Genomic DNA, 54,093 nt, shown 5'->3' with positions numbered 1-54,093 from the left:
CCAGGACCAGCCCGCGCACCCGCTCCGGCGCGAGCCGCGTCGCCTCGCGGGCGACGTAGCCGCCCATCGAGAACCCGACGAGCACGAAGCGCGGCGGCGCCTCGGCGAGCAGCCGCCGCGCCATCTCGGGGATCGTATCGTCGTGGGCGAGGCTCGCGTGGTGGATCGGGCCGGCCGGCGCCAGCGCCTCGGCCATGTCGTCCCACAGGCTGGCGTCGGCCATGTAGCCGGGGATGAGGACGAGGCTCATGGGGAAGGGAGCTCCGCTTTGGGACGTGACCGCTCCGCCGGGTCGATCGGCCTGCTCCCCGTCCCTCCACCGCAGGATGAGGGCGAGGGACGGGAAGAACACCGTCGGAGCTTACGGAGGACCTACTCCGCGAAAGCCTGCGCGAAGCGCGTCAGCGTCGGCTCGTCGGTGAGGTCGAGGCGCAACGGCGTCACCGAGATGCGCTTCTCGGCGATGGCCTTGAGGTCGGAGCCGTTGCCCGGCTCGAACCGCGCCTTGGCGAAGGCGAGCCAGAAATACGGGTTGCCGCGCCCGTCGGTGCGCGCGTCGATGGCGAGCAGCGCCTGGTTGCGCTGGCCCTGCGCCGCCACCGCGATGCCGGCGACCTCGTCGGGCTCGCAATCGGGGAAGTTGACGTTGATCACGATGCCCGGCTCGATCCCGGTCTCCAGGATCTTCTTCACGACGATCGGGCCGTGGTGGGCGGCGCATTGCCATTTCAGGTTCCCGCGGCCGCCGATCCCGTAGGCCTGGGACATGGCGATCGAGCGCACGTTGAGGATCGTGCCCTCCATCGCGGCGGCGATGGTGCCGGAATAGGTCACGTCCTCGGCGACGTTCTGGCCGCGGTTGACCCCCGACAGCACGAGGTCCGGGCCGTGGTCGGCCAGGATGTGGCGCACGCCGAGGATCACGCAATCGGACGGCGTGCCCTTCACCGCGAAGCGCTTCTCGGAGATGTGGCGCAAGCGCAGCGGGTCGTTCAGCGACAGCGAGTGCGAGACGCCGGACTGGTCGGTCTCGGGCGCCACCACCCAGACGTCGTCGGACAGCGTCCGGGCGATACCCTCCAGCGTTTCCAGGCCCGGCGCGTGGATGCCGTCGTCGTTGGTGACGAGAATGCGCATTACGTGGCCTGCCCTTCGATCCGGTTGAGGCCGCCCATGTAGGGCGCGAGCGCGGACGGGATCGTGACGCTGCCGTCCGGGTTCTGGTAGTTCTCCATCACCGCGATCAGCGCGCGGCCGACCGCGACGCCCGATCCGTTCAGGGTATGCACGAAGGCGGGCTTGCCGTCCTTACGGTGCCGGGCGTTCATCCGTCGCGCCTGAAAATCGCCGCAGACCGAGCAGGACGAGATCTCGCGGAACGTCTTCTGCCCCGGCATCCAGACCTCGATGTCGTAGGTCTTCTGGCTGGCGAAGCCCATGTCGCCGGTGCAGAGCGTCATCGTGCGGAACGGCAGGTCGAGCTTCTTCAGCACGGCCTCCGCACAGGACAGCATGCGCTCGTGCTCCTCGGTCGACTTCTCGGGCGCGGTGATCGAGACCAGCTCGACCTTGTTGAACTGGTGCTGCCGCAGCATCCCGCGGGTGTCGCGCCCCGCCGCCCCGGCCTCCGCGCGGAAGCAGGGCGTGAGGGCGGTGAAGCGCAGGGGCAGTTCGTCCTCGGCGAGGATGGATTCGCGAACGAGGTTGGTGAGCGGGACTTCGGCTGTGGGGATGAGCCAACGCGAACTTTGATCGATCCAGTCCTGTACGCCGGATGATATGAAGTCGGTGGCCTTCCGTCCGTCGTCCGCAGTCGCGATTAGCGAACCGACACTTCTACGAAGATCTTCGATCGTAGAGCCATCGTTGACAGCAAACTGATCATCTCGAAATTTCGGCAACTGCGCTGTACCGAACATCGCTTCGTCGCGCACCAGGATCGGTGGCGCTACCTCGAGATAGCCGTGCTCCTGCGTGTGTAGGTCGAGCATGAACTGACCCAGCGCCCGCTCCAGTCGGGCGATCTGGCCCTTAAGCACCACGAAGCGCGAGCCGGAGATCCTGGTGGCGGCCTCGAAGTCCATCAGGCCGAGCGACTCGCCGAGTTCGAAGTGCTGGCGGCCCTCAGGCAGTTCCGCGCGGGCGGAGGCGAAGCGGCGGTACTCGACGTTGCCGTGCTCGTCGGCGCCCTCGGGCACGTCGGCTTTCGGGAGGTTCGGGATTGCGGCAAGCCGGTCGTCGAGGGTCTTGGCGGCCTCGGTCTGCGCCTTCTCGAGCGTCGGCGCGGCCTCCTTCAGGCCGGCGACCTCGGCCATCAATTCGGCCGCACGGGCCTCGTCCTTCGCCTTCTTGGCCGCGCCGATCTCCTTGGCGCGGGCGTTGCGGCGCTCCTGGTTCTCCTGCGCCGCCGAGACGGCCGCCTTGCGGGCGTCGTCCAGCGCGATCAGCTCGGCCGAAAGCGGGCCGAGGCCGCGACGGGAAAGGTCGCGGTCGAAGGCTTCCGGGTTGTCCCGGATGGCGCGGATGTCGTGCATGGGCTGGCTCGGGTCGTGCGGACGGGCACGCTTTGCAGCATCGCTCCGCGCGCGACAAGGCTGCGGCGGGCGAAGGAGCGCCCGCGCGTCCGTACTGGGCGCGATCCAGGCTGCGTCCGGTCAGGGGATCGAAACGTGGCGTTTCGCGGCGCCCGCTGCCGAAACCCACCCCCTCATTCCGGGGCGCCGGAGGCGAGCCCGAAATCCAGACTCGCAGGTCGAGATCGCGCCTGGCACCGTCGGCGGCTCTGGACCCCGGGCTCTGCTGCGCAGCCCCGGGATGACGGGAGTGGTCTGGGATCGAATGCGATCCGCGAGCCTGTCGGCGGGCGCCCGCGATCCGTATCTCCGCAGGTCAGGCCGCGAGGCGCCCGCGCTCCAAGACTTCGTCCCCGTCGATATCGGGCCGGGCATCGAGCACAGCCTCGGCGTCGGCGGCGAGGCGGACGCGCTCCTGCTCCTCGCGGAAACTCGCCAGGATCGCTTCGGGCAGCGCGTCGAGGATGGCGCCGACCGGGTCGGTGCGCCGCTCGCGCTCGGCGAAGAGGTCCGCCTCCGGGAATGCGCCATCCCACAGATACCGGTCGCCGATGCGGTCGCGCGGATCGATGGCGAGGTGGTCCGGCGCCGTCGCCTCGGCACCGTCGTAGGGCTCGACGTCGCGCGCGACCGCGTGCTGCGCCGCGCGCCAGGCCGCCTCGGCCTCGTCCGCCTCGCGGCGGGCAGCCTCGCGAGCCAGAGCCTCCTCGGCGATAGCGCGGGCGACGGTGCGGGCCTCGTCGCGCGCGGCCTCGGCCTCGTAGCGCGTCAGCAGCGCCATCACGCCCTGCATCTCAGAGAATGGCATGTCCTCGCAGGCGGTGATCGCCCGCTCGATCATGCGCCGCGACAGGCCGACGCCGCGCAAGGTGCTGGTGCCGTCGGCGGCCTCGCGCCAGGCCGAGAGCGCGGCCACCACCGCCGGCAGCAGCGCTTCGGCGAGGCCGGAACGGCGGTGCAACTCGGCGATCCCGCGCGGCTCGCGCAGCAGCGTCCCGACGCGGGCGTGCTCCAGGCCGGTCAGGTCGGCGAACGCGGTTTCCGCGAACGCCATCTGCCCCGAGAGGATCGCCCGCAGGATCAGGCCGGCGTTGAGCTGGCCCGTGGTGCGCAGGTGCTTGACGATGCGCGCGGTGGCGGCAGCGCCGGCGCCCTCGCACAACTCGAGCACGTTGCGCTCGCCGGCCTCGCGGCTCATCCGGGCGCTGCGGTCGGCCGAGAGCCAGCCGCACTCGGTCACGAAGGCCGAAAGGCTCCGCGCCAGCCGTGCGCCGACCGCGTGGCGCACCTCGATCGGCAGGTCGGCGCGCTCGAGCAGCGCCTCGCGCAAGGTCGCGTCGCCGCCGTGGCGCTCGACCATGCGCAGCATCCGGCCGGTGGTGATGCGCGCGGTCGGGTTGCGCGCCAGCACCGCGAGGGTGTCGGCGGCGCCGATCTCGGCCAGCGCTCCGGCGACCGCGTGCGAGAGGTGGTGGCGGGCCGCGATCGTCGCGCGGATCGTCTCGCAGCCCATCGCCGCCGCATCCACGAGGTCGGCGTCGGTGAGGACCGGCGAGGAGGCCAGCACCAGGCAGGCGACCTCGGTCTGGTCGGAGGCCAAGGCCACCACCAGCGGTCGTGGGGCGCGGGCCGAGGCGGCGCAGGCCTCGGCCATGGCCCGGCGCACCACCGGCGCGGGGTCGTCGAGGAGGGCGAGGATCGCGGTCTTGGCCTCCCAGGCGGCGTCCGCCTCGAGGTTGCCGTAGAGGTAGGCCCGCGTCAGCGCCGAGGCGGCTTCGGCCCGGCGCCCGGCGGAGGTGGACTGGGTGCAGGCGAGGAACTGGCGGATGTTCATGGGCCGCTCCGGTTCGTGAACAACGACGCGTTGGGGTTGGCCGCGAGGCGCGCGGCGAATTCGGCGGGCCGGCGGGGCGGCAGCGGCGGGTCGACGAGCGCGCGGCCCGCCGGGACCGCAACGGCGAGGGCGCCGGTGGTCTCCGGGTCGGCCGAGGCGAGCGCCGCGACCGGCACCGTGGAATCGAGGCTCGAATCGGAGCGCGGGAAGTAGCTCGGGGCCGGGCGGGCGGCCTCCGCCGCACGGCCCTGGAACAGTTTGGCGACGCCCTCCGAGAGGGCGCCCTGGCGCCGGTCGGTCTGGAACAGGGTGCGCAGGTCGCCGCCCATCGCGGCGTAGGCGCTGGCCGCAGCCGGCGGCGTGGCGAGCGCGACGCTCTGCGTGAGGCCTGTGACGTCGCTCGGCGCCGTGCGGCCTGAGCCCACCGCCGAGAGGCTGGCATAGAGTTCGGCGGTGGTGCGCGGCCGGCCCGTGCGGTCGTAGAATAGGCCGCGGTTGGCGGCGGCCGCCTCAGGCATGTCGAGGGCTGCGGCCCGGTCCGGCGTCGCGCGGGCGGCGGCGATCAGCGTCGTCGCGCCCTTCGCCCCGAGTACGTGGGCGGCGTAGAGGTCGCCCGAGGTCGGCTCGCGCCCGAGCGCCACTGAGAGCGCCTCGCCGTTCTTCTGGGTAAAGGCGCCCGCGAGCGAGGCGGCGATCTTGGGATCGCGCCGAAGGTCGAGGATCGCCTGGCGCTGGCCGGCATCCGCGACCGTGTAGCTGCCGTCGGGCCGCGCCACGATGGCGTCGGCGTAGGTTTGGAGGCCGAGCTTCGGCCCGGCCGACTTCATCACCCCGAGCCAGGTCTGCTCGATGAATTGGAACAGGCCGGTGGCGGTCGAGGTGCCGGCCCTGGCCGAGGGATCGAGGGCGGATTCGCGTTGCGCGGTGGCGAGCAGGTAGTCGAAGCCGACGCCGCTGCTCTGCGCCCCGTCGCGGATCGCGTCGATCACGCCGCCCTGTGCGCCCGAAGTGCCTTGCGCGCCCGAGGTCCCTTGCGCGCCCAAAGCCCGCGGGGGCGCCGCGGCTGGTTGGGGGCTCGAAGGCGTGGTGAACAGGAACATCGGTCGCCGCTTCGAGCCGCACGCGCCGGACGGGCGTCGCGCGAGGCGCCGCACGTGGCGCCCCGGATGACGCAACCCTTGGCCATCATGGTAAAGAAAGCCTAAATTTCCGATGCTTACGCTCCCATGCGCGACCTCTTGATCGCCTCGCCCACCGGCGGCCCACCTGACATCGCCCACGCCGACGCCCTGGTGCTGGCGCATCCTCCGGCCGCGGCGCTCGGTTGGCTGCCGGCTCTTTGCAAGGAAACGGCCCTCTACGTCCGCGTCGTGCCGGGCGCGGTCGACCTCGACGCGGCGCGGGCGGTCCCTCGCGACGGGTTCCATGGAGGCTTCGCGGAGACAGCCGAGGCGGCGGCAATCCTCACGGCGGTGTTTGGGCGCGGTCCGGGTCCCGGCTGTGGCCCTCGCAGGCCGCTACCCTTAGGGTGAGCCGACACCCCCCATCGAAGCCCCAGCATGCCGCATCCGCGACGCCTCGCCCTACCGACCTTCGCCGTCGCCATCCTCACCCTCGTCGCAGGGCCGGCCGCGGCGCGCCCCTTCACCGATGCGGCCGGGCGCGTGGTCGAGGTTCCGAATCGCGCCACCCGGGTCGTGGCCGCCGGGCCGCCGGCGGCGGTGCTGCTCTACACCCTCGCGCCCGACCGGATGGCGGGCTGGGTCCGCACGCCCTCCCCGGCCGAGCGGCCCTACCTCGCGCCCGCGACCTGGGCGCTGCCCGCCACCGGCCGCCTGACCGGGCGCGGCGGCACTGCCAACGTCGAGGCGGTTCTGGCCCTGAAGCCGGACCTCGTCGTCGATGTCGGCTCCACGGGGCCGACCTATGCGTCGCTCGCCGACCGGGTCCAGGCCCAGACCGGCATCCCCTACATCCTGCTCGACGGCGCCTTCGCCAAGACCGGCGAGACCTACCGGCAACTCGGCGCCGTGCTCGGCCTGGGGCCGGCCGCCGACGGGCTCGCGGCCTATGCCGACCGCACCGTGGCGGAGGTCGCCGAGCGCGTCGCGCGCGTCCCGGAGGCCGAGCGGCCCCGCGTCTACTACGCCCGCGGCCCGCGCGGCCTCGAGACCGGGTTCGCCGGCTCGATCAACACCGAAATCCTGGAGGTGGTCGGCGCCCGCAACGTGGCCGTCGGCGGCAACGGCCTCGCCAACGTCTCGCCCGAGCAGGTGCTGGGCTGGAACCCCGACGTGATCGTCGCCCTCGATCCCGCCTTCCGGCCCGGCGACGACCCGATCTGGCGGGGCGTGAAGGCGGTGCGCGAGGGCCGCGTCTATCGGACCCCGACGCTGCCCTTCGCCTGGTTCGACGCGCCGCCCGGCGTCAACCGGCTGATCGGCATGCGCTGGCTCGCGCACCTGCTCTACCCAGCGCTCTTCCACGAAGACCTGCCCGCTATCGTCGCCGACTTCTACCAGCGCTTCTACCACGTCGCCCTCACCCCGGAGGCGAAAGCCGTGCTCCTCGACGGCGCCGTGCCGGCGCGCCGATGACGCGAGGTTCCGCGGCGCCGATCGCGGCTCCCGGCGCGCGTCGGATCTCAGCCGTGTTCCGGGCCTGCCTCGCCGTGGCCGGCCTCGGGCTGCTCGTCCTCATCGCCCTCGTCGCGGGGAGATTCCCGGTGCCGGTCGCCGACGTGTTCGCGATCCTCGCCGCCAAGCTGTTCGGCACGGCGCCGGGCGACGCGACGGCGCAGGTGGTGGTGTTGCAGGTGCGGCTGCCCCGGGTCGCCGCGGCCCTCGTCGTCGGCGCGGCCCTGTCCTCGGCCGGGGCGACCTACCAGGGCCTGTTTCGCAACCCACTGGTCTCGCCCGACATCCTCGGCGTCTCGGCCGGCGCCGGGCTCGGCGCGGTGCTCGGCATCTACCTCGCCCTGCCGGTCCTCGCGATCCAGGCCATGGCCTTCGCCGGGGGGCTCGGCGCGGTGGCGATCGTCTATGCAATCGGCGCGCTGGTGCGGCGGCACGATCCGGTGCTGACGCTGGTGTTGGCCGGCGTCGCGGTCGGCGCGGTGCTCGGTTCGGCCATCTCGCTGCTCAAGGTCCTGGCCGACCCCTACAACCAGCTGCCCGCCATCACCTACTGGCTGCTCGGGAGCCTGTCCTCCGTCACCCTTGGCGACGTGTTCGCGATCCTGCCGGCGGTCGGCCTCGGGCTCCTGCCCCTCGTCCTGCTGCGCTGGCGCATGAACCTGATGAGCCTCGGCGAGGAGGAGGCGCGGGCGCTGGGCGTCGAGACCCGCTGGCTGCGCCCGCTCCTCGTGGCGGCGGCGACCCTCGTCACCGCGGCGGCGGTGTCGGCGACGGGGGTGATCGGCTGGATCGGCCTGATCGTGCCGCACCTCGCCCGCGGCCTCGTCGGGCCGGACTTCCGCCGCCTGCTGCCGGCCTCGGCGCTGCTCGGGGCGGGCTACCTCGTGGCGGTGGATCTCGCCGCCCGCACCATCGCGCCGATCGAGGTGCCGCTCGGCATCCTCACGGCGCTCGCCGGCGCGCCGTTCTTCCTCTGGCTGCTGGCGGCGGGCAAGCGAGGCTGGTCCTGATGCTGTCCGTCGAGGCGTTGGCGTTCGGGTACGGCGCGCGTGAGGTCGGCGCGGGCGTGAGCTTCACGCTCGGGGCGGGCGAGGTCCTGTGCCTGCTCGGGCCGAACGGCGGCGGCAAGACCACCTTGTTCAAAACCCTGCTCGGGCTGCTGCCGGCGCAGGCCGGCCGCGTCCGCCTCGACGGCGAGGACCTATCGCGCTGGTCGCGCCGCCGGGTCGCGCGGGCGCTCGCCTACGTGCCGCAGGCGCATGCGGCGTTCTTCCCGTTCACCGTGCGGGCCGTGGTGCTGATGGGCCGCGCCGCCCGGCTCGCCCCCTTCGCCGCCCCCGGCCGCGCGGACGAGGCCGCTGCGGACATGGCGCTCGCGACCCTCGGGATCGGACATCTCGCCGACCGCATCTACACCGAGATCAGCGGCGGCGAGCGGCAGATGGTGCTGATCGCCCGGGCGCTCGCCGGCGAGCCGCGCATCCTGGTGATGGACGAGCCGACCGCGAGCCTCGATTTCGGCAACCAGACCCGCGTGCTCGAACAGGTCCGCCGCCTCGCGAAGACCGGCATCGCCGTGGTGCTCTCGACCCACGACCCCGGCCACGCCTTCCTCTGCGCCGACCGCGTCGCGCTGCTGCATGGTGGCCGCCTCGTGGCGTTGGGAACGCCGGAGGCGACGATCACGCGAGAGAGCCTGCGCCGCGTTTACGGGGTGGACGTGGCGGTGGTGCCCTTGCCGGAGCACGGGTGCTCGGTCTGCACGCCGATCCTGGCGTGAGGCCGAGCCGCGTCGATCTCGTTGCGAGGTCCGCATCGTCTTCACGCGAGCCGGCCTCCACCGCGCTGGAAAACGCTCCGGACCCGCCGTTCAGTCGACGGCGACCATCACGTCGGAGGCCTTCACCACGGCGTAGGCCTCGCCGCCGACCGTGAGCTTGAGGCTGTCGACGGCCTCGTTGGTGATCGCTGCGGTGACGATCTGGCCGGCGGCGATCTCGATCTTGACGTGCGCGGTGGTCGCGCCCTTCTCGACGGCGACGACCTTGCCCTTGATGACGTTGCGTGCGGAGATCTTCATCGAACGGCCTCTGTGGCTTGAGAAAACGTCATTTGGCGCCTTGGCCTGCCGGGATCACGGAGAAGCCCTGGGCCTCGAAGTACGGCCGGGCCGCAGCGCCCTTCAGGAAGTCGAGGAAGCGGACCGCGCCCTCGCCCTTGGCCTCGGCGGTCAGCGCGAACGGGTACACCACCGGCGGATGGCTGTCCTCCGGGAACACGGCGATGACCTTCACGCCCGGATCAGACTTCGCGTCGCTCGCGTAGACCACGCCGAGGGGCGCCTCGCCGCGTGAGACCAGGGCGAGCGCCGCGCGCACGTTGTCGGCCTGCGCCAGCCGCGGCTGGATCGTCCCCCAGAGCCCGAGCTTTTCGAGCGCCGCCTTGGCATACTTGCCGACCGGCACCGAGGCGACCTCACCGGTGGCCAGCCGCCCGTCGGGGCCGAGCGCCTTGGCGAAGGCGTCGGCGGTCAGGGCCAAGTCCGCCTCCTTCGCGTCCTTGGGCGCGACGACGACGAGGCGGTTGTTCAGGAGGTTCACCCGCGTGTCGGCCCGGACGAGGTTCTTCTTGGCGAGGTAGTCCATCCATTCGAGGTCGGCCGAGGCGAAGAGCTCCGCCGGCGCGCCCGACTCGATCTGGCGGGCGAGCGCCGACGAGGCGGCGTAGCTCGGCTTGATCGCGATCCCGGTCTGCGCGGTGAACGCCTTGCCGGCCTCGTCGAGGGCGTTCTTGAGGCTGGCGGCGGCGAACACCGTCACGCTCTCGCCGGCCTGGGCGGCGGAGCCAAGCAGCAGGCTGGCGACGAGGACGGCGCGTGCGAATCCGATCAAGGCGACCTCCGAGGCGGGCGGCCCGCAGCAGCGGCCGGGCGCTGACGCTATATCCTATCATATACAGCGATGGCCAGATCGAAACCGAGGATCGCAGGCGCTCGCACCGGCCGCGCGGTCCGGGGTAGGAACGGCGCTCGGGACGAGGGAAGCCGATGGCAAGGTTGAGCATCCGCGTCGATTTCGGGCCGGGGCACCGGCTCGGGCCCGGCAAGGTGCAGTTGCTGGAGACGATCGCCGCGCACGGCTCGATCTCGGCGGCCGGGCGGGCGCTCGGCATGTCTTATCGCCGGGCCTGGATGCTGGTCGAGGCGATGAATGCCGGCTTCGGGCAGCCGGTGGTCGAGGCGCAGGTCGGCGGGCGGAGCGGCGGCGGGGCGCGGCTGTCCGCCTTCGGTGCGGAGGTGGTGGAGCAGTACCGGGCGGCCGAGCGTGCCGCGACGGAGGCGGCCGCGCCCTTCCTCGCCCGCTTCGTCGCAGACCGATCCACTGGATGACTCTTCAGCCGGCCGCCAGCAGGGCGGCGGTGATCGCGTCCCGCTCGGCCGAGAGGTCGCCCTCGGCCACTGGGCGACCCGCTTGGGCGTACCAGTAGGCCGCGTTGTCCTGGTCGCCTTCGAGGCGATGGAGGTGGGCGTGGACCCAGGCAGCGTCCCGGCCGGAATCGTCCTGGACGAGTTTGTGGGCCTGGTCCCAATGCGCCGGGCCCTTGGCTGCCCACCACAGGGCCGCGAGCGCCGGTGCGTCCGGTGGTGCGTCGGCTTCGGTCGTGCGCGAGGCATCCTGCTTCGTCATCGTCCCCTCCGGCCTGCGATGCACCGCAGGCCGGGGACGACGTCGGGATGGTTCGCGAGGTTCCGCTTTAGGCCCGCGCGAGTTGACGAAGGGCGCCGCGCCCCGCGTAGCGGCCCTGCGCGCCGAGGCCCTCTTCGATCCGGATCAGCTGGTTGTACTTGGCCAGTCTGTCCGAGCGCGCGAGCGAGCCGGTCTTGATCTGCCCGCAATTCGTTGCGACCGCGAGGTCGGCGATGGTTGCGTCCTCCGTCTCGCCCGAGCGGTGCGACATCACCGCGGTGTAGCCGGCGCGGTGGGCCATATCGACGGCGGCGAGCGTCTCGGTGAGCGAGCCGATCTGGTTGACCTTGATCAGGATCGAGTTCGCCGAGCCCTCCCTGATGCCGCGGGCGAGGCGATCGACGTTGGTCACGAACAGGTCGTCGCCGACGAGCTGGCAGCGGTCGCCGATGCGCTGGTTGAGCAGGCGCCAGCCCTCCCAGTCGTCCTCGGCCATGCCGTCCTCGATCGAGAGGATCGGGTAGGCGTCGACGAGCTTGGCGAGGTAGTCGACCTGTTGCTCGATCGAGCGCACGGTGCCCTCGCCCTCGTAGTGGTAGGCGCCGTCCTTGAACCAGTCGGTGACCGCGCAGTCGAGGGCCAGCACCATGTCGGCGCCGGGCTTGAAGCCGGCCGCCTGGATCGACTCCATCACGAAGTCGAGGCCGGCCTCGGCGGTCGGCAGGTTCGGGGCGAAGCCGCCCTCGTCGCCGACGTTGGTGTTGTGCCCGGCCTTCTTCAGCGCGCTCTTGAGGGTGTGGAACACCTCCGCGCCCATGCGCACGGCTTCCGCGATGGAGGAGGCCCCCACCGGCATGATCATGAATTCCTGGAAGTCGATCGGGTTGTCGGCATGCGCGCCGCCGTTGATGATGTTCATCATCGGCACCGGCAGCACCCGGCCCTGGACGCCGCCGACGTAGCGGTAGAGCGGGAGGCCCGAGGCTTCGGCTGCGGCCTTGGCCACCGCGAGCGACACGCCGAGGATCGCGTTGGCGCCGAGCCGCGCCTTGTTGGCGGTGCCGTCGAGCTCGATCATCGCTTCGTCGACCGCGACCTGGTCCTCGGCGTCCATGCCGCCGATGGCGTCGAGGATCTCGGTCTGGACCGCGTGGACCGCCTTGCGCACGCCCTTGCCGGCATAGCGGGTCTTGTCGCCGTCACGCAGCTCCACCGCCTCGTGGGCGCCGGTGGAGGCGCCCGAGGGAACCGCAGCGCGGCCGAAAGAGCCGTCCTCCAGCAGCACGTCGACCTCGACGGTGGGGTTGCCGCGGCTGTCCAGAATCTCGCGGGCGGCGATGTTGGTGATCGCGGTCATGAAGGCTCCTCCCCCGTGGGCGCGCACGATCGGTGGCAGGCCCGGTCTCAAGGTCTCGTCGGTGCGGCTTATCCGCCAAGGCGCGGCCTTGGGCAAGGCGGGGCCATATCGTATGATGCATCCCGCAAAATGAATGCAAAAGCCGTCTTTGCGCGCGGTCGCCGCGACCCTGGGCGGCGATGCCACGAGGCGCACGCGGCCGAAGCATGCGTCGGCGTCGGATGCACCGCGGGAAGGCCTGCGGTAAGGAGGGGCATGACCGAAGAATCTCTGCAGCTGGGGCAGCCGACGCCCCTCCCCGCCGGCCCGCACGAGGCCCGCCTCGACCGGGTGCCGAACCCGCATCCCGACACCGACTACCTCGCCCGGTTCACCGTCCCGGAATTCACCTCGCTTTGCCCGGTGACCGGCCAGCCCGACTTCGCGATCCTGGTGATCGACTATGTGCCCGATCGCTGGCTCGTGGAGTCGAAGTCGCTGAAGCTCTACCTTGGCGCGTTCCGCAACCACGGCGCGTTCCACGAGGATTGCACGGTGGGCATCGCCAAGACGCTCGTGGACCTGCTCGGGCCACGCTACCTGCGGATCGGCGGCTTCTGGTACCCGCGCGGCGGCATCCCGATCGACGTGTTCTGGCAGACCGGCGCCCCGCCGGCCTCTGTCTGGCTGCCCGATCCCGGCGTGCCGCCCTACCGTGCCCGCTGAGAGAGGTCGGACAAAGAAAAAGGGGCGACCGGCATGGCCGGTCGCCCCAAAATTCGAGTCCGAGTTGGTGTACCCTTAGTACGGCGAGCCGTAGTAGCCGCCGTAAGCCGGGGCGCCGTAGCCGTTGCCGTAGGCGCCGTAACCGCGGTTGTAGCCGTAGGAGTCGCGGGCCGCGCCGGCAGCGATCGCACCAGCGGCGAGACCGGCAATGCCGAGACCGACGGCAGCACCCGTGCCGATGCCGCGCCCGCCGCGGTGGCCATAGCCGTAGCCGCGACCGTAGCCGCCGCCATACCCGTGGCCATAGCCGCCGCGGTAGCCCGGCCGCGCGTCGGCGGTGGTGGCGGAAAAGACGCCGGCCGAGATGATCGCGGCGGTGACGAGGGCGAACTTGCGCATGATGACCCTTTCTCGATGATCCATCGAATTCGCAAGCTCAACGCTGGGACGTCGCGATCGTTCCGAAGGTTCCGCCGCGCCGCCGCGCCGGAGGTGGAATCCGCGCCGGCATTCGAGGGAAGCGGAGACGCGGAAACACCGCGCTGCGTCCGCGTCAGCGGGACGTGTAGTCGCCGGCGCCCTTGGGCCGCTGCATCGCGAACTTCGCGTCCGGCCCGACCTTGAAGTAGTCGAAGTAGCCGCCGCGCTGGATCGGCTGCATCGCTGCCGTATCGACGAGGCCGTCCACGACGAAGCGGTCGTCGATGTAGATCGACACCACCTGCCCGATCACCAGGAAGTTGGCGGCTTCGCCGCCATCGAGCGGAACCAGCGGAACGGTCTGGAGCCACCGGCATTCGAGGGCGGCTGCGGCTTCCGCCACCCGCGGCGCCCGCACCTTGCGCGACGGGGCCGTGGTCAGGCCGGCGAAGTCGAACTCGCTTTCGCCCCGCGGCAGGGGCGCCGACGAAGCGTTCATCTGCTCGCGCAGGTCGTAGGTGGCGAGGTTGCAGACGAAGTCGCCGCCCTCTTCCGCGAAGGTCATCGCATCTTTGCGGCCGGTGGAGGAGAACGCGACCATGTCGTCGCCCACCGCGTTGAAGAACGAGTACGGCGCGAGGTTGAGCTTCCCCGCCCGGCTCATGGCGCTGATCCAGCCGATCGGCCGCGGCGCGACGATCGCCTTCAGAGGGTTGTGCGGCAGGGTGCGGTCGTCGGGGGCGTAATGCATGGGAGCGAGCCTTACAGCCGCGTGACGATCTCGGCGAGGTCCGGCCGCGGCCGGTCCGACGGGATCTCCTCGGGGGCGCCGACATGGATGAAGCCCGCAAGCTTCTCGCGCGGGTCGAGGCCGAGGGCTTCGAGCACGCGGCGGTCGTAGGCGTACCACTCGGTCAGCCATGCGGTGGCGAAACCCTGGGCGTTGGCCGCGACCACGAGGTTCATGCAGGCGGCGCCCGCCGACAGGACCTGCTCCCATTCCGGGATCTTCACGTGCGGGCCGGCCCGCGAGACCACCGCGACGACCAACGGCGCGTGGGCCAGCCGCCTCGCCTCGAGGTCGAGCCGCGCCGCGTCGGCCTCCGGGTTGTCGGAGGCGTAGGTGTTCGCGATCACCGTCCCGATCCGCGCCCGCGCCTCGCTCGCGATCACGATGAAGCGCCACGGCGCGAGCTTGCCGTGGTCGGGCACCCGCGAGGCCAGGGTCAAGATCGTGTCGATCTGTTCCGGGCTCGGTCCCGGTTCGGTCATCCGCAGGGGCGGCACGGAGCGGCGGGTGCGCAGCATGTCGAGGGTGGCGTTCATCGGGGCGTCTCGGCTGGGCGGTGCGGAAGGTCCCGCGATCACACCGGGATTTCGCACGGGCTGCACCGCCTGGGAAGTCGGGCGCCTTGGCGCGGAGGGCAGCGCAAGGGGCGCAAGGGGCAGCGCAAGGGGCAGCGCAAGGACCCCGGGCGGCCTTGCGCTCGCCACGGTCTTAGGATCACACGGGCGAGACGATGACGGTCGGCCGCTTCGGCCTGCGGAGAGAGGCTTTTCGACATGCGCGGACGAAGGCTCGGGCCCGGATTGGCGCTGCTGGCCGCGGTCGCGCCGCTCGCAGCCGCGGCGCAGTCGCCGGACCCCTTCGGCAACCGCCTCGGCGGCGGCCTGCCCTCGCCCTCGATCACGACGCCGGACCTGCCCCCGAGCCAGCCCGAGGGCGAGGCGACCCTGTCGCTTTCCGCGCTGCTGTCGGGGATCGGCCAGCCCCTGCGCTCGGGCCTTGTCTGGCGGATCTACGAGGACCGCACCGACGGCGTCCGGCCCGGGATCGTGGCCCGCTCCACCGACGCGGCGCCGACCTTCAAGCTCGCGCCGGGGGCCTACGTCGCCTCCGTGACCTACGGCTTCGCCAGCGCCACGAAGAAGATCGCGATGTCGGGCCAGCCCGCGACCGACACCCTGCGGGTGGCCGCCGGCGCGCTCAAGCTGTCGGGCGCGATCGGCGACACGCGGATCGCCCCGGCGCAGCTCTCGTTCTCCGTCTTCGTGCCGATCGGCACCAACTCGGAGGGGCGGCTGGTGCGCAGCGGCGTCAAGGCCGGCGAGCTGCTGCGCCTGCCCGAGGGCACCTACCACGTGGTCTCGACCTACGGGGAATCGAATGCGATCCAGCGCGCGGACCTGAAGGTGGAGAACGGCAAGGTCACCGACGCCACCCTCAACCACCGGGCCGCGACGGTGACGCTGAAGCTCGTCACCAGCCCCGGCGCCGAGGCCTTCGCCGGCACGGCCTTCTCGGTGCTGACGCCCGGCGGCGACACCATCCGCGAGGCGATCGGCGCGTTCCCGCAGGTCACCCTGGCGGAGGGCGACTACGTGCTGATCGCCCGTCACGACGGACAGGTCTACACCCGCGAGTTCAAGGTCGAGAGCGGGCTCGACCGCGACATCGAGGTGTTGGCCAAGGCGGGGTGAGCGGGCGCCGAGGCGCGCTTAGAGCATCTTCAAGCGAGGTGGATGCCGGCACGCGTGAAGAAAATGCTCTAGCAGGCTGCTGAAAAAGTCGGGCGAGGTAGAACAATCATCTCCGAATCACACCATTTGTTAGAGAATGGGGCGGTTCTCGCGTCTCGACGGTTCTCGATCGTGGGGGCTCGGCCCGCGAGTGCCTGCGGCAGGAGAACGTCTTTCTCCATCTCGGGACTTTTTCAGCAGCCTGCTAGGCCTTCACGACCTCGGTGAAGTCCGACCACTGCTCGACCCGGAACGCGCGGATGTCCCGGACCGAAGGCGCGAACCAGGGCAATGACTTCAGGGCCATGATCGCCGTGAACAGGACGGCCATGTCCTCGATCCGGCTGACGTAGGGGCTGCCCTGAACCCAGTCGAAGCCATGCCGGGCGAGTGTCGAGCGGATGTCGGCGTAGGCCTGAGAGACACCTTTCGGATGGGTCGCCTGCACCTCCGCGACGCTCAGGTCGAACGCGATGGCGAACATCACGCCTCGTCGTGATCGTGGAGGATGTCGCGCAGGGGGTAATCCAGCTCCTCGCCCGTCTCCAGGACACGCACGCGCATCAGCTGGTCGCCCGTGGTCGTGACGGATCCGGTCGCAACCACCTCGTAGGCGGGACCGGTCGGCCCGAACCGGCGCCAAGTCCCGATCAGGCATCGGGATGTGGACTCGGAGGGAATCGCGGTCTCACGCATCGGCCAATCCTGTCATAGCCTTCGCAGGAAGACGAGGCCGCTTGCAGGCGGCCTCGTTTCCACGATCAGGGCGCGGGCTCGACCGGATGCTGCCCGTCGAGCACCGCATCGGTGCTCGGCACGCTCTCGGCGACGGCCTCCGCCCGGCGGAGGTCGGGCGAGGTCGCCTCGGCGACGAAGCTCGCCACGGCCTCGCCGAGCGGCAGCGTCCGGGTCTGCTGGCTGCCGAGGCGGCGGATCGAGACCGTGCGCTCCTCGGCCTCGCGGCGCCCGAGCGCCAGGATCACCGGCACCTTGGCGAGCGAATGCTCGCGGACCTTGTAGTTGATCTTCTCGTTGCGCAGGTCCGCCTCCACCCGAAGGCCGGCGCGCGTCAGCGCCCGCACCACGTCGCGCGCGTAAGCGTCCGCCTCCCCGGTGATGGTGGCGACCACCACCTGGACGGGGCTGAGCCAGAGCGGGAAATGGCCGGCGAAGTGTTCGATCAGGATCCCGGTGAAGCGCTCCATCGAGCCGCAGATCGCCCGGTGCACCATCACCGGCGGCACCTTCTGGCTCTCGGCGTCGACGTAGAACGCCCCGAAGCGCTCGGGCAAGTTGAAGTCCACCTGCGTGGTGCCGCACTGCCAGTCGCGGCCGATGGCGTCGCGCAGCACGTACTCGAACTTCGGCCCGTAGAAGGCTCCCTCGCCCGGGTTCACCTCGGTGCGGATGCGGCCGCCCGATTGCGCCTCGATCTGCGCCAGCACACGGGTCATCACCTCTTCCGCATGGTCCCACAGGGCGTCCGAGCCGACGCGCTTCTCGGGCCGGGTCGAAAGCTTCACCACGATCTGGTCGAAGCCGAAGTCGGCGTAGGTCGAGAGGATCAGGTCGTTGATCGTCAGGCACTCGTCGGCGAGCTGGTCCTCGGTGCAGAAGATGTGCGCGTCGTCCTGGGTGAAGCCGCGCACCCGCATCAGGCCGTGCATCGCGCCGGACGGCTCGTAGCGATGGACCACGCCGAATTCCGCCATGCGCAGAGGCAGATCGCGGTAGCTCTTCAGGCCGTGCTTGAAGATCTGGACGTGGCCGGGGCAGTTCATGGGCTTGAGCGCGAACCAGCGCTTGTCCTCGGCCTCGTCGCCCGCGGATTGGGCCGCGAACATGTTCTCCCGGTACCAGCCCCAATGGCCGGAGGTCTCCCACAGGGCCTTGTCGAGGATCTGCGGCGCGTTCACCTCGCTGTAGTCGCCCTTGAGGCGGCGGCGCATGTAGGCGATCAGCTCTTGGAAGATCGTCCAGCCCTTGGCGTGCCAGAACACCACGCCCGGCCCCTCCTCCTGGAAGTGGAACAGGTCCATCTCCCGGCCGAGCCGGCGGTGGTCGCGGCGTTCGGCCTCCTCCAGCCGGTGCAGGTAGGCGTCGAGGTCTTCCTTCGTGGCCCAGGCGGTACCGTAGATGCGGGTCAGCATCGGGTTGTCGGAATTGCCGCGCCAGTAGGCGCCGGCGACCTTCATCAGCTTGAAGGCGGTGCCGACCTTGCCCGTCGAGGTCATGTGCGGGCCGCGGCACAGGTCGAACCAGTCGCCCTGCCGGTAGACCTTCAGGTCTTCGCCGGGCGGGATCGCATCGACCAACTCGACCTTGTAGGCCTCGCCGCGGTCGGCGAACACCTTGCGGATGTCGTCGCGCTTCCAGACCTCCTTGGTGAAGGGCGCGTCCCGGCCCATGATCTCGCGCATCTTCGCCTCGATCGCCGGGAAGTCCTCCGGCGTGAACGGCGTGTCGCGGGAGAAGTCGTAGTAGAAGCCGTTCTCGATCACGGGGCCGATCGTGACCTGCGTGCCCGGCCACAGCGCCTGCACCGCCTCCGCCAGCACGTGGGCGCAGTCGTGGCGGATCAGCTCCAGCGCCCGCGGGTCGGTGCGGTCGAGGAACTCGATGCGCGCGTCACGCTCGATCGTGTCGGAGAGGTCGGAGACGACGCCGTCGAGCGCCATCGCCACGGTGCGCTTGGCCAGCGATTTCGCGATGCCCTCGACGACGGCCCGTCCGGTCACGGCCTCGTCGTAGGCGCGGGTGTTGCCGTCGGGGAACGTGAGGATGGGCATCGCTGGAAATCTCCGGGCTCACTCCTGCGTACGCGGCAGGTAAGCGATCGAGGGCCGAACCGCGTGGGGCGCGGGAGCGGCCGTTTAGACCGTTTCGCGGGTGGAGGGAACGCCGCGGCGCCGGCCGGGCGCCCTACCCAATAAAGAGCCCCGCGCGGTCCTTCGACCGCGCGAGGCTGATGGTGCCGTCGGGATCGCTCCCGCGGTCGGCTTACTCGGCCGCGATCTGGTGGGCCTGCGAACCGTCGGTGTAGGTCTCGGGCGTCAGGCGCTTGCCCGGGGCGGCGCGGCCCGGCAGCGGCGCCAGCGCCAGCGCCTTGGCGAGGTCGATCCCGGCGCCTTCCGCGACCCGGCGGCCGTAATCGGCGTCGGCATGCGAGAAGTGCCAGACCATCCGCAGCTGGATGGCTTCCGGGCACTGCTTCATGTCGCCGACGAGGTTGGCGATCAGGTCGTCGCGCTCCCAATCCTGGAACGAACGGTAGCGCACGCCGGCTTGGGTGTAGTCGTCCTCGGTGCGCGAGGTCTGGTAGCGGCCGAGGTTGCCCTGCACCGGCTGGTGGTAGTCCTTCGCCGGCTTCGGGGCCTCGCGCAGGCCCTCGGCGAGCGTCGAGGGCTCGTAGTTGATGTGCTTGTTCGGGCCGGTGCCGTCGACGCCGTAGGTCATCTGCCCGTCGCGCTGGTTCGAGTAGACCTTCACGCCGGGCTGCGGCGCGTTGATCGGCAGCTGCAGGTAGTTGGCGCCGACGCGGTAGCGCTGCGTGTCCGAGTACGACAGCGTACGCCCCTGGAGCATCTTGTCGTCCGAGAAGTCGATGCCATCGACGAGCACGCCCGTGCCGAAGGCCGACTGCTCGACCTCGGCGAAGAAGTTGTCCGGCACGCGGTCCAGCACCATCCGGCCGACGGGCAGCAGCGGGAAGTCCTCGACCGGCCACAGCTTCGTGTCGTCGAGCGGATCGAACGACAGGTGCTCGTTCGGGCCGTCCGGCATGATCTGCACGCAGAACTCCCACTCGGGGAAGTTGCCGGCCTTGATGTTGTCGTAGAGGTCGCGCGTCGCGTGGCCGACATCCTTGCCCTGGATCTCGGACGCCTGGGCCGAGGTCAGGTTGCGGATGCCCTGCTTGGGCTCCCAGTGGAACTTGCAGAGCACGGCCTCGCCCTGGTCGTTGACCAGCTTGTAGGTGTTGACGCCCGAGCCTTCCATCTCACGGTAGTTCGCAGGGATGCCCCAGGGCGACTTCAGGTGCGTGACCATGTGGATGGCTTCGGGGTGTTGGGCCACGAAGTCGAAGAAGCGCCACGCCTCCTGGCGGTTCGTCACCGGGTCCGGCTTGAACGCGTGGATCATGTCGGGGAACTTGATCGCGTCGCGGATGAAGAAGACCTTGAGGTTGTTGCCAACGAGGTCCCAGTTGCCGTCGACGGTCTTGAACTTCACCGCGAAGCCGCGCGGGTCGCGCTCGGTCTCAGGGCTCTCCTTGGCGCCGGCCACGGTGGAGAAGCGCACGAACATCGGCGTCTTCACGCCGGTCTCGTTGAGGACGCGGGCGCGGGTGTACTTGGAGGCCGGCTCGTTACCGATCTTGCCGTAGGCCTCGAAGTACCCGTGCGCGCCGGCGCCGCGGGCATGCACCACGCGCTCCGGGATCCGCTCGCGGTCGAAATGGGTGATCTTCTCGATGAACTGGTAGTTCTCGAGCGTCGCGGGACCCCGCTCGCCCACCGTGCGGGTGCTCTGGTTGTCGCGGACCGGGTGGCCCTGGCGGGTCGTCAGGATCGGGCGTTGATCGCTCATGCGAAAGATCTCTCCGTGGTGGCGACGAAGTCCGAGGGCCGGCGCCGGCGCCCTTCAGCGAGGGGCGCGCCGTTTCCTGGAATCGTTCCGGGCTCCCCTTATGCGCCTCCTGCGACCGGTTGACCAATGCATCGTCTGAAAGGCTGTGATAGACGCAGCCTATGAACACCGCCGGCCTTTCGCTCCGCGATCTCGAATATGTCGTCGCCATCGCCGACGAGGGGCATTTCGGCCGGGCGGCGGAACGCTGCAACGTCAGCCAGCCGACGCTCAGCGTGCAGGTGCGCAAGCTCGAAGGTGCGCTCGGCCTGGTCCTGTTCGAGCGCTCCAACCGCCGCGTGCTGATGACGGCGCCGGGCCAGATCATCGTGCGGCAGGCCCGCGCTGTGTTGGCCGAGGCGCAACGCCTGCTCGCGCTGGCGAGCGAGGGCCGCGGCGCGCCCCTCACCGGCCGCCTCGTCCTCGCGGCGATCCAGACGCTGGGGCCGTATCTCTTCCCGCTGGTGCTGCGCATGTTGCGCCAGGAATTCCCGATGCTGACGCTCGCCCTCAGCGAGGGCCGCACCGCCGACATCCTCGCCTCCCTGCGCGACGGGCGGGTCGACGCCGCGCTGGTGTCGCTGCCCCTGCCCGCCTCGGGGCTCACCGTCTCGCCGCTCTTCGTCGAGCCGTTCCGCCTCGCCTGCCCGGCCGACCACGCGCTGGCGCAAGGGGGGGCGCTGCGCGCAGCCGACATCGCCGGGCCGGACCTGCTGCTGCTGGACGAGGGCAACTGCCTGCGCGACCAGGCGATCGCCGCCTGCGGTGCCGGCAGCGCCGCCGGGCGCCACGCCACCAGCCTGGAGACGCTGCGCTCGATGGTGGCGGCGGGCGCCGGCTACACCCTGCTTCCGGCGCTGGCGGTCCCCTCCGGCCCCGATCCGAGCGGGCTCACCGTGATCCGCGGCTTCGACACCGACGGGCCGGGCCGGACCATCGCGCTCGCCTGGCGGGCGAGCGACCCGCGGGCGCCGGGCCTCGCCGCGCTGGCCGCCTTCTTCCGCGCCCAGGCTCCGGCCGGCACCGCCGCCTGCCGCGACGCGACCATCGACGCCGGGTGACGGCACCCGGACGAGGGCGACTCGCACAGGGCTGGGTTGTGCGTCGGCCCGCGTGACAGGGTGGGCGGCAGGGTGTAGCGCGGCGCCAGGGTCGCGTCTCCGCCATGCGATCGATCGAACCGACGCATCGCCTTGCCTTTTCCCACACGGACCATCGCCCTCTGGGCGGCGCTGATCGCCGCCTCGGCCCTGCTCGGCTTCGGCCTGAAGCTGGCGCAGTTCCCGGCCGCGCTCCTGCTCGGGCCTATGGTCGCCGCGATCGTTTTCGGGGTGCGCGGGGCGCCGCTGCGGATGCCGAAGCCCGCCTTCCAGGCCGCCCAGGCGATGATCGGCTGCATGGTGGCCCACGCCATCACCGCGGAGATCACCAAGACCCTGATCGCCGACGGCCCCCTGATCCTGCTCGTGGTCGGCGTCACGGTGCTGGCCGGCGCGCTCGTCGGGCTGATCCTGACGCGCCTGCGGGTGCTGCCCGGGACCACCGCCGCCTGGGGCTCCTCGCCGGGCGGGGCGGCGGCGATGGTGGCGATGGCCGAGGAATACGGCTCCGATCCGCGCCTCGTCGCCTTCATGCAATACGTGCGCGTCGCCGCCGTCGTGCTCTCGGCCTCCCTCGTGGCGCGGCTGCTCACCGATTCGGCGACGGCTGGGCCGCCGCCGGCCGCCGCCGAGGCGGCGACATTCCTGCCGGTGCTGGTCACCCTCGCGGTCGCGGCCGTCGGCGCCGGCGTCGCCCTCTGGCTGCGCCTGGCCGCGGGCGCCTTGATCGGGCCGATGCTGCTCGGCGCCGCCCTCCATGCCACCGGTGTCGCCAGCATCAGCCTGCCGCTGCCGATCCTGGAACTCGCCTACGCGACGATCGGCTGGTACGTCGGCCTGCGCTTCACCCGCGAGACCCTGCGCGCGACGCTGCACGCGCTGCCCGGCATCCTGGTGGCGACGCTCGCCGTCATCCTGCTCTGTGCCGGCTGGGCGCTCGGGCTGACGCACCTGCTGGCGATCGACTTCCTCACCGCCTTCCTCGCGACCAGCCCCGGGGGCCTCGATTCGGTGGCGATCATCGCGGTCGGCTCGAAGGTCGACGTGTCGTTCGTGCTCGCGGTTCAGACGCTACGGCTGTTCGTGGTGCTGATCACCGGCCCGCTGCTCGCCAAGTGGATCGCCCGCGCGGTGCCGCAGGAGCCCGCGTGAATGGATGAGGCGGCGTGAATGCACGCGCTCTGGCTCGCGTTCCTGAATTCATGGCGCGGGCTCGTCCACGGCGCCCGCACCGAGCGCGCCGTGCGGCTCGAGCTCGCGCTGCTCGTCGTGGGCGTGCCGGCGGCGCTGGCGCTCGGCACGAACCTCTGGGTCCGCGTCGCCCTGATGGCGACGCTCCTGCTGATGCTCGCGGCGGAGTTCCTGAATACCGCGATCGAGAAGCTGTGCGACCACCTCCACCCCGGCCGGCACCCGCGCATCGGCATCGTGAAGGACCTCGCCTCGGCCGGGACGTTCTCGGCGCAGGCGCTCGCCGCCCTGATCTGGATCGCGGCCCTCTTTGATCGCTTCTGACGCGCTGGCCCCACGCACAGGCATCCTTTCCCGAAACGCGCGATTCGCGCGATTTGATAGGATTTCCGCAGCACTCCCGTAAAGACCGCCGTCTTATCCCGAGGCTGCATGAAAGCCTCGCTTGCCCACGCAAGAAAACAATCCTCCCGGCACGCGGTGATCCTGCCGTCGCTGTTCTGGAGCCGGACCCGTCCGGATTTCTACGCGGTGACCTGTCGCCTCGGGGCCGACGGCATCCGCTTCCGCTCCGCGATCATCCCGAACCCGGGCGAGCACCTGACCTGCAGCATCGGCCTCGTCGGTACCCTCGAAGTCCGCGTCGCCCACACGGCCGAGCGGGCCTTCACGGTGAAGCCGGCTCCCGGGCGCCAGCACAACACCGCCATCGCCCGCACCCTCGTCGAGCTCGCGGGACGCCAGAGCCGCCGGCTCGACCGCCACGGAACCTCGCCGCGGATCGTCCCGCGACGCACCGAGGTGGCGGTGGCCCTGGCCGACGGCACCGTCCTCAAGGGCCGCCTCGCCGAGGTCTCCATCGCGCGGGCGGATGTCTACCTCGCGGCCCCGGTCGCGGTCGGCGCCAAGGTCCGCCTCGGCGCCACCGAGGCGGTGGTGGCGCACAGCTTCCGCAACGGAATCGGCGCCTACTTCCTCAGCCCGCTCGATCCCGACCTCCTCGACGAGGGCCTCGTGCTCTGACGGTCGCGGGGCTTGCACGTTCACATGGGGGCCGTAGGCCGGTCGGGCATCGCGGGCATCGCGGGCCTCGGCCGAGCCGCGCGCCTTCGCCCGCTCGCATCTTGCGCCGCAAGCCGCTATTGCCGGCCACATGTCCGACACCGTGAAACCCGCCCCGCACCCGGCCGAACCGGCGCCCGACTACATCCGCAAGATCCTCACGGCGCGCGTCTACGACGTGGCGATCGAGAGCCCGCTCGATCCGATGCCGCGGCTCACCGCGCGTCTCGGGCGGCCGGTGCTGCTGAAGCGCGAGGACCTGCAGCCGGTCTTCTCGTTCAAGCTGCGCGGCGCCTACAACAAGATGTCGGCGCTCTCGCCCGAGCAGCTCGCCCGCGGCGTGGTCTGCGCCTCGGCCGGCAACCACGCTCAGGGCGTGGCGCTGGCGGCCGCGCGCCTGAAGGTGCGGGCGGTGATCGTGATGCCGCGCACGACGCCGGCGATCAAGGTCGACGCCTGCCGGGCGCGGGGTGCCGAGGTGATCCTGCACGGCGACGCTTTCGACGAGGCTTTGACCGAGGCGCGGCGCATCGAGACCGAGCAGGATCTCACCTTCCTCCACCCCTTCGACGACCCGGACGTGATCGCCGGACAGGGCACGATCGGCATGGAAATCCTGCAGCAGCATACCGGGCCGATCGAGGCGATCTTCGTGCCCGTCGGCGGTGGCGGCTTGGCGGCCGGGATCGCGACCTTCGTGAAGTACCTGCGGCCCGAGACCAAGGTGATCGGCGTCGAGCCGGACGACGCCGCCTGCATGGCCGCGGCCCTGAAGGCCGGCGAGCTCGTCCTGCTGCCGACGGTCGGCCTGTTCGCCGACGGCGTCGCCGTGCGCCAGGCCGGCGCCGAGACGTTCCGCCTGTGCCGCCAGCACCTCGACGAGGTCATCACCGTCGACACCGACGCCATGTGCGCGGCGGTCAAGGACATCTTCGACGACACCCGCGCGGTCTCCGAGCCGTCGGGCGCCCTCGCGCTCGCGGGCGCCAAGCTCTACGCCGAGCGCACGGCGAAGGGTGACGGCTCGGACGGCCCGCTCGTGGCGATCTCGTCGGGGGCGAACCTGAACTTCGACCGGCTGCGCCACATCGCCGAGCGGGCCGAGCTCGGCGAGGAGCGGGAGGTCCTGCTTGGCGTCACCATCCCGGAGAAGCCCGGCGCCTACCGGGCCTTCATCACGGCCTTGGGGCCGCGGGCGATCACCGAGTTCAACTACCGCTACGCGCCGGGCACGCAGGCGCGCATCTTCGTGGGCATCAACCTGCCGGGCGGACGGCCCGAGAAGCGCGACCTGATCGCCGGGCTCGTCGCCGACGGCTACGACGTCCACGACATGAGCGACAACGAGATGGCTAAGGTCCATGTCCGCTACATGGTCGGCGGCCGCGCCTCGGGCCTCGCGCACGAGCGGCTCTACCGCTTCCAGTTCCCGGAGCGGCCGGGCGCGCTGCTGAAGTTCCTCGATGCGCTGGGCGAGGGCTTCAACATCACCCTGTTCCACTACCGCAACCACGGCGCCGACTACGGCCGGGTGCTGGCGGGCATCGCCGTGCCGCCGGGCGCGCGCGAAAATTTCGACGCGGCGGTCGGGGCGCTCGGCTTCCCCTGCTTCGACGAGACCGACAACCCGGCCTACCGGATGTTCCTCGACGGCGAGCCTGCACCCAAATCAGGCCTCGCCGGCTGGTTCGGCCTCAGGAAGGCGTGACGGCGACCGCCTAAGCCGTTTTCCGTGATCTCTGGATCACGAAAAACGGCCCAACCTGCTGTGTGGTCGCATCTTCTTCGCGCGAGCTGGCATCCACCGCGCTTAGAAATGCTTTAGCGCTGCACCGTCTCGACGCTGACGACGTCGGGGTTCGCCCGCAGCGTCGCGGCGATCGCCTCGACGCTGGTGGCCGACAGGCGCACGAACGCCACCTCGATCTCGTCGAGGGCGGGGTCTTCGGCGGTGCGCGCCGTGAACTGGCGCACCCGCGAGGCACGTTCCCCGGTCGCGACGTGCAGGGTGTCGATTGAAAGCGTCCCCCGCTTGGCGACGATGCGAAGCGTCCGCGTCTGCATCCGGTCGCGCCAGCGCTCCTCCAGCGGTTTCACCCCCGCCAGGATCGCGATGACGAAGGTCGTGGTCGCCACCGCCGGGACGTAGAGCCCGCCGCCGATGGCGAGGCCGATCGCCGCCACCGCCCACAGGCTCGCGGCGGTGGTCAGACCCTTCACCACCTCGCCGCGTAGCAGGATCGTGCCCGCACCGAGGAATCCGATGCCGGAGACGACCTGCGCCGCGACACGCGAGGGATCGAGGACGACGTTCTTCGCCCCGAGCGCGTCGGCGAAGCCGTAGTTCGAGACCAGCATGATCAGACAGGATCCGACGCAGACCAGCATGTGCGTGCGCAGGCCCGCCGCCCAGAGCAGGCGCTCGCGCTCGAGCCCGATGACGCTGCCGAGCAGGGCCGCCAGCGCCAGGCGGCCGATCATCTCCGCGTTCCCGAGCAGCGTTCGCCTCCCTGGTCCTCAGCGATCCGCGGTGAAGAATAGGCGCGTCCGGCGCGTCATGCGACGCCGAGCGTAGCCTTCTCCACCTCGTAGGCTGCGCGCACGGTCGCCGGCCCGTAGGTGCGCTCCAGGCGCCGGACGGTGAAGTGGGCACGCGCCATCGACTGGAAATGGCCCATGAAGGCGGTGTTGACCGCTGCCCCTCCGAACGCGCCCAGCACCGGCACCGCCTGCGCGGCGACCTTCTGCGAGACCACGATGCCGAAGCGCGCCGCGATCTGGGCGGTGAAGCGGATCAGCGCCGGGGCGGACTGGTCGAGCAGGGTCTTGCTCCCGGCGTAGCGGGCGGCCTCGGCCATCGTCTTGGCGAGGGCGGCGCGCACGGCGAAGTAGCCGCTCTCGGCCAGCCCCGTGCCGTCGGCGCCCGCGCCCCCGGCCGCCGAACCGGTCTTTCCGCCGAGTGCGAAGACCTGGACGCAGGCGAGCGCGCCCTCCGGGTCGTCGAGGTCCTCGCCCTCCTCCCGCGCGATCTCGGCGATCGAGCGCAGCATCAGGGTGGTCGAGACCGGCAGCTCGACGGCGAGCGTCGCGAGGCCGAAGGCGCCGCCGAACGCCCCCGACAACGCCGCCAGGGCCTTGTGGTTGAAGGTGCTCGATCCGGTCAGGCTGCCGAGCAGCCCGCCGAGGCCCCCCTCGGCCTTCGCGGCGACGCCCTCGACCGCGGTGCCGGCGGCCGGCGCGACCGCGACCTTCGGCAGCGTCTTCAGGGCGACCCGCAGGGCGCCCCGCATCGCGGCCTCGGTCGAGCGTCCGACGGCCTCGGTCACGGGGGCCGGGAGCGACCGGCCGATCATGTCGAGGGGGGCGCCGGCCGCGGCCGAGAGCCTCGCGGCGAGGCCCGGCTGCTCCAGTGCGCGAACGGACCGGCGCAACGCCGCGAGGTCCGCCTCGCTCAAGGGACGCTCGATGGACTCGGTGGCGGCCGGAAGGACCTCACCGGTCAGCGCGATGTCGCTCATGCTTTTCTCCTCACGCCCGGGTTCTCAAGGGCACCCCCGGCGAACCGGTAGGAAGCGGGACGGAGACCGGAGGGTTCCCGTCCCCCGCCGCGGTGGGTGTCGCCGCACTGTTGAGAACGACGGGTGCATGCCGCCGGCTCGGGGTCCGGCCGACGGCGAGGCAGAGCAGCACCACCGGGATGCCGACAGCCGAGGTCATGACGAAGAAGGTCGGGTAGCCGAACGCGGCGACGATGTAGCCCGCGGTGCCCGCGACGAGCTTGCCCGGTAGCGCGTAGAGGGACGAGAACAGCGCGTACTGCGTCGCCGCGTAGCCCGGGGTGGTCAGGCTCGACATGTAGGCGATCAGCGCGATGCCGGCGAAGGAGCCGCAGAAGTTCTCGATCGAGATCGCCACCGTCAGCCGCCAGACCTCCGGCCCGCCGGTCGACAGCCAGGCGAAGGAGAGGTGCGAGGCGGCGGCGAGGAAGGCGCCGGCGAGCAGCGTTGGGAACATCCCGAACCGCGCCATCGCCCAGCCGCCCGCGAAGCCGCCGGCGATGCCGACCCAGATGCCGTAGAGCTTGGTGACGGTGGCGATCTCCTTCAGGTCGAACCCCAGCGTCCGGTACAGCGGGCTCGCCATCACGCCGGAGACGAAATCCGGCATGCGGTAGAGCGCCACGAGGACCAGCACGCCCCACAGGGCCGGCCCCATCCGTTCGCGGAGCTCGACCAGGGGCTCGAGGACGGCCTGGCGGACCGACCACAGCCGCGTCCCGGCCGCCTTCGGCGTCGCGGCGGTCGCCGCGGCATCGACGGTCGCGACCTCGGGCCGGCCGCGGTCGAAGGCGGGGGCGAGGAGGGCCGCGACCAGGCCGACGAGCATCAGCGCCGCCATCGTCAGGTACGCGAAGGTCCAGCCCTTGTCGGAGGCGAGGAAGAGGGCGCCGGCGCCCGCCGTGATCAGGCCGAGGCGGTAGCCGAGGTTCGAGGTCGCCGCGAGGATGCCCTGGAAGTCGGTGCCGGCGGCGTCGATGCGCCAGCCGTCGACGACCACGTCCTGGGTCGCGGCGCAGAAGGCGACGAGGAAGGCGCCGAGCCCGAGCAGCGCGAGGCTCGTCTTCGGGTCGGCGAAGGCCATCAGCACGAGGCAGATCGCCACCGCCACCTGGGTCGTCACCATCCAGGCGCGGCGGCGGCCGAGGCGGGCACTCAGCACCGGCACGTCGATCCGGTCGATCAGCGGCGCCCAGAGGAACTTCAGGGAGTACGGCAGCGCCACGTAGCTGAACAGGCCGATCGCCTTGACGTCGATGTCTGAGAAGGCGAGCCGCAGGGTGAAGGTCCCGAGCACCAGGAGCAGCGGCAGCCCGGAGGAGAACCCGAGCGCCAGCATGAGGACGATGCGCCGATCCTCGACGAGGTCGCGGGCCCGCAGCCGTCGCGCGAGCTTGTCCGGTGCGGTGTCCGTGGCCATGCGATGGGAACTCCTTGACGCCTATGAGCCTTGATCCGCAAGAATCGTGGCAGCCTTGCGCCGGCCCACGCGTCGCGGAACGTCCGGGCGCGGGGCGGCGGACGGATCATGGTCGATGTCGGCTTAACGCGACATCGCACATTTGCTTGGGTACAAGCGCGGGCGATCGGGAACCTTGCTCCCGCGGGTCTGTTCGGATGAGGCGAGCGTAGCCGCTCTCCTCGCACCGTCCGTCCGCGCGGGCCCAGCGAGGCGGCTCTCGATGCATCAAGGCTCCTCGCGTACCGATCGGTTACAGGATGATGGAGACCAGCGACCAGGCGGATTACCCGCTCGCTCCGGCGACGTTCGCGCGGGCGTTCGATTCGAGCCCGACACCGATGCTGCTCACGAACGCGGCCCACGACAACAATCCGATCGTTTGGGTCAACGAGGCGTTCCTAAATCTCACCGGGTACGGCCGCGACGAGCTGCTGGGGCGCAATTGCCGGATGCTGCAGGGAGCGGGCACCGACCGCTCCGAGGTCGCGCGCCTGCGCGCCGCGCTCGATGCGGCGGAGCCGATCGAGTGCGAGCTGCTGAACTATCGCAAGGACGGCACGGCCTTCTGGAACAGCATGACCGTCAACCCGGTGCGGAACGCCGACGGGCGGGTGACATTCTTCTTCGCCGCGCAGGCCGACATGACCGACAAGCGGTCGGTCGAGCAGGCGATGCGCGGCACCAACGACGAGTTGGAGCGCCAGGTCGGACAGCGTACCGCCGACCTGCAGGCCGCCCTCGAGCAAAAGACCGCGCTGCTTCACGAGGTCGATCACCGGGTCAAGAACAACCTACAGGTCATTTCGTCCTTGATGCTGCTGAAGGCACGGCGCACGCCCGAGGGCGAGGCGCGCGACGCGCTCTCCGGCATGGCCGAGCGCATCGGCGCGCTCTCGACCGCGCACCGGATGCTCTACTCGGCCGGCGACGTCACCAAATTCAACCTGTCGGACTTCACCGACGACTTCCTGTCGGACTTCAACGCCGGGCTCGATGCCGAGCGCACCAAGGTCGAGGCGCGGATCGATTCGATCGCGGTCTCCGCCGCCATGGCCGCGCCGCTCGCGCTGATGATCCACGAGTTGGCGAGCAACGCCGTCCGGCACGCGTTCCCGCAGAACCGGGTCGGCCGCATCGGTATCACCGCGCGACGCACCGAGACTGGCATGCACCTGATGATCGAGGATGACGGCGTCGGGATCGACGCCGGCCCGGTCAACCCGGCAGGCTTCGGCCGGAACCTCGTCGAGATGGTGGTGCGGCAGCTGCGCGGCACGATCACGTGGCGCGACCGCGGACCCGGCACCGTGGTCGAGATCGCGATTCCGCTGGCGGAGGACGCGTGATCGAACCGGCCCTGCGCATCCTCGTGGTCGAGGACGAGGCGCTGATCGCCCTCGAACTGGAATTCTTGCTCGACGACCTCGGCTACGTCACGGTCGGGATCGCGGCGAGCTCAGCCGAGGCGATCGCGCTGGGGCTGTCTACCGCGCCGGACGTGGCGCTGGTGGACATCCATCTCGTCGACGGGCCGACCGGCGTCGACGTCGCCCGGGCGCTCAGCGCCGACCCGCGCACGACGGTGGTGTTCATGACCGCCAACGCCAAGCGTATCCCCGACGATTTCGCCGGCGCCTTCGGTGTGATCGCCAAGCCCTATTCCGAGCGGGTCGTAGCGAGCACCCTGGACTATGTCGCCGGCTGCCGCGCCGGGCGTGTCCCGGCCCCGCCCTGCCCGGACGGTTTCTGTCGCGCACCCGAGTAAGTGCGCCTCAGCCGGCCGCGCGTTCGCGCTTGAGCCGATAGAGCGCCTCCATCGCCTCCCGCGGCGTCAACGCATCCGGGTCGATCGCATCGAGCAGGAGGCCGAGCCTGTCGTCCGCCTCGATCGCCGGTTCCGGAAGCGGCGGCGGCGCAAGGCTCGCGAATAACGGCAGGTCGTCGATGCGCGGGCGGCTTGGGCGCTCGCGCTCGGCCTTCTCCAGCCCCTTCAGGATCGCGCCGGCCCGCGCGACGACGGCGCTCGGGAGGCCGGCGATGCGCGCCACCTGCAGCCCGTAGCTGCGCTCGGCCACCCCCGGTACGACCTCGTGCAGGAACACGACGCCGTCGCGGTGCTCGGCGACCTTCAAGGTGGCGTTGTCGAGCCGCGCCAGGCGCTGGCCGAGGGCGGTCAGCTCGTGGAAATGCGTGGCGAACAGCGAGCGGCAGGCGTTCGCCTCGTGCAGGTGCTCGAGGCAGGCCCAGGCGATCGAGAGCCCGTCATAGGTCGCGGTCCCTCGCCCGATCTCGTCCAGGATCACCAAAGAGTGCCGTGTCGCCTGGTTGAGGATCGCGGCGGTCTCGACCATCTCGACCATGAAGGTCGACTGCCCGCGGGCGAGGTCGTCGGCGGCGCCGACGCGGGAGAACAGCCGGTCGACGCGGCCGATCCGGGCTTCGCGCGCCGGTACGAAGGCGCCGACCTGCGCGAGCACCGCGATCAGGGCGTTCTGGCGGAGATAGGTCGACTTGCCGCCCATGTTCGGGCCGGTGATCAGCCGGATGCGGCCGCGCCCCTCCCCCGAGAGGTCGCAATCGTTGGCGATGAAGGCTGTCCCGGACTTGCGCAGGGCCGCCTCGACCACCGGGTGACGGCCCTCCGCGATGACGAAGCTCATCGACGCGTCGACCTGGGGCCGGCACCAGTCCAGCTCGACCGCGAGCTCGGCGTGGCTCGCGGCCACGTCGAGCGCAGCCAACGCCTCGGCGATGCCGCCGATCGCCTCCGCTTGCGCGACGATGCGGGCCGAGAGGTCGTCGAACACCGACGCTTCCAGTGCGAGCGCGCGGTCGGCCGCCCCAAAAATCTTCTGCTCCAGCGCGCCGAGCTCGACGCTGGTGAAGCGCATGGCGTCGATCATGGTCTGTCGATGCACGAAGTCGCGCATCAGCCCCTTCAGGCAGGCCTCGCCGACCGATTGCGGCACCTCGATGAAGTAGCCGAGCAGGCCGTTATGCTTGATCCGCAGGGTGCGGCAGCCGGTCTCCTCGGCATAGCGCGCCTGGAGCGCCGCCACGACCTTGCGCGAGTCGCTGCCGAGGAGGCGCGCCTCGTCGATCTCCGGATGGTAGCCGACGCGGACGTAGCCGCCGTCGCGCCGGTTCAGCGGCAGCTCGTCGGCCAAGCTGGCGCGCAGCGTCTCGACGAGGTCGCGGTCGGCGCGGGCGAGGATCTTCGCCAGCCGCGCCAGGTCGTCCGGCAGGTCCGTCCCGTCCGCGAGGCGTGCGCCGAGCGCCAGCGCCACGTCGAGCCCGTCGCGGATCGCGGCGAGGTCGCGCGGGCCGGCCCGGCCGAGGCCGGTGCGCGAAAGCGCGCGGGCGAGGTCGGGGGCGCGGGCGAGCGCGTCGCGCAGGGCGGCGCGCAGGGCGCGGTCCTCCACGAGCCGCGCCACCGCATCGTGCCGCCGCGCGATCGCGGCCAGCTCAGTGAGCGGTCCGGCGAGGTGCTCGGCCAGCAGCCGCGCGCCGTTGGCCGAGACGGTCCGGTCGATCGCGTCGAGGAGGCTGCCGACCCGCTCGCCCGAGAGCGTTCGGGTGAGTTCGAGGTTGGCCCGCGTCGCCGCGTCGATCGCCAGCGTGGTCCCGGCCTCCTCGCGGGTCGGCACGCAGAGCGGCGCGCGGGCGGCGAGCTGGGTTCGCGCGACGTAGAGCAGGGCTGCGCCGGCGGCGGCGATCTCGGCGCGGGTGAAGGTGCCGAAGCCGTCGAGCGTCGCGACGCCGTACTGCTCGCGGAGGCGGCGCTCGGCCGAGGCCGGCTCCAGCTCCGCCTGGGCCAGGGGGACCACGGCCGCCCGCGTCTCCGCCCAAAGGCGGGCGAGCGCCGGGTCGGCGTGAATCGCGTCCGACAGCACGATCTCGCGCGGGTCGTGGCGGGCGATCGCGCCGGCGAGGTCGGCGCCCGGAACCTCGCTCAGGGCGAACCGCCCGGTGGAGATGTCGATCGCCGCGAGCCCGTATGCGAAGGCCGCGTCCGAGACCTTGCGACGGCCGATCGCCAGCAGCAGGTTGGCGCTGCCGGGATCGAGCAGGCGGTCCTCTGTGATGGTGCCGGGGGTGACCAGCCGCACGACCTCGCGGCGGACCACGGATTTCGGCCCCCGCCGCTTGGCCTCGGCCGGGTCCTCGGTCTGCTCGCAGACCGCGACCCGGTGGCCGAGCCCGATCAGGCGGCTGAGGTAGTCGTCGGCGCGCTCCACCGGCACGCCGCACATCGGGATGTCGGCGCCGCCGTGCTTGCCGCGCTTGGTCAGGACGATGCCGAGCGCCCGCGAGGCCGTCTCGGCGTCGGAAAAGAACAGCTCGTAGAAGTCGCCCATCCGGTAGAACAGCAGGCAGTCCGGGTTGGCGGCCTTGATCTCGATGTACTGCGCCATCATCGGCGTCGGGCCTGCGACCTCCGCGGTGCCGGATCCGGCGGCGTCGGCGAGGTTTCGGGCGGAGCTGCGGGCCATGGCAGCGCTCTTAGCAGACCCGCCCGTGTTTGATCAGCGCGGGCTCCTCCGATCGCTGGGGAGAAGGCACGCGTGCGCGTACCCCAATTCGCGGCAGGAAAAAGCCGGCGCCACGCGGCGCCGGCTTCAGGTCGAGTGGTCGGGACGTGCGACGGATCAGTAGCGCGGGCCGCCGACGGTGTCGCCGAGGTTCTGCTGGTAGCCACGCATCGCCGGGTTGCGTGCGTTCGGATTGCCGTGGCGCATGGTGTTGCGGCGGCGCATCATGCGCTCGGCCTTCGTGGAGTGGTGGTGGCGGTAGTGGCGACGGTAGGCGACGGCGTCCGTCGTGCTCTCGGCGACGACGCCGGCCTGCGGCATCGCGGGTGCGGCGGAGGCCGAGATCGACCCGAGCCCGAGGCCACCGAGGAGCAGGCCGGTCGCGAGGGTCAAAGAAAGACGCGTCATCCAAGGATTCTCCAGTTCCGCGCTCGTGCGCTGCGGGCCTACAAGTTCATGGACGGCGCGTGGTTCCGGCCACCGGCTGTGAAATCATGCCGTCGGCGGGGGATTTATTTCTTGCCGGAGTTGGGATTGTTCGAGGAGTTGAATCGTCATGGCGTCCGAGCGCCCCGCTGATACGGTCGCGGCGTCGGCGACCCCATCCTCCGCGCCCCGCCCGAACGACGCCCTCGCGCGCAGCCCCTTGCCGCACAGCTCCTTGCCGATCGATGCGGCGCTGCCCGACCTGCGTGCGGCGCTGGCCCGATCGAACGCGGCCGTCCTCGTCGCGCCGCCGGGCGCCGGCAAGACCACGCGAGTGCCCCTCGACCTGTTGCAGGCGTCCTGGCTCGGAACCGCCAAGATCATCCTGCTCGAGCCGCGCCGCCTCGCCGCCCGCGCGGCGGCCGAGCGCATGGCCGGCACGCTCGGCGAGCGGGTCGGCGACACCATCGGCCTGCGCGTCCGCCTCGGCTCCAAGATCTCGAGCCGCACCCGCATCGAGGTCGTGACCGAGGGCGTGTTCGGCCGGATGATCCTCGACGACCCGGAACTCTCCGGCGTCGGGGCGGTGCTGTTCGACGAGTTCCACGAGCGCTCGCTCGACGCCGACTTCGGCCTCGCGCTCGCCCTCGACGCGCAGGCGGCCTTGCGCGACGACCTGCGCATCCTGGTGATGTCGGCCACCCTCGACGGCGCCCGCGTCGCGCGTCTGCTCGGCGACGCCCCCGTCGTCGCCTCGGATGGGCGAGCCTTCCCCGTCGAGACCCGCTACGCCGACCGCGATCCCAACCGCCGGATCGAGGATGCGATGGCGGACGCGATCCTGCGTGCGCTCCGGGCCGATCCGGGCTCGGTCCTGGCGTTCCTGCCGGGCCAGGGCGAGATCCGCCGCGTCGCCACCTCGCTGGAGGGCCGCGTCGGGCCGGAAGTCGCGATCGCGCCGCTCTACGGCGCGCTGACGCCGGCCGAGCAGGACCGGGCGGTGGCGCGGGCCGGGCCGGGCGCGCGCAAGGTGGTGCTGGCCACCAGCATCGCCGAGACCTCGCTGACGATCGAGGGCGTGCGCATCGTGGTCGATTCCGGCCTCGCCCGGGTGCCGGTCTACGAGCCCGGCCTCGGGCTCACCCGGCTCGTCACCGCGCGGGCTTCCCGCGCCTCGGTGGACCAGCGCCGCGGCCGCGCCGGCCGGACCGAGCCCGGCGTGTGCTGGCGCCTCTGGGCCGAGGCCGGAACCAGCGCGCTCGAACCGTTCACCCGGCCCGAGATCGTCTCGGCGGACCTCGCCGGGCTCGTGCTCGACTGCGCCGAGTGGGGCGTGACCGATCCCGGCACCCTCGCCTTCCTCGATCCCCCGCCGGCCCCGGCCCTGAAGGAGGCGCGCGCGATGCTGCGCGACCTCGATGCGATCGACGCTGACGGGCGGCTCACCGAGACCGGGCGGCGCCTGCGCGCCCTCCCCCTGCCGCCGCGGCTCGCCCGCATGGTGGTCGCCGCCGCCGATTTCGGCGCCGCGACCGCCGCCGCCGACCTCGCCGCCGTCCTGGTCGAGCGTGGCCTCGGCGGCGACGCGGTGGACCTCGCCGACCGGGTCGAGCGCTATCGGCGCGACCGCGGGCAACGCGCCGCCGACATGCGCCGCATGGCCCAGGGCTGGGCGCGCTCGGCTTCCCCGTCCGGGACTCGCGCGACCTCGGACCCGGCGGCGGGTGCCCTCCTGGCGCTGGCCTACCCCGACCGGGTCGCGAAGGCGCGCGGGCGCGACGGCGAGTTCGTGATGGCCAACGGGCGGGCCGGGCGCCTCGACCCCGCCTCGCCGCTCGCCCGCGAGCCCTTCCTCGTGGTGGCCGACGTCGTCGGCGCCGCCGGCAACGCCCGCATCCTCGCCGCCGCCGCGATCGACCTCGACGCGATCGAGGCAGCCTTCGCCGACCGCATCGAGGGCGTGACGCAGGTGACCTTCGACGGCGCGGCGCGGGCGCTGCGGGCCCGCAGCCTGCGCCGGCTCGGCGCCATCACCCTCGGCGAGCGCACGCGCCCCGTGCCCGCCGACCTCGACTCGGCCAGGGTGCTGGCCCGCGGCATCGCCAGCCTCGGCCTCGAACGGCTGCCCTGGACCCCGGCGCTGACGCAGTGGCGCGCCCGCATCGCCTTCCTGCGCGCGGCGGAGGGCGGCGACTGGCCCGACCTCGCCGACGCCACCCTCACGGAGACCATCGAGGACTGGCTCGCGCCAGCCCTCGTCGGCCGCCTCGGCCTCGACGCCGTCTCCGCCGCCGACCTCGGCGAGGCGTTGCATGAGCTGTTGCCGTGGCCGCTGCGCGCCCGCCTCGACACTCAAGCGCCGACCCATGTCGAGGTGCCGACCGGCTCACGCATCCCGATCGACTACGAGACCGAGGGCGGGCCGGTCCTGGCCGTGCGGGTGCAGGAGCTGTTCGGGCTGGCGACGCATCCGACTGTGGGCCGGGTGCCGCTCGTCCTCCACCTGCTCTCGCCCGGCCACCGCCCGGTCCAGATCACCCGCGACCTCCCCGGCTTCTGGCGCGGCTCCTGGAGCGCCGTGCGCACCGAGATGCGCGGCCGCTATCCGCGCCATCCCTGGCCGGAGAATCCGCTGGAGGCGCCACCCACCCGCCGCGCCAAGCCGCGGGGCACGTAAGCGGGTGAGGTGAGCCAAAGCCTGAAGTGCCCCCGAACTTCGCGTGACAGCCGGCGGTCGCGATGCGACCGTGCCACAAAACCCTGCGCCTGCGCCCGCCGCGCGATCGAGATCCCGCCCCCATGACGCCCAGCGAACCGCGAACGCCCGAGGCCGAGCCCCACGAGGGCGACGGCTGGACGCCGATCCACGACACCGGCTTCATCGCCCATGTCGGGCCGGTCTACGTCCGCGACGGCGCCTACGCGTTCCGTGCCGCCGACAAGCACGCCAACCTGATCGGCGTGGTCCACGGCGGCATGCTGATGAGCTTCGCCGACCGGGCACTGGGCGAGACCGCGATGTGGGCGGCCGACGGGGCGAATTGTGTGACGATCCAAATGGAGATGCAGTTCGTCGACACCGCGCGGCTCGGCGACTGGATCACCCTGGCGCCCGAGGTCATCAAGCGCACCGGCTCGCTCGTCTTCCTGCGTTGCGAGCTGCGCCACGCGGCGCGCGTGGTCGGCGTCGCCTCGGGCGTCTGGAAGATCCTGCGCCGGCGCCCGGAGGCGCCCCCGGTTCCCGGCCCGTCCGGCGCGCTATCCGAGGGCGCATGACCGCCTCCGACGATCCGACCCTGAGCCGCCTCGGCGCGACCCTGGCCGAGCTGCCCAAGCGCGGGCTGCCGCCGGTGGACAAGTGGAATCCGCCCGATTGCGGCGCGATCGACATCCGCATCGCCGCCGACGGCACCTGGTTCCACGACGGCACGCCGATCCGCCGCCCGAAGATGGTGAAGCTGTTCGCCTCGATCCTGCGGCGCGAGCCCGACGGTACGACGGTGCTGGTCACGCCGGTGGAGAAGGTCTCGATCACCGTGGAGGATGCGGCCTTCGTCGCCGTCGAGATGGCGATCGACGGCGAGGGCGACGCGCGCCGCATCAGCTTCCGCACCAACGTCGACGACCTCGTGCCCGTCGATTCCGAGCACGGCTTACGTTTCGCCGAGGGCGAGGCCGGCGCCCTCAAGCCCTACCTCCACGTCCGCCGCGGACTCTGGGCGCTGGTGACGCGGGCGCTGACCTACGATCTCGTGGCGCTCGCCGAGGAGCGCGAGATCGAGGGCGTGCCGTGGCTCGGCATCGCCGCAGGCGGCCGCTTCCACCGCATCGCCCCGGCCGACGCCGCGTGAGCGCCGTGGACAGCCCGACGCGCGACGAGGACCTCGCCGACTTCCTCGCCCGCGCCGAGGCGCGGCTCGCCCGCGATCCGCCCGGGCCGGACGACCCGACCTCGAACCCGCGCGGCGACCACAGCCTGGAGCCCGACGGCAGCGCCGTAATCCCGCCGCCGCCGCACCGGCGGGCGGCCGTTCTGGTGCCGGTCGTCGCGCGCGAATCCGGCCTCGCGATCGTGCTGACGCAGCGCGCCGCCCACCTGCGCGACCATTCCGGCCAGGTCGCGCTGCCCGGCGGCAAGATCGACCCGACCGATGCAAGCCCGATGGCGGCGGCCCTGCGCGAGGCCGAGGAGGAGGTCGGCCTGTCGCCGCGTCACGTGCGGATGCTCGGCTACCTCGATCCCTACCTGTCCGGCACCGGCTTCCTGGTGGCGCCGGTGATCGGCCTCGTCGACCGGGAGGCGCGCCTCGCGCCGAACCCGGCCGAGGTGGACGCGATCTTCGAGGTCCCCCTGGCGGTGATCGCCGACCGGTCGCGCTACGAGCTGCGGATGCGGGTGTGGCAGGGCCGCGACCGGCGCTTCTACGCCCTGCCCTACGGCGAGCGCCTGATCTGGGGTGTGACGGCGGGCATCCTGCACAACCTCGCCGAACGGCTCGAATTCGGGCCACCGAAGTCCCACCTCTGAGCCGAGCGGGAATCGCCCGCGCCCATCGATCGGATGCCATGCTGCGTCGCCTCGTGGAGGAGTTCGGGCTCTTCCTGCTGCCCTTCGGGCTGTTCTTCACCTACCTGCTGCTCGTCGGCCGGAACCCGCTGCAGCGGGCGCACTGGGACGCCCAGGCCTTTCGCCTCGTCCTGGCCGGCTTGGCCGTGGTGATCGCCTCCCTGGTGGCCTCGGGCCTGTTCTCCGAGCGCCACGCCACCGGCTTCGTGCCGACCCACATGGAGAACGGCCGGCTGGTGCCAGGCGAGTTCCGCTGATGCGGCGCCTCGACCCCGACGGCCCGGCGCGGCTGCTCGCCCGGCCCGAGGTCCGCGCCGTCCTCGCCGGCCTCGATGCACCTGGCGAGGAGACCCGGCTCGTCGGCGGCTGCGTGCGCGACGCGCTCCTCGGGGTCGACGCCGCCGACATCGACCTCGCCACGACGCTCCTGCCGAACGCCGTGATCGATCGGGCGCGGGCGGCGGGCCTGAAGGCCGTGCCGACCGGGATCGAGCACGGCACCGTGACGCTGGTCGTCGCCGGGCGGCCGGTCGAGGTGACGACCCTGCGCGAGGACGTCGAGACCGACGGGCGGCACGCGATCGTGCGGTTCGGCCGGGACTTCACGCGCGACGCGGAGCGGCGGGACTTCACGGTCAACGCGCTCTCGCTCGGCGCCGACGGCACGCTCCACGACACCACTGGCGGCGCCGCCGACCTCGCGGAGGCCCGCATCCGCTTCATCGGAGACCCCGCGACGCGGATCCACGAGGACGCCCTGCGCATCCTGCGGTTCTTCCGCTTTCACGCCCGGTTCGGTGGAGGAGAGCCCGATGCGCCGGCGCTCGCCGCCTGCGTCACCGCGCGAGCGGCCCTGGCGAGCCTGTCGCGGGAGCGCGTCCGCATGGAGTTCCTGAAGCTCTTGGCCGCCCCCGGTGCGCCGGGCGCCGTCGCCATCCTCGCCGAGACCGGCCTTCTCGCCCGCATCACCGGCGGCGTCGCCGAGCGGGGCAGGCTCGCGCGCGCGATCGAGGCCGGCGCCGGCACGATCCAGCGTCTCGCCGCGCTGTCCGTGACCACGCGGGCCGAGGCCGAGCGCCTCGCGGAGGGTTTGCGGCTTTCGAAGGCCGAGCACGCTACCCTCGACGCCTACGCCCGCGCCCTCGTCGCGCTGAAGACCCCCGCCGCGATCGACCGGCCGGCGCTCCGTGCGCTCGTGGCAGAACACGGGCCTGCAGCCCTTCAAGCGGCGATGGACGCGACCGCCGGCGAGCCGCGCCCGGTGATCGGCCCGGACGCTGCAAACGCCTGGCGCGACCTGAAGAATGAACCCGCTCCGGTCCTGCCGGTGACCGGGGCAGCCCTCGTCGCTCGCGGCATCCCGGCCGGGCCGAGGATCGGGGTCGCCCTCGCGGCTCTGCGCCGACGCTGGCTCGAAACGGGCTGTCCCGTCGGGCCGGACGCGGCCGAGGCGCTGATCTCCCTCGCGCTGGCTCAGGATTCGTCGGCGCACGACACGAAAGAGCCCGCCGAACCGCGCCGGTGACGGCGGTTCGAGCGGGCTTCGGTCGTCCTGAAAATGTTGGGGGTGAAAGGCTCAGAGCTTGAGGAGGTTCTTCGTCTCCTGAAGCTGGACGATCTGGCCGTTCAGCTCCTCGCGCTTCTGCAGGTCCTCGGTGGCGTCGCGCTGCAGCTCGGCCGCCTCGATGTCCCGGTCGAGGGATTCCGGCGTCAGTTCCTCGATCGGGGCGGCGCGCTCGGCCAACACCGTCACGCCGGTCGGCCCGATGTCGGCGAAGCCACCGCGGACGTAGATGCGCTTGCCGCTGTTGGCGCGCTCGGTGACCACGATCACGCCCACGCGAAGCGAGGTGAGCACCGGGGCGTGGCCGGCGAGCACCGTCATCTCGCCCTCGGTGCCGGGAAGCTGCACCGACTCGACCTCGCCGGAATACAGCGACCGCTCGGGGCCGACGAAATCGAAGTGGAAGGTGGCCATGCGCTCGGAATCCCGACGTTTGTCATTCTCGGCGCGCGGCCCTCCGAGGGCTGCATGCCGACCTTGAGAGTTAGGCCCTGCGCCGGTCCGTGGCGAAGCCGAGGCCGAAACCGATCAGGGCACCGATGCCTGCGAACAGGGCGACGTGCTGCGTCTGCCCGCTGGTCAGCTCGCCGCCGCGGGTGCCGGCCGGGCGGTCGCCCTGCACCTCGACGGAGAGCGGGCCGATCTTGATCTCGGCCGCCTCGGGCCGCGTCACGTAGCCGACGAGGCCGCCGGCCAGGAGGCCGACGACCAACAGGACGATCTTGGCGTTCAAGGCCTCAGGCCGCCTTCAGCTTCTTCGCCTTGGCCTGGGCGTCCTCGATGGTGCCGACCATGTAGAAGGCCGCTTCCGGCAAGTCGTCGTACTTGCCCTCGACGAGGCCCTTGAAGCCCTTGATCGTGTCTTCCAGCGGCACCTGGATGCCCGGGGAACCGGTGAAGATCTCGGCCACCGAGAAGGGCTGCGAGAAGAAGCGCTCGATCTTGCGGGCGCGCGCGACCGTCAGCTTGTCCTCTTCCGACAGCTCGTCCATCCCGAGGATGGCGATGATGTCCTGGAGCGACTTGTAGCGCTGCAGCGTCTGCTGGACCCTGCGGGCGACATCGTAGTGCTCCTCGCCGAGGATCGCCGGCGACAGCATGCGCGAGGTCGAGTCGAGCGGGTCCACCGCCGGATAGATGCCCTTCTCGGCGATCGAGCGCGACAGCGTCGTGGTCGCGTCCAAGTGGGCGAACGAGGCGGCGGGCGCCGGGTCGGTCAGGTCGTCGGCCGGCACGTAGATCGCCTGCACCGAGGTGATCGAGCCCTTGTTCGTGGTGGTGATGCGCTCCTGCAGGGCGCCCATGTCCGTGGCGAGCGTCGGCTGGTAGCCCACGGCCGAGGGGATGCGGCCGAGCAGCGCCGACACTTCCGAGCCGGCCTGAGTGAAGCGGAAGATGTTGTCCACGAAGAACAGCACGTCCTGGCCCTGGTCGCGGAAGTCCTCGGCGATGGTGAGGCCGGTGAGCGCGACGCGCGAGCGGGCGCCGGGAGACTCGTTCATCTGGCCGTAGACCAGCGCGCACTTGGAGCCCTCGGCCGAGCCGCCGTTCTCCTTCGGGTCCATGTTCACCTTGGACTCGATCATCTCGTGGTAGAGGTCGTTGCCCTCGCGGGTGCGCTCGCCGACGCCGGCGAAGACCGAGTAGCCCGAGTGCACCTTGGCGATGTTGTTGATCAGCTCCATGATCAGCACGGTCTTGCCGACGCCGGCGCCGCCGAACAGGCCGATCTTGCCGCCCTTGGCGTAGGGGGCGAGCAGGTCGACCACCTTGATGCCGGTGACGAGGATCTGCGACTCCGTCGACTGGTCGGTATAGGGGGGCGCGGGCTGGTGGATGGCGCGGAGCGAGTCCGACTGGATCGGGCCGGCCTCGTCGATCGGCTCGCCGATGACGTTCATGATGCGGCCGAGCGTGTTGTGGCCGACTGGGACCATGATCGGCGAGCCGGTGTCGGTGCACTCCTGGCCCCGGGTCAGACCCTCGGAGGTGTCCATCGCGATGCAGCGCACGGTGCTCTCGCCGAGCTGCGCGGCGACTTCCAGCACGAGGCGGTTGCCGTTGTTCTTGGTCTCGAGCGCGTTCAGGATCTCCGGCAGGTGGCCGTCGAACTGCACGTCGACGACGGGGCCGATGACCTGGACGATCTTGCCGACCTTGTTGGAGCCGGCGCCGGGGGAAGCGGTGTTTGCCATGATTGCGTGCCCTTGAAAGGTATGCGGTCGGTGCGCCGGCGAAGGCGCTTAAAGGGCTTCGGCGCCCGAAATGATTTCGATGAGTTCCTTGGTGATCATCGCCTGACGCGTGCGGTTGTAGATCAGCGTCTGCTTCTTGATCATCTCGCCCGCGTTGCGGGTCGCGGAATCCATGGCGCTCATGCGTGCACCCTGCTCGGATGCGGCGTTCTCGAGGAGCGCCCGGTAGACCTGAACCGTGAGGTTCTTCGGCAGCAGCGTCTCGAGGATCGCCTCCTCAGAGGGCTCGAATTCCATCGCCGAATCCGCCGGCGCACCGGTGCTGCTGGCGCCGCCTTCGGGCAGCTCCGCAGGGATCAGGCGCTGCGCCGTCGGGATCTGCGAGATCACCGAGCGGAACTCGGAGAAGAACAGCGTCGCGACGTCGAACTCGCCGGCCTCGTAGCGGGTCAGGATCTTGTCGGCGATCTCGGCGGCGAAGGGGTAGTCGACCGGGCGGTTGCCGCGGATGTCCTGCGACTCGACGATCTGCTCGCGGAACTGGCGACGAAGCTGGTCCAGACCCTTCTTGCCGACCGTCATCATCTTGACGGTCTTGCCCTCGGTCGCGAGCTTGTCGGCATGCGCCCGCGCCAGGCGCGCGATCGACGAGTTGAAAGCGCCGCACAAGCCGCGGTCGCCGGTGCAGACGATCAGCAGGTGGGTCTGGTCCTTGCCGGTGCCGGCCAGCAGCTTCGGCGCGCCGACGCCGCCGACGAGGTTCCCGGCGAGGTTGCCGAGCACCGCCGCCATCTTCTCGGCATAGGGACGGCCGCTTTCGGCAGCCGTCTGTGCGCGCCGCAGCTTGGCGGCGGCGACCATCTGCATCGCCTTGGTGATCTTCTGCGTCGCCTTCACCGAAGTGATGCGGTTGCGCAGATCCTTCAAACTCGCCATCGGGTGGTCCGGTCTCTCAGGGCCTGTTCACGACCAGGCGCCCGTCGCCGGGCGCCCGATGAGGCGGGTTCGTCTAGTTCGCGAGCGACTTCGCCACGCTCTCGACCACGCTCTTGAGCTTGGCGGCGCTGTCGTCCGACAGGTCCTTCGAGTCGCGGATCGTGGAGAGCAGGTCGGCGTGCTTGGTGCGGAGCGTCGACAGCAGCGCGTCCTCGAACGGGCGGACCTTCGCGACCGGCATCTTGTCGAGGTAGCCGTTGACGCCGGCGTAGATCACCGCGACCTGCTCCTCCATCTTCAGCGGCGAGAACTGCGGCTGCTTCAGGAGCTCGGTGAGGCGCGAGCCGCGGTTGAGCAGCTGCTGGGTCGAGGCGTCGAGGTCCGAACCGAACTGCGCGAACGCCGCCATCTCGCGGTACTGCGCCAGCTCGCCCTTGATCTTGCCGGCGACCTTCTTCATCGCCTTGGTCTGGGCCGAGGAGCCCACCCGCGAGACCGAGAGGCCGACGTTCACCGCCGGGCGGATGCCCTGGTAGAACAGGTCGGTCTCGAGGAAGATCTGGCCGTCGGTGATCGAGATCACGTTGGTCGGGATGTAGGCCGACACGTCGTTGGCCTGGGTCTCGATGACCGGTAGCGCGGTCAGCGAGCCGTTGCCGGCGGCGTCGCCCATCTTGGCGGCGCGCTCGAGCAGGCGCGAGTGCAGGTAGAACACGTCGCCGGGATAGGCCTCGCGGCCCGGCGGGCGGCGCAGCAGCAGCGACATCTGGCGGTAGGCAACGGCCTGCTTGGACAGGTCGTCGTACGAGATCACGGCGTGCATGCCGTTGTCGCGGAAGTACTCGCCCATGGCGCAGCCGGCGAACGGCGCGATGAACTGCATCGGCGCGGCGTCCGAGGCGGTGGCGGCGACGACGATCGAGTACTCCATCGCGCCCTGATCCTCGAGGACCTTCACGAACTGGGCGACCGTCGAGCGCTTCTGGCCGATGGCGACGTAGATGCAGTAGAGCTTCGACTTCTCGTCGCCGCCGGCGGCGTGGCCGGGCTTCTGGTTGAGGATCGTGTCGAGCACGATCGCGGTCTTGCCGGTCTGGCGATCGCCGATGATCAGCTCGCGCTGGCCGCGGCCGACCGGGATCAGGGCGTCGACGGCCTTGAGGCCCGTCGCCATCGGCTCGTGCACGGACTTGCGCGGGATGATGCCCGGCGCCTTCACGTCGACGCGTCGACGCTCGGTCGACTCGATCGGGCCCTTGCCGTCGATCGGGTTGCCGAGGCCGTCGACCACGCGGCCGAGCAGGCCCTTGCCGACCGGGACGTCCACGATAGCACCGGTGCGCTTGACGGTCTGGCCTTCTTTGATCTCGCGGTCAGAGCCGAAGATCACGATGCCGACGTTGTCCTGCTCGAGGTTGAGCGCCATGCCGCGCACGCCGGACTCGAACTCGACCATCTCGCCGGCCTGGACGTTGTCGAGGCCGTAGGCGCGGGCGATGCCGTCGCCGACGGACAGGACCTGGCCGACCTCGGAGACTTCGGCTTCCTCGCCGAAGTTCTTGATCTGGTCTTTCAGGATCGCGGAGATCTCGGCGGCGCGGATGTCCATCGTCGGGCCCTTCAGTTCGTTCTTGTCAGGTGTTCAGGTGTGATGGCGAGAGCCGGGGCGTCCTCGACGGACGGCCTAACGGGCTTCCCGCATCGCGAGACGAATGCCGTTCAGCTTGGTCCGGAGCGAAGCGTCGACCATGCGCGAGCCCATCTTGACGATGAGGCCGCCGATCAGGCTCGGGTCGACGTGCAGGTCGAGGTCGACCTCGGACTTCGCGGCGTCGCGCAGGCTGGCCTTGATCTCCTCCAGCACCGCGTCGGAGGGCCGCTCGGCCACGCGAACCTCGGCGCGGACGATTCCCTTCGATTCGCGAACCAGGCTGCGGAAGGCGGCGATCATGCCGGGCAGCGCGAACAGGCGGCGGTTGGCGGCCGACAGGCGGATGAAGTTGGCAGCGAGGCCGGTGATGCCGGCCTTCTCGAGGATCGCGCCGATGGCGGCGGCCTGCTCCTCACCCGAGAAGACCGGGCTACGGACGAGACGGCGGAGGTCCGCGCTCTCCTTGAGCAAGGCGTCGAAGCGCTCGAGGCCCTCGGCCGTCGCATCGATCTGGCGCTCGTCACGGGCGAGATCGAACAGGGCGGAGGCGTATCGACCCGACACGCCGCCGACCAGGGAACCCTCGGAACCGTTCTGCGCCACCCGTCGCTCTCTCTTGTTCCTTGGCCCTTCGGTTCCGACCGGGCTGCGCCGTAATCAGGGCGCCGGGCCGGAGACCGTCGGGAAATGGGATTGTGCCGGGCTTGTCCGGGACCCACGAAGATCCCTCGGCCGGCGCGGCGACCGCCTAGCATGGCAACCGGAGCCGCGCAAGGCGATCGGCCGATGGCGGCGGCCCGGCCGAGCTTGCGCCGGGTGATCGATCCTACAGGGGAAATCAGCAGGCGAGGCGGTCGCAACGGCGGGTGGCGGCGATCATCTTCGCCATGGAGCGGGCGCCCGGATGCCCGAGGATGCCGGCGTTGCCCAGCACGTAGGACGGGGTCGCGTAGAGGCCGAGGTCGGCCGCGATCCGCATCTGGCTCTTGAGCGCTTCGCGGACCTCGTCGCTGTCGGCGATGCTCTCCAGCTCCGGTCCGGCGATCCCAAGCGCCGTGCCGGCGGCGAGCGCGCCGGGGCCGTCGATCTTGCCGGGCTTGCCGAGCAACCGGCCGTAGAAGTCCCAGGCCGCCTCGGAGCCGAGCTTGCGCTGGACGGCCAGCGCCACCTTGGCGGCCTGGGCCGATTGCGGCGACAGAATCGGATTCTGGACAAGGCCGATGCGCAACGCCGGGTCGGCGGCGTGCAGGGCGATCACGTCGGCGGCGGCCTTGCGGCAGTAGGGGCAGTTGAAGTCGAAGAACTCGTACAGCGTCGTCTCGGCCTCGCGCGGGCCGACGTAGGTGATTCCCCGCAGGGACGCGAGCTGGCCGGTGATCTCGCCTGGGAGCATAGAGTTGGCGACCGGCCTGCCCTCGTCGCTCGTCACCGAGACGCGCTGACCATACGATTGGGCGCGCGCCGCCCCGGTGAGGGCGACGGCGGCGGCCGAGGTCGCGATGAGGTGGCGGCGGGTGAAGGGCATGCTGGCGTCCGAGCGGCGGTGTCGAGCCCGCGCATCAGCCCGGCAATTCAGGCGATGTCGGGGCCTTCGCGTCGGGGAGTCTCGTCGCGCGATGGCGTCAGCGCATGTCGCCCGGGCGCTCGCCGGCGGCCCAGGCCAGCGCCTGCTCCAGGCGGTCGTTGCCCCAGAACAGTTCACCGTCATCCGTCAGGAAGGTCGGGGCGCCGTAGATGCCGCGCGAGCGCGCCTCCTCGCCGACGACGCGGAGCTTGGTCTTGTTCGCTTCGCTCGCCGCCGCCTTGAGCTGCTGCGTCCCGTCGAGGCCGAGCCCGTTCAGGATCTCGACCACCGCCGCGGGCTCGGCGATCGAGCGGCCGTGCGCGAAGCAGGATTCGAACACCGCCTTCGAGAACGGCACCAGCCAATCCTGGTCCTGCCCGAGGATGGCGGCGCGGGTTGCGCTGAGGCTGTTCTGCGGGAACGGATCGGGGCGCCGCACCGGCGGCAGGCCGCAGCGGGCGGCCTCGCGCTCCATGTCGCGCCACATGTTGCGGCCCTTGGCCGGGTAGAGGTTGAAGGGCGAGCTCGTCCAGCCCTGCGAGGCGAAGATCGGCCCGAGCAGGAACGGGCGCCAGCGCACCGCCACGCCGGCCGTCGCGGCCAGACCCTCGATCCGGGCGGCGGCGAGGTAGGAATAGGTCGAAGCGAACTCGTACCAGAACTCGAGGGTCGGCTGGCGCGCCATGGTGATCGCTTCTCCGGGTCTTTAGGTGTCGGCACGCAAATCTCACACCCGTCGATGTCGGGAGCGAGGCAGGTTGGCGCGCGCGACGGGGCATCGGCGACGCCCCGCGCGCTTGAGCGAACGTCCGGCCCGGCATGCCGGTTGCAGGCCGTTCCGGTTGCAGGGCGCCGGACGGCGCGATAAGCCGCCGCAACCCCCTCGCCTAACGTCCGCGAACACCCGAAGGTCCGCATGTCCGAGCCCGACAAGAAGCCCGTGAACAAGGTCGTGCTCGCCTATTCCGGCGGCCTCGACACCTCGATCATCCTCAAGTGGCTGCAGACGACCTACGGCTGCGAGGTGATCACCTTCACCGCCGACCTCGGCCAGGGCGAGGAACTGGAGCCGGCCCGCCGCAAGGCGGAGCTGCTCGGCATCAAGCCCGAGAACATCTTCATCGAGGACCTGCGCGAGGAATTCGTGCGGGACTACGTGTTTCCGATGTTTCGCGCCAACGCGGTCTACGAGGGCGTCTACCTGCTCGGCACCTCGATCGCCCGGCCGCTCATCGCCAAGAAGCAGATCGAGATCGCCGAGCGGCTGGGCGCCGACGCGGTCTGCCACGGCGCCACCGGCAAGGGCAACGACCAGGTTCGGTTCGAGCTCGGCTACTACGCCCTCAAGCCCGACGTGACGGTCATCGCGCCCTGGCGCGAATGGGACCTGAAGAGCCGCGAGCAGCTGATCGCCTTCGCCGAGCAGCACCAGATCCCGATCGCCAAGGACAAGCGCGGCGAGAGCCCGTTCTCGGTGGACGCCAACCTCCTGCACGCCTCCTCCGAGGGCAAAGTGCTGGAGGACCCGGCCGACGAGGTGCCGGATTACGTCTTCTCGCGCACGATCTCGCCCGAGGAGGCGCCGGACACGCCCACGATCGTCACCATCGGCTTCGAGAAGGGCGACGCGGTCTCGATCGCCGGCGAAAAGCTGTCTCCGGCCTCGCTGCTCGCCAAGCTCAACCAGCTCGGCCACGACAACGGCATCGGCCGGCTCGACCTCGTGGAGAACCGCTTCGTCGGCATGAAGAGCCGCGGCATGTACGAGACGCCCGGCGGCACCATCCTGCTGCCGGCCCACCGCGCCATCGAGTCGATCACGCTGGACCGCGGCGCGGCGCACCTCAAGGACCAGATCATGCCGCAATACGCGGAACTGATCTACAACGGCTTCTGGTTCTCGCCCGAGCGCGAGATGCTGCAGGCGCTGATCGACAAGAGCCAGGAACTGGTCACCGGTGAGGTGCGGCTCAAGCTCTACAAGGGCGGCGTCCACGTCATCGGCCGCACGAGCCCGCACTCGCTCTACGACCAGGACCTCGTCACCTTCGAGGAAGGCGCCGTCGCCTACGACCACCGCGATGCGGCGGGCTTCATCAAGCTCAACGCGCTGCGGCTGCGGACGCTGGCGCAGCGGAAGAAGCGGGACGCCTGAGAAGCGCCTTCTCTCCCTCCCCGCAGAGGGGGGAGGGAGAAGCGCCGGCGACCGCAGCCTTCAGTCGTAATCGCCCGGCGCGATGTCGGCGTAGCGCAGGAAGATCTGCAACGCCGGTTGCATCTCGTGGTGCAAGGCTGCGTCCGGCACCGGCGTCGCGCCGTAGGGCGCCTGGGCGTCGACGCAGGGCACGTCGAGGGCGTCGTCCCAGCGGACCGCCAGGTGCGGAATCAACGCGAGATGCGCCTCGGTGACGTCGAATGTGATGTGTTCGGGCGTGGCGCCGTCGGCGTCGCGGAACACGTCGCCGGCCCGGCCCGGATCGAGCTTGGCCAGCGGGTTGTGGTACTGGTAGCGGCCGGGCTTGAGCACCGCGTGCCGGACGAAGGCGGCGAACGCCGCGCCCACTGCCCGGTGCTCTTCGTCGGCACCCTCGTCGTCGCCGGTGACGTTGGCGATGTCGTCGTCCCGCGAGGTCGAGCCGTAGGGGGCGTCCGGGTGGATCATCGGCGCGCCGGCCCCGTCCGGGTTCCAGCCGACGACGAGGCGGCGGATCAGGGCGATCCGCTCCAGGGTGATCTCTGTTGTGCCGGCCATGACGTCCGTTCTCGCTTGGATCACGCTCCCTAACCGCATCCGGGCGGCCTGCGAACCCGGGCCCTGCGCAAAAGCCTATCCCTTGAGGCACCCCATCAGGCCCTCGACCTGCCCCATCCGGCCTTGGATGCGGCCGGCCAGGGACCGCACCCCGCGGGAGGGCTTGCCGGCGCTGCGCAGGATCGGGTTCGGCAGGGTCGCGGCCAGCAGGGCGGCCTCCCCGCGGCTGAGGTCGCGGGCGTTCTTGCCGAACCAGTGCCGGGCGGCGGCCTGGGCGCCGTAGATCCCCTCGCCCCATTCGGCGACGTTGAGATAGATCTCCATCATCCGCCGCTTGCCCCAGAGCGTATCCATCAGGAAGGCGAGCGGAATCTCGAGCGCCTTGCGGACGTAGGAGCGGCCGGGCCAGAGGAAGACGTTTTTCACCGTCTGCATCGCGATGGTCGAGGCGCCGCGGCTCGGCCCGTCCTCGTCGTCGACCACGTCGCGCAGCGCGTCGACGTCGACGCCGTGGTCGAGGCAGAAGCGCTGGTCCTCGGAGGCGAGGACCGCCTGGACCAGGGCCGGCGCGATGGCGGAGAGCGGCACCGCCTCGCGGGCCACCGGCTGGAGCGTCAACCATCGCCCGAGCATCAGGGTTGAGGGCGGCGTCACCGCGCTATAGAGCAGCGCCAGCGCGAGCATGAGGACGAGCCCGACGGCCGGGACGAGCAGGATGCGCCCGACGAGCTTCCGGACCCGCCGTGACGGAGCCGGCGGCTGCGGGCGTCCCAGCGACCTCAGGTCCCGCGCCTCGGTACTCTGCGCGTCGCGACCCGGCGCCGCTTTGCTATCGTCCGCCCGCACCGTGTCGCGTCCCACTCCCGCCAAGGCCCGTTCCCGATGACCTCAACGCAGGCTCACCCCGCTCCGGTCAAGTCGCAAGGTACCGAGCATGCCGCCGACGACGGGTTTTCCCACAAGCTCGCCCGCGTGGCCGACACGGTCGAGACCTTCCTGGTCGAGCGCCTCGGCCCCGAGGTCGGCCCCGGCGAGATCGCGCGCCCGCCGCGCCTGATGGAGGCGATGCGTCACGCGGTGCTCGGCGGCGGCAAGCGCCTGCGCCCCTTCCTCGCGGTCGAGACCGCGCGCATGCTTGGCGGCTCGGAGGCCGGCGCGCTGGCCGCCGGCGCCGGCGTCGAGCTGGTCCACTGCTATTCGCTGGTCCACGACGACATGCCGGCGATGGACGACGACGACATGCGCCGCGGCAAGCCCACCGTGCACAAGGCCTACGACGAGGCGACCGCGATCCTCGTCGGCGACGCGCTGCAGACCCTGGCCTTCGAGATCGTCGCCGACCCGACCTGGCAGCCGGACGCGTCGATCCGCGCCGACCTCGTCCTCGGCCTCGCCCGCGCCTCGGGCCTCGGCGGCATGGTCGGCGGCCAGCTCCTCGACCTGACCGCGGAAGGCCGCTTCGGCCCGGTCTCGCTGGACGTGGACGACACCCTGCGCATGCAGGCGATGAAGACCGGCGCGATCCTCGCCTTCTCGGTGGAGGCCGGCGCGATGGTCGGCGGCGCCACGACGGACGAGCGCGCCGCGCTCTTGCGCTACGGCCTCGCGCTCGGCCAGGCCTTCCAGATCGCCGACGACATCCTCGACCGCGAGGCCTCGCCGGAAGCGATGGGCAAGGCCACCGGCAAGGACAAGGACGCCGGCAAGGCGACCCTCGTCGACCGCCTCGGCCTCGACGGCGCGCGCGCCGAGTGCGACCGTCTGGTCGGCGTCTGCGAGGAGGCGGTCTCGCGCTGGGGCGATCGGGCGCAGACGCTGCGCGAGGCGGCGCGGTTCACGGTGGCACGGAAGGCCTGAGGCGAAGCCTCACGCCGCGCGCTCGACACGGGCCAGCCAGCAGCCGGGCTTGGCCGTATGGATGTTGACGAAAACGCTGCGCGGATCGGCGAGCGCGCGTCGCAAAGGTCCCTCGACCTCGGCGCCCGCGCAGACGTGGCCGAGATCGTACAGGCAGAAATCCTCGGCATCGTAGGCCCGCACCGAGACGAGCGGGTTCGCGGCGACCGTCGGCGCGAGCGTATCGTCGGCTGCGAAGTGCGGACAGGCGTCGGCGTGCAGGAAGATCGGGCTCGGCGTCCAGTAGATGCCCCGCGGCTGCGGCAGCGCATAGGAGCCGAGCAGCATGGTTTCGCCGGATTCGGCGAGGCGCAGGCAGTGCCGGCATGGGAATCCCTTGTGAGGCTCGGCAACCACCCGGTGCAGCGCGTTGCCGAAGTCGTCATGACCTGAGCATCGGAAGCGCTCCGCGGTCTCAGTCTTCATCGGGATACAGCGGAAGGCTTTCATCGGGGGCTCCTTAGGCCCCTACCGGACGCGATTGGCGCTCGCCGCGCACCCCGTTTCTTGCTGTCGTATCAGATCAGGCCGCGGGCGATGGGTCGCAGCGCTTGGCCCGAAACCTTGCCAAGCGCTGCGACCCATCGCTACACCCCGCCGACCCCCCGCCCTCCGGAACGATCAGATCATGGCCACCTACAAGCTCCTGCTCCTGCCCGGCGACGGGATCGGCCCCGAGGTGATGGCCGGCGTCCAGACGGTGCTGGCGGCGCTCGCCGAGACTGGGCTCGCCCACTTCGAGACCGAGGCCGACCTCGTCGGCGGCTCGGCGATCGACGCCCACGGCAAGCCGCTTTCGAACGCGACGCTGGCCAAGGCGGATGCGGCCGACGCGATCCTGCTCGGGGCGGTCGGCGGCCCGAAGTGGAACGGCGTGGCCTACGAGATCCGCCCCGAGGCCGGCCTGTTGCGGCTCCGCAAGGATCTCGGCCTGTTCGCGAACCTGCGCCCGGCGATCTGCTATCCGGCGCTCGCCGACGCCTCGGCGCTCAAGCGCGAGCTGGTCGAGGGCCTCGACATCATGATCGTGCGCGAATTGACCGGCGGCGTGTATTTCGGCGAGCCGAAGGAGATCACCACCCTGCCCGACGGCTCGAAGCGGGCGGTGGACACGCAGGTCTACACCACGGCCGAGATCGAGCGGATCGCCCACGTCGCCTTCGATTTGGCAGGCAAGCGCTCCGGCCGGGTCGCGTCGGCCGAGAAGCACAACGTGATGAAGTCCGGCGTCCTGTGGAAGGAGGTCGTCACCGCGGTCCACGCGCGGCACTATGCGGGAATCGAACTGGAGCACGTGCTCGCCGACAACTGCGCGATGCAGCTCGTGCGGCGCCCGAAGCAGTTCGACGTGCTGGTGACCGACAACCTGTTCGGCGACGTGCTCTCGGACGTCGCGGCGATGCTGACCGGCTCCCTCGGGATGCTGCCCTCGGCCTCGCTCGGTGCGGTCGACGCCCGCGGCACCCGCAAGGCGCTGTACGAGCCGGTGCACGGCTCCGCCCCCGACATCGCCGGACAGGACAAGGCGAACCCGATCGCGATGATCGGCTCGCTCGCCATGTGCCTGCGCTACTCGTTCGGCCTCGGCGAGGCGGCCGACCTCGTGGACGGCGCGATCACCGCGGCGCTCGCCGGCGGCGCGCGCACGGCCGACATCGCCGGCGATGGGTCGAAGGTCCTCGGCACGCGCGCCATGGCCGAGACGATCGCGGCTGAGCTTCGCACCCGCGCGGCCTGAGCCGCCAAGAACGCAAGCGGATAAGAACGAGAAAGGGCGCGCAGCTCTCGCTGCGCGCCCTCGATCGGCACGGGTGGGTTTCGGCCCGGCTTAGTACGGGTTGCCGTAGCGCGAGACGTAGGAGGTCGGATCGATCGCGTCGACGGCCGAGAAGTCGACGTTGCGGATCGCGCTCGACCGGGCGCCGATGAACGGGCCGTTGGTGATCGGATCGGGCAGGATGCCACCGCCGTAGCCGTCGTTGCGGCCGTAGACCGGGTTAAGCTGGTTCGACTGCGCGATCAGCACCGGGTTGGTGGCCGGGTTGCTCACCGAGCCGTTGCCGGGCTCGACCACGTTGCCGGCGTCGAGCCAGCTGCGCGGGCGGATGCGGATCGGCAGCGGGCGACTGACGCGGTAGCCGGGGCCGAACCCGTCCTGCGCCTGGGCCGGAGCGGTGAAGCCGAGGCTGGTGACGGCGAGGGCGCCCAGCAGGGCGATCTTGATCGAGCGCATGACGCACCTTGTTTGAATGCGGGTCTGGTATGGCGCCGAGAGATTAAGAATCCGGTGCCTGTTGCGCAGTAGACGCCCGAGCGCGGCCGTGGTTCCGGAAAAACGGCCGAGCTTACGTGTTTTGCCGCAATGTTGCCCCAATCACGCACGGGGCCGCTTCGGCGGAGGCGTCGTGCGGCGCGGCGCGATCGAGCCGGTGCGACCCGCCAGCTCCTGCGCCGAGAGCGCCCGGATCGGATCGCAGGCCGGATCGCGACGCGCCTCGGCCTCAGTGAAGACGGCGTCGGTGGCGGGGTCCGCGCGCCCGTCCAGCGCGAGGCCGTCGAGGGCGCAGGCGAGCGCGCGCGGCTCGGGCGGTTGTCCCAGAGGCGCGCACAGCCAGCCGTCCACCCGAACCGGCCGGGCCTCCAGGGTGACGAAGCCGGTGCAGATCCGGCGCCGGTCGCCGGACAAGGTCGCCTCCAGCGTCTCGACCGCGCCGAACTTGGTGGCGACCCGCCCGCGGGCGCCGGTGCGGACCACCGCGAGGTTCGGACCCTCCGCCGCGCGCCGGGCTAGCGTCACGAACAGGCCGGGCTGCGGCTCGGCGGCGTCCCGCGTCAGGGTGAGGCGCAGGTGCGTCTCCTCGATCGCCGAGAAGTCGCCGCTTGCCAGCGTCTGCTCCTGCGGGTTGCGCGGCGGTTCGATCCGGACCGTCTCGCCGGCCCGGTCGAGGCGCAGGCGCCCGGTGCCGGCGGCCGGGGCGACCGGGCGGGCGTTCAGCGTCATGGCCGGGACGAAGGCGATGCCGAGATCGGTCGTCGTGACGGATGCCGGGGCCGGAGCGGGCGGATCGGCGGGCCGCTTGGTCTCGCGCGAGAACAGGCTCAAGGCGCCGATGACGAGCACGGCGCCGACGGCCCGGCCGGTGAAGGCGACGAGCCGCCACCGCCGCGGCGCGGGTGCCGCGGGGGCGAGGTCGGGGAACGTCTCGTCTGGAGCCATCGGATGCGGTCGCGCCTCGGGAAAGCGCCGGCACCATCCGCCCCGATCCCCTCCCCCCACC

Annotated in this window: 57 protein-coding genes (1 of these 57 only partly in view); 23 read left to right on the top strand and 34 right to left on the bottom strand. The window is 71.2% G+C overall.

Translation table 11 applies throughout. From position 1 onward, the window contains the following. The 5 genes from FV234_RS08165 to FV234_RS08145 form a co-directional block, all read right to left on the bottom strand. Positions 1–250, bottom strand: partial view of an alpha/beta hydrolase gene (locus FV234_RS08165; protein WP_147828678.1) — the 5' end (the start) only. Its footprint begins 443 nt before the window's first position; the window shows 250 of its 693 coding nt (coding positions 1–250); it begins with the start codon at positions 248–250; the stop codon falls past the left edge of the window. 122 nt (positions 251–372) lie between these two features. Beyond that, complete coding sequence (surE, locus tag FV234_RS08160; RefSeq protein ID WP_147753270.1) at positions 373–1,137, bottom strand: 5'/3'-nucleotidase SurE; 765 nt, start codon at positions 1,135–1,137, stop codon at positions 373–375. After that, entirely contained in the window at positions 1,137–2,534 is a 1,398-nt protein-coding gene (gene serS, locus FV234_RS08155) for a serine--tRNA ligase (RefSeq protein ID WP_147828677.1), read from the bottom strand. Before serS ends, surE begins: the two co-directional genes overlap by 1 nt. A 355-nt stretch (positions 2,535–2,889) precedes the next feature. After that, the gene (locus FV234_RS08150; RefSeq protein ID WP_147828676.1) at positions 2,890–4,407 is read right to left on the bottom strand and encodes a DUF2336 domain-containing protein; all 1,518 of its coding nucleotides are present in this window, start codon (positions 4,405–4,407) and stop codon (positions 2,890–2,892) included. Continuing rightward, a complete protein-coding gene (locus FV234_RS08145; protein ID WP_147828675.1) occupies positions 4,404–5,507 on the bottom strand; it encodes a lytic transglycosylase domain-containing protein in 1,104 nt (367 codons plus the stop codon). Before FV234_RS08145 ends, FV234_RS08150 begins: the two co-directional genes overlap by 4 nt. Before the next feature lie 126 nt (positions 5,508–5,633). Here FV234_RS08145 and FV234_RS08140 point away from each other — a divergent pair, with 126 nt between their 5' ends. From FV234_RS08140 to FV234_RS08125, 4 genes are read left to right on the top strand one after another with little or no spacing between them, the layout of a single operon-like run. Continuing rightward, positions 5,634–5,939 carry a hypothetical protein gene (locus FV234_RS08140; RefSeq protein WP_147828674.1) on the top strand — a complete coding sequence of 102 codons (306 nt, stop codon included), beginning with the start codon at positions 5,634–5,636 and terminating at the stop codon, positions 5,937–5,939. Between the two features lie 27 nt (positions 5,940–5,966). Continuing rightward, entirely contained in the window at positions 5,967–7,004 is a 1,038-nt protein-coding gene (locus FV234_RS08135) for an iron ABC transporter substrate-binding protein (protein ID WP_147828673.1), read from the top strand. Further along, positions 7,001–8,053: an iron ABC transporter permease gene (locus FV234_RS08130; protein ID WP_147828672.1), complete on the top strand. Its 1,053-nt coding sequence runs from the start codon at positions 7,001–7,003 to the stop codon at positions 8,051–8,053. The genes FV234_RS08135 and FV234_RS08130 overlap by 4 nt, the downstream gene beginning before the upstream one ends. After that, entirely contained in the window at positions 8,050–8,823 is a 774-nt protein-coding gene (locus FV234_RS08125) for an ABC transporter ATP-binding protein (RefSeq protein ID WP_147753084.1), read from the top strand. Before FV234_RS08130 ends, FV234_RS08125 begins: the two co-directional genes overlap by 4 nt. A 90-nt stretch (positions 8,824–8,913) precedes the next feature. On the opposite strand, the gene FV234_RS08120 is transcribed toward FV234_RS08125, so the two are convergent. Together FV234_RS08120 and modA are read right to left on the bottom strand one after the other, a co-directional pair. Beyond that, positions 8,914–9,123, bottom strand: a complete 210-nt coding sequence (locus tag FV234_RS08120; RefSeq protein ID WP_147726238.1) for a TOBE domain-containing protein — start codon at positions 9,121–9,123, stop codon at positions 8,914–8,916. Positions 9,124–9,151: 28 nt separating this feature from the next. After that, positions 9,152–9,934: a molybdate ABC transporter substrate-binding protein gene (modA, locus tag FV234_RS08115; protein ID WP_147828671.1), complete on the bottom strand. Its 783-nt coding sequence runs from the start codon at positions 9,932–9,934 to the stop codon at positions 9,152–9,154. A gap of 155 nt (positions 9,935–10,089) precedes the next feature. Here modA and FV234_RS08110 point away from each other — a divergent pair, with 155 nt between their 5' ends. Continuing rightward, positions 10,090–10,431, top strand: a complete 342-nt coding sequence (locus tag FV234_RS08110; RefSeq protein ID WP_147753067.1) for a winged helix-turn-helix domain-containing protein — start codon at positions 10,090–10,092, stop codon at positions 10,429–10,431. A gap of 4 nt (positions 10,432–10,435) precedes the next feature. Here FV234_RS08110 and FV234_RS08105 read toward each other — a convergent pair whose 3' ends face one another. Then, positions 10,436–10,729 carry a hypothetical protein gene (locus FV234_RS08105; protein WP_147814100.1) on the bottom strand — a complete coding sequence of 98 codons (294 nt, stop codon included), beginning with the start codon at positions 10,727–10,729 and terminating at the stop codon, positions 10,436–10,438. A 67-nt stretch (positions 10,730–10,796) separates the two neighbouring features. Continuing rightward, entirely contained in the window at positions 10,797–12,086 is a 1,290-nt protein-coding gene (gene eno / locus FV234_RS08100) for a phosphopyruvate hydratase (RefSeq protein ID WP_147828670.1), read from the bottom strand. 255 nt (positions 12,087–12,341) lie between these two features. Between eno and queF the strand changes: the two genes are divergently transcribed. Beyond that, positions 12,342–12,791 carry a preQ(1) synthase gene (gene queF, locus FV234_RS08095; RefSeq protein ID WP_147753070.1) on the top strand — a complete coding sequence of 150 codons (450 nt, stop codon included), beginning with the start codon at positions 12,342–12,344 and terminating at the stop codon, positions 12,789–12,791. Positions 12,792–12,866: 75 nt separating this feature from the next. On the opposite strand, the gene FV234_RS08090 is transcribed toward queF, so the two are convergent. From FV234_RS08090 to FV234_RS08080, 3 genes are all read right to left on the bottom strand, one after another. Continuing rightward, complete coding sequence (locus tag FV234_RS08090) at positions 12,867–13,190, bottom strand: hypothetical protein (RefSeq protein ID WP_147753071.1); 324 nt, start codon at positions 13,188–13,190, stop codon at positions 12,867–12,869. A gap of 154 nt (positions 13,191–13,344) precedes the next feature. Beyond that, positions 13,345–13,962 (bottom strand): flavin reductase family protein, encoded by a 618-nt coding sequence (locus FV234_RS08085; protein WP_147753072.1) that lies wholly within the window; start codon positions 13,960–13,962, stop codon positions 13,345–13,347. Positions 13,963–13,973: 11 nt separating this feature from the next. Further along, positions 13,974–14,537: a nitroreductase gene (locus tag FV234_RS08080; RefSeq protein WP_147828669.1), complete on the bottom strand. Its 564-nt coding sequence runs from the start codon at positions 14,535–14,537 to the stop codon at positions 13,974–13,976. Between the two features lie 237 nt (positions 14,538–14,774). On the opposite strand from FV234_RS08080, the gene FV234_RS08075 reads away from it, so the two are divergent. Continuing rightward, entirely contained in the window at positions 14,775–15,692 is a 918-nt protein-coding gene (locus tag FV234_RS08075; RefSeq protein WP_147753074.1) for a hypothetical protein, read from the top strand. 244 nt (positions 15,693–15,936) lie between these two features. On the opposite strand, the gene FV234_RS08070 is transcribed toward FV234_RS08075, so the two are convergent. The 4 genes from FV234_RS08070 to FV234_RS08055 form a co-directional block, all read right to left on the bottom strand. Further along, positions 15,937–16,215 (bottom strand): virulence factor, encoded by a 279-nt coding sequence (locus FV234_RS08070; protein WP_147828668.1) that lies wholly within the window; start codon positions 16,213–16,215, stop codon positions 15,937–15,939. After that, complete coding sequence (locus tag FV234_RS08065; protein ID WP_147828667.1) at positions 16,215–16,427, bottom strand: DUF5397 family protein; 213 nt, start codon at positions 16,425–16,427, stop codon at positions 16,215–16,217. The genes FV234_RS08070 and FV234_RS08065 overlap by 1 nt, the downstream gene beginning before the upstream one ends. A 65-nt stretch (positions 16,428–16,492) precedes the next feature. Beyond that, positions 16,493–18,520, bottom strand: coding sequence for a threonine--tRNA ligase (gene thrS, locus FV234_RS08060; RefSeq protein WP_147753077.1), 2,028 nt, complete (start codon positions 18,518–18,520; stop codon positions 16,493–16,495). 211 nt (positions 18,521–18,731) lie between these two features. After that, complete coding sequence (locus tag FV234_RS08055; protein ID WP_147828666.1) at positions 18,732–20,321, bottom strand: catalase; 1,590 nt, start codon at positions 20,319–20,321, stop codon at positions 18,732–18,734. Positions 20,322–20,482: 161 nt separating this feature from the next. On the opposite strand from FV234_RS08055, the gene FV234_RS08050 reads away from it, so the two are divergent. The 5 genes from FV234_RS08050 (at position 20,483) to ilvA (ending at position 25,421) form a co-directional block, all read left to right on the top strand. Continuing rightward, positions 20,483–21,421, top strand: coding sequence for a LysR substrate-binding domain-containing protein (locus FV234_RS08050; RefSeq protein WP_147828665.1), 939 nt, complete (start codon positions 20,483–20,485; stop codon positions 21,419–21,421). Positions 21,422–21,553: 132 nt separating this feature from the next. Beyond that, positions 21,554–22,612 (top strand): AbrB family transcriptional regulator, encoded by a 1,059-nt coding sequence (locus FV234_RS08045; protein WP_147828664.1) that lies wholly within the window; start codon positions 21,554–21,556, stop codon positions 22,610–22,612. 18 nt (positions 22,613–22,630) lie between these two features. Beyond that, a complete protein-coding gene (locus FV234_RS08040; RefSeq protein WP_147753081.1) occupies positions 22,631–22,975 on the top strand; it encodes a diacylglycerol kinase in 345 nt (114 codons plus the stop codon). Positions 22,976–23,131: 156 nt separating this feature from the next. Next, entirely contained in the window at positions 23,132–23,674 is a 543-nt protein-coding gene (locus FV234_RS08035) for a PilZ domain-containing protein (protein ID WP_210250865.1), read from the top strand. 130 nt (positions 23,675–23,804) lie between these two features. Then, complete coding sequence (gene ilvA / locus FV234_RS08030) at positions 23,805–25,421, top strand: threonine ammonia-lyase, biosynthetic (RefSeq protein ID WP_147828662.1); 1,617 nt, start codon at positions 23,805–23,807, stop codon at positions 25,419–25,421. 113 nt (positions 25,422–25,534) lie between these two features. Here the strand turns inward: ilvA and FV234_RS08025 are convergent, their stop codons facing one another. The 3 genes from FV234_RS08025 to FV234_RS08015 form a co-directional block, all read right to left on the bottom strand. Then, entirely contained in the window at positions 25,535–26,194 is a 660-nt protein-coding gene (locus FV234_RS08025) for an MgtC/SapB family protein (protein ID WP_147815316.1), read from the bottom strand. 74 nt (positions 26,195–26,268) lie between these two features. After that, complete coding sequence (locus tag FV234_RS08020) at positions 26,269–27,231, bottom strand: EcsC family protein (RefSeq protein ID WP_147754373.1); 963 nt, start codon at positions 27,229–27,231, stop codon at positions 26,269–26,271. Between the two features lie 10 nt (positions 27,232–27,241). Beyond that, positions 27,242–28,690 carry an AmpG family muropeptide MFS transporter gene (locus FV234_RS08015; RefSeq protein ID WP_147828661.1) on the bottom strand — a complete coding sequence of 483 codons (1,449 nt, stop codon included), beginning with the start codon at positions 28,688–28,690 and terminating at the stop codon, positions 27,242–27,244. Positions 28,691–28,989: 299 nt separating this feature from the next. On the opposite strand from FV234_RS08015, the gene FV234_RS08010 reads away from it, so the two are divergent. Together FV234_RS08010 and FV234_RS08005 are read left to right on the top strand one after the other, a co-directional pair. Beyond that, positions 28,990–30,078 (top strand): PAS domain-containing protein, encoded by a 1,089-nt coding sequence (locus FV234_RS08010; RefSeq protein ID WP_147754375.1) that lies wholly within the window; start codon positions 28,990–28,992, stop codon positions 30,076–30,078. After that, entirely contained in the window at positions 30,075–30,497 is a 423-nt protein-coding gene (locus FV234_RS08005) for a response regulator (protein ID WP_210246520.1), read from the top strand. Before FV234_RS08010 ends, FV234_RS08005 begins: the two co-directional genes overlap by 4 nt. 7 nt (positions 30,498–30,504) lie before the next feature. On the opposite strand, the gene mutS is transcribed toward FV234_RS08005, so the two are convergent. Together mutS and FV234_RS07995 are read right to left on the bottom strand one after the other, a co-directional pair. After that, on the bottom strand, positions 30,505–33,225 hold the full coding sequence (gene mutS, locus FV234_RS08000) for a DNA mismatch repair protein MutS (protein ID WP_147828660.1): 2,721 nt from the start codon (positions 33,223–33,225) through the stop codon (positions 30,505–30,507). Between the two features lie 156 nt (positions 33,226–33,381). Next, positions 33,382–33,672, bottom strand: coding sequence for a hypothetical protein (locus tag FV234_RS07995; protein ID WP_147752735.1), 291 nt, complete (start codon positions 33,670–33,672; stop codon positions 33,382–33,384). A gap of 148 nt (positions 33,673–33,820) precedes the next feature. Between FV234_RS07995 and hrpB the strand changes: the two genes are divergently transcribed. From hrpB to FV234_RS07965, 6 genes are all read left to right on the top strand, one after another. Then, positions 33,821–36,367 (top strand): ATP-dependent helicase HrpB, encoded by a 2,547-nt coding sequence (hrpB, locus tag FV234_RS07990; RefSeq protein WP_147828659.1) that lies wholly within the window; start codon positions 33,821–33,823, stop codon positions 36,365–36,367. A 122-nt stretch (positions 36,368–36,489) separates the two neighbouring features. After that, on the top strand, positions 36,490–36,966 hold the full coding sequence (locus FV234_RS07985; RefSeq protein WP_147828658.1) for a PaaI family thioesterase: 477 nt from the start codon (positions 36,490–36,492) through the stop codon (positions 36,964–36,966). Then, positions 36,963–37,541 (top strand): DUF1285 domain-containing protein, encoded by a 579-nt coding sequence (locus tag FV234_RS07980; RefSeq protein ID WP_147828657.1) that lies wholly within the window; start codon positions 36,963–36,965, stop codon positions 37,539–37,541. Before FV234_RS07985 ends, FV234_RS07980 begins: the two co-directional genes overlap by 4 nt. Next, positions 37,538–38,218: a CoA pyrophosphatase gene (locus FV234_RS07975; RefSeq protein ID WP_238271404.1), complete on the top strand. Its 681-nt coding sequence runs from the start codon at positions 37,538–37,540 to the stop codon at positions 38,216–38,218. The genes FV234_RS07980 and FV234_RS07975 overlap by 4 nt, the downstream gene beginning before the upstream one ends. 38 nt (positions 38,219–38,256) lie before the next feature. Next, positions 38,257–38,514 carry a DUF6111 family protein gene (locus tag FV234_RS07970; RefSeq protein ID WP_147752731.1) on the top strand — a complete coding sequence of 86 codons (258 nt, stop codon included), beginning with the start codon at positions 38,257–38,259 and terminating at the stop codon, positions 38,512–38,514. Next, on the top strand, positions 38,514–39,782 hold the full coding sequence (locus FV234_RS07965) for a CCA tRNA nucleotidyltransferase (RefSeq protein ID WP_147828656.1): 1,269 nt from the start codon (positions 38,514–38,516) through the stop codon (positions 39,780–39,782). Before FV234_RS07970 ends, FV234_RS07965 begins: the two co-directional genes overlap by 1 nt. A gap of 51 nt (positions 39,783–39,833) precedes the next feature. Here FV234_RS07965 and FV234_RS07960 read toward each other — a convergent pair whose 3' ends face one another. The 8 genes from FV234_RS07960 to FV234_RS07925 form a co-directional block, all read right to left on the bottom strand. Further along, complete coding sequence (locus FV234_RS07960) at positions 39,834–40,235, bottom strand: F0F1 ATP synthase subunit epsilon (protein WP_147728188.1); 402 nt, start codon at positions 40,233–40,235, stop codon at positions 39,834–39,836. Positions 40,236–40,305: 70 nt separating this feature from the next. Then, positions 40,306–40,554, bottom strand: coding sequence for a hypothetical protein (locus FV234_RS07955; protein WP_147828655.1), 249 nt, complete (start codon positions 40,552–40,554; stop codon positions 40,306–40,308). A gap of 4 nt (positions 40,555–40,558) precedes the next feature. Then, the gene (gene atpD, locus FV234_RS07950; protein WP_147828654.1) at positions 40,559–42,016 is read right to left on the bottom strand and encodes a F0F1 ATP synthase subunit beta; all 1,458 of its coding nucleotides are present in this window, start codon (positions 42,014–42,016) and stop codon (positions 40,559–40,561) included. 48 nt (positions 42,017–42,064) lie between these two features. After that, positions 42,065–42,952, bottom strand: coding sequence for a F0F1 ATP synthase subunit gamma (locus FV234_RS07945; protein WP_147752726.1), 888 nt, complete (start codon positions 42,950–42,952; stop codon positions 42,065–42,067). 73 nt (positions 42,953–43,025) lie between these two features. Further along, a complete protein-coding gene (gene atpA / locus FV234_RS07940) occupies positions 43,026–44,561 on the bottom strand; it encodes a F0F1 ATP synthase subunit alpha (protein WP_147813925.1) in 1,536 nt (511 codons plus the stop codon). 75 nt (positions 44,562–44,636) lie between these two features. Beyond that, a complete protein-coding gene (locus tag FV234_RS07935; RefSeq protein ID WP_147828653.1) occupies positions 44,637–45,206 on the bottom strand; it encodes a F0F1 ATP synthase subunit delta in 570 nt (189 codons plus the stop codon). Positions 45,207–45,441: 235 nt separating this feature from the next. After that, positions 45,442–46,128, bottom strand: coding sequence for a DsbA family protein (locus tag FV234_RS07930; protein ID WP_147828652.1), 687 nt, complete (start codon positions 46,126–46,128; stop codon positions 45,442–45,444). Between the two features lie 97 nt (positions 46,129–46,225). Then, positions 46,226–46,852 (bottom strand): 2-hydroxychromene-2-carboxylate isomerase, encoded by a 627-nt coding sequence (locus tag FV234_RS07925; protein WP_147752722.1) that lies wholly within the window; start codon positions 46,850–46,852, stop codon positions 46,226–46,228. Positions 46,853–47,083: 231 nt separating this feature from the next. Between FV234_RS07925 and FV234_RS07920 the strand changes: the two genes are divergently transcribed. Then, the gene (locus FV234_RS07920; protein WP_147828651.1) at positions 47,084–48,322 is read left to right on the top strand and encodes an argininosuccinate synthase; all 1,239 of its coding nucleotides are present in this window, start codon (positions 47,084–47,086) and stop codon (positions 48,320–48,322) included. 60 nt (positions 48,323–48,382) lie between these two features. On the opposite strand, the gene FV234_RS07915 is transcribed toward FV234_RS07920, so the two are convergent. Then, positions 48,383–48,919, bottom strand: a complete 537-nt coding sequence (locus FV234_RS07915) for a hypothetical protein (protein WP_147813918.1) — start codon at positions 48,917–48,919, stop codon at positions 48,383–48,385. Positions 48,920–48,994: 75 nt separating this feature from the next. Further along, on the bottom strand, positions 48,995–49,603 hold the full coding sequence (mtgA, locus tag FV234_RS07910) for a monofunctional biosynthetic peptidoglycan transglycosylase (protein WP_246685390.1): 609 nt from the start codon (positions 49,601–49,603) through the stop codon (positions 48,995–48,997). 198 nt (positions 49,604–49,801) lie between these two features. Here mtgA and FV234_RS07905 point away from each other — a divergent pair, with 198 nt between their 5' ends. Beyond that, the gene (locus tag FV234_RS07905; protein WP_147828650.1) at positions 49,802–50,776 is read left to right on the top strand and encodes a polyprenyl synthetase family protein; all 975 of its coding nucleotides are present in this window, start codon (positions 49,802–49,804) and stop codon (positions 50,774–50,776) included. Positions 50,777–50,785: 9 nt separating this feature from the next. On the opposite strand, the gene FV234_RS07900 is transcribed toward FV234_RS07905, so the two are convergent. Then, positions 50,786–51,241, bottom strand: a complete 456-nt coding sequence (locus tag FV234_RS07900; RefSeq protein WP_281407952.1) for a DUF1203 domain-containing protein — start codon at positions 51,239–51,241, stop codon at positions 50,786–50,788. A gap of 202 nt (positions 51,242–51,443) precedes the next feature. Here FV234_RS07900 and leuB point away from each other — a divergent pair, with 202 nt between their 5' ends. Then, positions 51,444–52,553 (top strand): 3-isopropylmalate dehydrogenase, encoded by a 1,110-nt coding sequence (leuB, locus tag FV234_RS07895; RefSeq protein ID WP_147828648.1) that lies wholly within the window; start codon positions 51,444–51,446, stop codon positions 52,551–52,553. Positions 52,554–52,643: 90 nt separating this feature from the next. On the opposite strand, the gene FV234_RS07890 is transcribed toward leuB, so the two are convergent. After that, positions 52,644–53,048, bottom strand: coding sequence for a hypothetical protein (locus FV234_RS07890; protein ID WP_147763394.1), 405 nt, complete (start codon positions 53,046–53,048; stop codon positions 52,644–52,646). Between the two features lie 141 nt (positions 53,049–53,189). Beyond that, a complete protein-coding gene (locus FV234_RS07885; protein ID WP_147828647.1) occupies positions 53,190–54,032 on the bottom strand; it encodes a hypothetical protein in 843 nt (280 codons plus the stop codon). Between the last annotated feature and the right edge of the window lie 61 nt (positions 54,033–54,093).

The organism is Methylobacterium sp. WL8, from assembly GCF_008040045.1.
GTDB classification, from domain to species: domain Bacteria; phylum Pseudomonadota; class Alphaproteobacteria; order Rhizobiales; family Beijerinckiaceae; genus Methylobacterium; species Methylobacterium cerastii.
This window is presented reverse-complemented; position numbering and strand designations above follow the sequence as displayed.

Bases quoted from the DNA above. Each gene is read 5' to 3' on its own strand.
- FV234_RS08070 (WP_147828668.1), bottom strand. From the start codon at position 16,215: ATGTTCGCCATCGCGTTCGACCTGAGCGTCGCGGAGGTGCAGGCGACC.
- queF (WP_147753070.1), top strand. From the start codon at position 12,342: ATGACCGAAGAATCTCTGCAGCTGGGGCAGCCGACGCCCCTCCCCGCC.
- FV234_RS08065 (WP_147828667.1), bottom strand. From the start codon at position 16,427: ATGCGTGAGACCGCGATTCCCTCCGAGTCCACATCCCGATGCCTGATC.
- FV234_RS07965 (WP_147828656.1), top strand. From the start codon at position 38,514: ATGCGGCGCCTCGACCCCGACGGCCCGGCGCGGCTGCTCGCCCGGCCC.
- FV234_RS07960 (WP_147728188.1), bottom strand. From the start codon at position 40,235: ATGGCCACCTTCCACTTCGATTTCGTCGGCCCCGAGCGGTCGCTGTAT.
- surE (WP_147753270.1), bottom strand. From the start codon at position 1,137: ATGCGCATTCTCGTCACCAACGACGACGGCATCCACGCGCCGGGCCTG.
- FV234_RS08040 (WP_147753081.1), top strand. From the start codon at position 22,631: ATGCACGCGCTCTGGCTCGCGTTCCTGAATTCATGGCGCGGGCTCGTC.
- FV234_RS08080 (WP_147828669.1), bottom strand. From the start codon at position 14,537: ATGAACGCCACCCTCGACATGCTGCGCACCCGCCGCTCCGTGCCGCCC.
- FV234_RS08050 (WP_147828665.1), top strand. From the start codon at position 20,483: ATGAACACCGCCGGCCTTTCGCTCCGCGATCTCGAATATGTCGTCGCC.
- atpA (WP_147813925.1), bottom strand. From the start codon at position 44,561: ATGGACATCCGCGCCGCCGAGATCTCCGCGATCCTGAAAGACCAGATC.
- eno (WP_147828670.1), bottom strand. From the start codon at position 12,086: ATGACCGCGATCACCAACATCGCCGCCCGCGAGATTCTGGACAGCCGC.
- FV234_RS08020 (WP_147754373.1), bottom strand. From the start codon at position 27,231: ATGAGCGACATCGCGCTGACCGGTGAGGTCCTTCCGGCCGCCACCGAG.
- FV234_RS08150 (WP_147828676.1), bottom strand. From the start codon at position 4,407: ATGAACATCCGCCAGTTCCTCGCCTGCACCCAGTCCACCTCCGCCGGG.
- FV234_RS08130 (WP_147828672.1), top strand. From the start codon at position 7,001: ATGACGCGAGGTTCCGCGGCGCCGATCGCGGCTCCCGGCGCGCGTCGG.
- FV234_RS08140 (WP_147828674.1), top strand. From the start codon at position 5,634: ATGCGCGACCTCTTGATCGCCTCGCCCACCGGCGGCCCACCTGACATC.
- FV234_RS07890 (WP_147763394.1), bottom strand. From the start codon at position 53,048: ATGCGCTCGATCAAGATCGCCCTGCTGGGCGCCCTCGCCGTCACCAGC.
- FV234_RS08110 (WP_147753067.1), top strand. From the start codon at position 10,090: ATGGCAAGGTTGAGCATCCGCGTCGATTTCGGGCCGGGGCACCGGCTC.
- FV234_RS07945 (WP_147752726.1), bottom strand. From the start codon at position 42,952: ATGGCGAGTTTGAAGGATCTGCGCAACCGCATCACTTCGGTGAAGGCG.
- FV234_RS07885 (WP_147828647.1), bottom strand. From the start codon at position 54,032: ATGGCTCCAGACGAGACGTTCCCCGACCTCGCCCCCGCGGCACCCGCG.
- FV234_RS07930 (WP_147828652.1), bottom strand. From the start codon at position 46,128: ATGCCCTTCACCCGCCGCCACCTCATCGCGACCTCGGCCGCCGCCGTC.
- FV234_RS07985 (WP_147828658.1), top strand. From the start codon at position 36,490: ATGACGCCCAGCGAACCGCGAACGCCCGAGGCCGAGCCCCACGAGGGC.
- mutS (WP_147828660.1), bottom strand. From the start codon at position 33,225: ATGGCCCGCAGCTCCGCCCGAAACCTCGCCGACGCCGCCGGATCCGGC.
- FV234_RS08055 (WP_147828666.1), bottom strand. From the start codon at position 20,321: ATGAGCGATCAACGCCCGATCCTGACGACCCGCCAGGGCCACCCGGTC.
- hrpB (WP_147828659.1), top strand. From the start codon at position 33,821: ATGGCGTCCGAGCGCCCCGCTGATACGGTCGCGGCGTCGGCGACCCCA.
- mtgA (WP_246685390.1), bottom strand. From the start codon at position 49,603: ATGCTCGCGCTGGCGCTGCTCTATAGCGCGGTGACGCCGCCCTCAACC.
- FV234_RS07995 (WP_147752735.1), bottom strand. From the start codon at position 33,672: ATGACGCGTCTTTCTTTGACCCTCGCGACCGGCCTGCTCCTCGGTGGC.
- FV234_RS08085 (WP_147753072.1), bottom strand. From the start codon at position 13,962: ATGCATTACGCCCCCGACGACCGCACCCTGCCGCACAACCCTCTGAAG.
- FV234_RS07980 (WP_147828657.1), top strand. From the start codon at position 36,963: ATGACCGCCTCCGACGATCCGACCCTGAGCCGCCTCGGCGCGACCCTG.
- ilvA (WP_147828662.1), top strand. From the start codon at position 23,805: ATGTCCGACACCGTGAAACCCGCCCCGCACCCGGCCGAACCGGCGCCC.
- FV234_RS08145 (WP_147828675.1), bottom strand. From the start codon at position 5,507: ATGTTCCTGTTCACCACGCCTTCGAGCCCCCAACCAGCCGCGGCGCCC.
- FV234_RS07920 (WP_147828651.1), top strand. From the start codon at position 47,084: ATGTCCGAGCCCGACAAGAAGCCCGTGAACAAGGTCGTGCTCGCCTAT.
- FV234_RS08015 (WP_147828661.1), bottom strand. From the start codon at position 28,690: ATGGCCACGGACACCGCACCGGACAAGCTCGCGCGACGGCTGCGGGCC.
- thrS (WP_147753077.1), bottom strand. From the start codon at position 18,520: ATGCCCATCCTCACGTTCCCCGACGGCAACACCCGCGCCTACGACGAG.
- FV234_RS08135 (WP_147828673.1), top strand. From the start codon at position 5,967: ATGCCGCATCCGCGACGCCTCGCCCTACCGACCTTCGCCGTCGCCATC.
- FV234_RS07905 (WP_147828650.1), top strand. From the start codon at position 49,802: ATGACCTCAACGCAGGCTCACCCCGCTCCGGTCAAGTCGCAAGGTACC.
- FV234_RS07970 (WP_147752731.1), top strand. From the start codon at position 38,257: ATGCTGCGTCGCCTCGTGGAGGAGTTCGGGCTCTTCCTGCTGCCCTTC.
- FV234_RS08025 (WP_147815316.1), bottom strand. From the start codon at position 26,194: ATGATCGGCCGCCTGGCGCTGGCGGCCCTGCTCGGCAGCGTCATCGGG.
- FV234_RS07915 (WP_147813918.1), bottom strand. From the start codon at position 48,919: ATGGCCGGCACAACAGAGATCACCCTGGAGCGGATCGCCCTGATCCGC.
- FV234_RS08105 (WP_147814100.1), bottom strand. From the start codon at position 10,729: ATGACGAAGCAGGATGCCTCGCGCACGACCGAAGCCGACGCACCACCG.
- FV234_RS07900 (WP_281407952.1), bottom strand. From the start codon at position 51,241: ATGAAGACTGAGACCGCGGAGCGCTTCCGATGCTCAGGTCATGACGAC.
- FV234_RS08090 (WP_147753071.1), bottom strand. From the start codon at position 13,190: ATGCGCAAGTTCGCCCTCGTCACCGCCGCGATCATCTCGGCCGGCGTC.
- leuB (WP_147828648.1), top strand. From the start codon at position 51,444: ATGGCCACCTACAAGCTCCTGCTCCTGCCCGGCGACGGGATCGGCCCC.
- atpD (WP_147828654.1), bottom strand. From the start codon at position 42,016: ATGGCAAACACCGCTTCCCCCGGCGCCGGCTCCAACAAGGTCGGCAAG.
- FV234_RS08075 (WP_147753074.1), top strand. From the start codon at position 14,775: ATGCGCGGACGAAGGCTCGGGCCCGGATTGGCGCTGCTGGCCGCGGTC.
- FV234_RS08120 (WP_147726238.1), bottom strand. From the start codon at position 9,123: ATGAAGATCTCCGCACGCAACGTCATCAAGGGCAAGGTCGTCGCCGTC.
- FV234_RS07925 (WP_147752722.1), bottom strand. From the start codon at position 46,852: ATGGCGCGCCAGCCGACCCTCGAGTTCTGGTACGAGTTCGCTTCGACC.
- serS (WP_147828677.1), bottom strand. From the start codon at position 2,534: ATGCACGACATCCGCGCCATCCGGGACAACCCGGAAGCCTTCGACCGC.
- FV234_RS08010 (WP_147754375.1), top strand. From the start codon at position 28,990: ATGATGGAGACCAGCGACCAGGCGGATTACCCGCTCGCTCCGGCGACG.